The 52,996-nt window shown below is 63.9% G+C and carries 53 protein-coding genes; 37 read left to right on the top strand and 16 right to left on the bottom strand.

Annotation, left to right across the window (positions count from 1 at the left end):
• Nucleotides 1–327 precede the first annotated feature (327 nt).
• Nucleotides 328–1,701: an MFS transporter gene (locus P9272_RS31630; protein ID WP_278163971.1), complete on the top strand. Its 1,374-nt coding sequence runs from the start codon at nt 328–330 to the stop codon at nt 1,699–1,701.
• 146 nt (nt 1,702–1,847) lie between these two features.
• Here P9272_RS31630 and purH read toward each other — a convergent pair whose 3' ends face one another.
• The 4 genes from purH to htpX form a co-directional block, all read right to left on the bottom strand.
• Nucleotides 1,848–3,464: a bifunctional phosphoribosylaminoimidazolecarboxamide formyltransferase/IMP cyclohydrolase gene (purH, locus tag P9272_RS31625; protein WP_278163969.1), complete on the bottom strand. Its 1,617-nt coding sequence runs from the start codon at nt 3,462–3,464 to the stop codon at nt 1,848–1,850.
• A 112-nt stretch (nt 3,465–3,576) separates the two neighbouring features.
• On the bottom strand, nt 3,577–5,301 hold the full coding sequence (locus P9272_RS31620) for a heparinase II/III family protein (protein WP_278163967.1): 1,725 nt from the start codon (nt 5,299–5,301) through the stop codon (nt 3,577–3,579).
• A 147-nt stretch (nt 5,302–5,448) separates the two neighbouring features.
• Nucleotides 5,449–6,822, bottom strand: coding sequence for an RsmB/NOP family class I SAM-dependent RNA methyltransferase (locus P9272_RS31615; protein ID WP_278163984.1), 1,374 nt, complete (start codon nt 6,820–6,822; stop codon nt 5,449–5,451).
• On the bottom strand, nt 6,819–7,856 hold the full coding sequence (gene htpX, locus P9272_RS31610) for a zinc metalloprotease HtpX (protein ID WP_278163965.1): 1,038 nt from the start codon (nt 7,854–7,856) through the stop codon (nt 6,819–6,821). The genes P9272_RS31615 and htpX overlap by 4 nt, the downstream gene beginning before the upstream one ends.
• 105 nt (nt 7,857–7,961) lie before the next feature.
• Here htpX and P9272_RS31605 point away from each other — a divergent pair, with 105 nt between their 5' ends.
• Entirely contained in the window at nt 7,962–8,183 is a 222-nt protein-coding gene (locus tag P9272_RS31605; protein ID WP_278163963.1) for a DUF1674 domain-containing protein, read from the top strand.
• A 61-nt stretch (nt 8,184–8,244) separates the two neighbouring features.
• Here the strand turns inward: P9272_RS31605 and P9272_RS31600 are convergent, their stop codons facing one another.
• Complete coding sequence (locus P9272_RS31600; protein ID WP_278163961.1) at nt 8,245–8,910, bottom strand: HAD-IA family hydrolase; 666 nt, start codon at nt 8,908–8,910, stop codon at nt 8,245–8,247.
• Nucleotides 8,911–9,080: 170 nt separating this feature from the next.
• On the opposite strand from P9272_RS31600, the gene P9272_RS31595 reads away from it, so the two are divergent.
• The 3 genes from P9272_RS31595 (at nt 9,081) to P9272_RS31585 (ending at nt 13,354) form a co-directional block, all read left to right on the top strand.
• The gene (locus P9272_RS31595) at nt 9,081–9,950 is read left to right on the top strand and encodes a transglutaminase family protein (RefSeq protein ID WP_278163959.1); all 870 of its coding nucleotides are present in this window, start codon (nt 9,081–9,083) and stop codon (nt 9,948–9,950) included.
• A 355-nt stretch (nt 9,951–10,305) separates the two neighbouring features.
• The gene (locus P9272_RS31590; RefSeq protein ID WP_278163957.1) at nt 10,306–11,667 is read left to right on the top strand and encodes a pilus assembly protein; all 1,362 of its coding nucleotides are present in this window, start codon (nt 10,306–10,308) and stop codon (nt 11,665–11,667) included.
• Between the two features lie 418 nt (nt 11,668–12,085).
• Nucleotides 12,086–13,354, top strand: coding sequence for a cyclopropane-fatty-acyl-phospholipid synthase family protein (locus P9272_RS31585; protein WP_278163955.1), 1,269 nt, complete (start codon nt 12,086–12,088; stop codon nt 13,352–13,354).
• Between the two features lie 10 nt (nt 13,355–13,364).
• Here P9272_RS31585 and P9272_RS31580 read toward each other — a convergent pair whose 3' ends face one another.
• A complete protein-coding gene (locus tag P9272_RS31580; protein WP_278163954.1) occupies nt 13,365–14,132 on the bottom strand; it encodes an MOSC domain-containing protein in 768 nt (255 codons plus the stop codon).
• A complete protein-coding gene (gene acs, locus P9272_RS31575; protein WP_278163952.1) occupies nt 14,132–16,087 on the bottom strand; it encodes an acetate--CoA ligase in 1,956 nt (651 codons plus the stop codon). The genes P9272_RS31580 and acs overlap by 1 nt, the downstream gene beginning before the upstream one ends.
• A 303-nt stretch (nt 16,088–16,390) precedes the next feature.
• Here acs and P9272_RS31570 point away from each other — a divergent pair, with 303 nt between their 5' ends.
• Nucleotides 16,391–16,663: an usg protein gene (locus P9272_RS31570; RefSeq protein WP_128257920.1), complete on the top strand. Its 273-nt coding sequence runs from the start codon at nt 16,391–16,393 to the stop codon at nt 16,661–16,663.
• Between the two features lie 60 nt (nt 16,664–16,723).
• On the opposite strand, the gene P9272_RS31565 is transcribed toward P9272_RS31570, so the two are convergent.
• Both P9272_RS31565 and P9272_RS31560 read right to left on the bottom strand, forming a co-directional pair.
• The gene (locus P9272_RS31565) at nt 16,724–17,758 is read right to left on the bottom strand and encodes an aldo/keto reductase (protein WP_278163950.1); all 1,035 of its coding nucleotides are present in this window, start codon (nt 17,756–17,758) and stop codon (nt 16,724–16,726) included.
• 37 nt (nt 17,759–17,795) lie between these two features.
• Nucleotides 17,796–18,983, bottom strand: coding sequence for an MFS transporter (locus P9272_RS31560; protein ID WP_278163949.1), 1,188 nt, complete (start codon nt 18,981–18,983; stop codon nt 17,796–17,798).
• 180 nt (nt 18,984–19,163) lie between these two features.
• On the opposite strand from P9272_RS31560, the gene P9272_RS31555 reads away from it, so the two are divergent.
• Nucleotides 19,164–20,069, top strand: coding sequence for a LysR family transcriptional regulator (locus P9272_RS31555; RefSeq protein WP_278163948.1), 906 nt, complete (start codon nt 19,164–19,166; stop codon nt 20,067–20,069).
• Nucleotides 20,070–20,130: 61 nt separating this feature from the next.
• Here the strand turns inward: P9272_RS31555 and P9272_RS31550 are convergent, their stop codons facing one another.
• Together P9272_RS31550 and P9272_RS31545 are read right to left on the bottom strand one after the other, a co-directional pair.
• Nucleotides 20,131–21,180: an aldo/keto reductase gene (locus P9272_RS31550; protein ID WP_278163946.1), complete on the bottom strand. Its 1,050-nt coding sequence runs from the start codon at nt 21,178–21,180 to the stop codon at nt 20,131–20,133.
• Between the two features lie 133 nt (nt 21,181–21,313).
• Nucleotides 21,314–21,976, bottom strand: a complete 663-nt coding sequence (locus P9272_RS31545) for a YggS family pyridoxal phosphate-dependent enzyme (RefSeq protein WP_278163943.1) — start codon at nt 21,974–21,976, stop codon at nt 21,314–21,316.
• Between the two features lie 146 nt (nt 21,977–22,122).
• Here P9272_RS31545 and leuS point away from each other — a divergent pair, with 146 nt between their 5' ends.
• Both leuS and lptE read left to right on the top strand, forming a co-directional pair.
• Nucleotides 22,123–24,750: a leucine--tRNA ligase gene (gene leuS, locus P9272_RS31540; RefSeq protein ID WP_278163941.1), complete on the top strand. Its 2,628-nt coding sequence runs from the start codon at nt 22,123–22,125 to the stop codon at nt 24,748–24,750.
• Nucleotides 24,737–25,318, top strand: coding sequence for an LPS assembly lipoprotein LptE (lptE, locus tag P9272_RS31535; RefSeq protein ID WP_128259535.1), 582 nt, complete (start codon nt 24,737–24,739; stop codon nt 25,316–25,318). The genes leuS and lptE overlap by 14 nt, the downstream gene beginning before the upstream one ends.
• A gap of 186 nt (nt 25,319–25,504) precedes the next feature.
• Here lptE and fsa read toward each other — a convergent pair whose 3' ends face one another.
• Nucleotides 25,505–26,161 carry a fructose-6-phosphate aldolase gene (gene fsa, locus P9272_RS31530; RefSeq protein ID WP_128259534.1) on the bottom strand — a complete coding sequence of 219 codons (657 nt, stop codon included), beginning with the start codon at nt 26,159–26,161 and terminating at the stop codon, nt 25,505–25,507.
• A 90-nt stretch (nt 26,162–26,251) separates the two neighbouring features.
• Between fsa and P9272_RS31525 the strand changes: the two genes are divergently transcribed.
• The 8 genes from P9272_RS31525 to P9272_RS31490 all read left to right on the top strand — a co-directional run bounded on the left by P9272_RS31525 (nt 26,252) and on the right by P9272_RS31490 (nt 35,059).
• On the top strand, nt 26,252–28,435 hold the full coding sequence (locus tag P9272_RS31525) for a primosomal protein N' (protein WP_278163938.1): 2,184 nt from the start codon (nt 26,252–26,254) through the stop codon (nt 28,433–28,435).
• 32 nt (nt 28,436–28,467) lie between these two features.
• Nucleotides 28,468–29,163 (top strand): aspartate/glutamate racemase family protein, encoded by a 696-nt coding sequence (locus P9272_RS31520; protein WP_278163936.1) that lies wholly within the window; start codon nt 28,468–28,470, stop codon nt 29,161–29,163.
• 95 nt (nt 29,164–29,258) lie between these two features.
• The gene (locus P9272_RS31515) at nt 29,259–29,654 is read left to right on the top strand and encodes a DUF4345 family protein (RefSeq protein ID WP_278163934.1); all 396 of its coding nucleotides are present in this window, start codon (nt 29,259–29,261) and stop codon (nt 29,652–29,654) included.
• Nucleotides 29,655–29,889: 235 nt separating this feature from the next.
• Entirely contained in the window at nt 29,890–30,450 is a 561-nt protein-coding gene (locus P9272_RS31510) for a F0F1 ATP synthase subunit delta (protein ID WP_128259530.1), read from the top strand.
• Nucleotides 30,450–31,979 carry a F0F1 ATP synthase subunit alpha gene (atpA, locus tag P9272_RS31505; RefSeq protein WP_128259529.1) on the top strand — a complete coding sequence of 510 codons (1,530 nt, stop codon included), beginning with the start codon at nt 30,450–30,452 and terminating at the stop codon, nt 31,977–31,979. The genes P9272_RS31510 and atpA overlap by 1 nt, the downstream gene beginning before the upstream one ends.
• Nucleotides 31,980–32,012: 33 nt before the next feature.
• The gene (locus P9272_RS31500) at nt 32,013–32,897 is read left to right on the top strand and encodes a F0F1 ATP synthase subunit gamma (protein WP_278163930.1); all 885 of its coding nucleotides are present in this window, start codon (nt 32,013–32,015) and stop codon (nt 32,895–32,897) included.
• 68 nt (nt 32,898–32,965) lie between these two features.
• Nucleotides 32,966–34,543 (top strand): F0F1 ATP synthase subunit beta, encoded by a 1,578-nt coding sequence (gene atpD / locus P9272_RS31495; RefSeq protein WP_278163928.1) that lies wholly within the window; start codon nt 32,966–32,968, stop codon nt 34,541–34,543.
• Between the two features lie 108 nt (nt 34,544–34,651).
• The gene (locus tag P9272_RS31490) at nt 34,652–35,059 is read left to right on the top strand and encodes a F0F1 ATP synthase subunit epsilon (protein ID WP_127305378.1); all 408 of its coding nucleotides are present in this window, start codon (nt 34,652–34,654) and stop codon (nt 35,057–35,059) included.
• 116 nt (nt 35,060–35,175) lie between these two features.
• Here P9272_RS31490 and P9272_RS31485 read toward each other — a convergent pair whose 3' ends face one another.
• Nucleotides 35,176–36,669, bottom strand: a complete 1,494-nt coding sequence (locus tag P9272_RS31485; protein ID WP_278163924.1) for a mannitol dehydrogenase family protein — start codon at nt 36,667–36,669, stop codon at nt 35,176–35,178.
• Between the two features lie 310 nt (nt 36,670–36,979).
• Here P9272_RS31485 and uxaC point away from each other — a divergent pair, with 310 nt between their 5' ends.
• Nucleotides 36,980–38,389, top strand: coding sequence for a glucuronate isomerase (gene uxaC, locus P9272_RS31480; protein ID WP_278163922.1), 1,410 nt, complete (start codon nt 36,980–36,982; stop codon nt 38,387–38,389).
• Between the two features lie 190 nt (nt 38,390–38,579).
• Complete coding sequence (locus P9272_RS31475) at nt 38,580–38,912, top strand: cupin domain-containing protein (RefSeq protein ID WP_278163920.1); 333 nt, start codon at nt 38,580–38,582, stop codon at nt 38,910–38,912.
• A 165-nt stretch (nt 38,913–39,077) separates the two neighbouring features.
• On the opposite strand, the gene P9272_RS31470 is transcribed toward P9272_RS31475, so the two are convergent.
• The gene (locus tag P9272_RS31470; protein WP_278163918.1) at nt 39,078–39,704 is read right to left on the bottom strand and encodes a LysE family translocator; all 627 of its coding nucleotides are present in this window, start codon (nt 39,702–39,704) and stop codon (nt 39,078–39,080) included.
• 243 nt (nt 39,705–39,947) lie between these two features.
• Between P9272_RS31470 and recQ the strand changes: the two genes are divergently transcribed.
• Nucleotides 39,948–41,786 (top strand): DNA helicase RecQ, encoded by a 1,839-nt coding sequence (gene recQ, locus P9272_RS31465; protein ID WP_278163917.1) that lies wholly within the window; start codon nt 39,948–39,950, stop codon nt 41,784–41,786.
• Nucleotides 41,787–41,895: 109 nt separating this feature from the next.
• Here recQ and P9272_RS31460 read toward each other — a convergent pair whose 3' ends face one another.
• A complete protein-coding gene (locus P9272_RS31460; protein WP_278163915.1) occupies nt 41,896–42,849 on the bottom strand; it encodes a DUF1186 domain-containing protein in 954 nt (317 codons plus the stop codon).
• A 77-nt stretch (nt 42,850–42,926) separates the two neighbouring features.
• On the opposite strand from P9272_RS31460, the gene P9272_RS31455 reads away from it, so the two are divergent.
• A complete protein-coding gene (locus P9272_RS31455) occupies nt 42,927–43,550 on the top strand; it encodes a hypothetical protein (RefSeq protein WP_278163913.1) in 624 nt (207 codons plus the stop codon).
• A 31-nt stretch (nt 43,551–43,581) separates the two neighbouring features.
• Here the strand turns inward: P9272_RS31455 and P9272_RS31450 are convergent, their stop codons facing one another.
• Nucleotides 43,582–43,749, bottom strand: coding sequence for a hypothetical protein (locus P9272_RS31450; RefSeq protein WP_278163911.1), 168 nt, complete (start codon nt 43,747–43,749; stop codon nt 43,582–43,584).
• A 15-nt stretch (nt 43,750–43,764) separates the two neighbouring features.
• Between P9272_RS31450 and P9272_RS31445 the strand changes: the two genes are divergently transcribed.
• The 16 genes from P9272_RS31445 to P9272_RS31370 form a co-directional block, all read left to right on the top strand.
• Nucleotides 43,765–44,070 carry a hypothetical protein gene (locus P9272_RS31445; protein ID WP_278163909.1) on the top strand — a complete coding sequence of 102 codons (306 nt, stop codon included), beginning with the start codon at nt 43,765–43,767 and terminating at the stop codon, nt 44,068–44,070.
• Between the two features lie 379 nt (nt 44,071–44,449).
• On the top strand, nt 44,450–45,664 hold the full coding sequence (locus P9272_RS31440; RefSeq protein WP_278163907.1) for a site-specific integrase: 1,215 nt from the start codon (nt 44,450–44,452) through the stop codon (nt 45,662–45,664).
• Nucleotides 45,664–46,254 carry a hypothetical protein gene (locus P9272_RS31435; RefSeq protein WP_278163905.1) on the top strand — a complete coding sequence of 197 codons (591 nt, stop codon included), beginning with the start codon at nt 45,664–45,666 and terminating at the stop codon, nt 46,252–46,254. The genes P9272_RS31440 and P9272_RS31435 overlap by 1 nt, the downstream gene beginning before the upstream one ends.
• A 124-nt stretch (nt 46,255–46,378) precedes the next feature.
• On the top strand, nt 46,379–46,582 hold the full coding sequence (locus P9272_RS31430) for an AlpA family phage regulatory protein (protein ID WP_278163903.1): 204 nt from the start codon (nt 46,379–46,381) through the stop codon (nt 46,580–46,582).
• Nucleotides 46,579–46,773 (top strand): hypothetical protein, encoded by a 195-nt coding sequence (locus P9272_RS31425; protein ID WP_278163901.1) that lies wholly within the window; start codon nt 46,579–46,581, stop codon nt 46,771–46,773. The genes P9272_RS31430 and P9272_RS31425 overlap by 4 nt, the downstream gene beginning before the upstream one ends.
• Nucleotides 46,774–46,905: 132 nt before the next feature.
• A complete protein-coding gene (locus P9272_RS31420; protein ID WP_278163899.1) occupies nt 46,906–47,460 on the top strand; it encodes a helix-turn-helix domain-containing protein in 555 nt (184 codons plus the stop codon).
• A gap of 55 nt (nt 47,461–47,515) precedes the next feature.
• Nucleotides 47,516–47,788, top strand: a complete 273-nt coding sequence (locus P9272_RS31415) for a hypothetical protein (protein ID WP_278163897.1) — start codon at nt 47,516–47,518, stop codon at nt 47,786–47,788.
• 76 nt (nt 47,789–47,864) lie between these two features.
• Nucleotides 47,865–48,533 carry an ATP-dependent Clp protease proteolytic subunit gene (locus tag P9272_RS31410; RefSeq protein ID WP_278163896.1) on the top strand — a complete coding sequence of 223 codons (669 nt, stop codon included), beginning with the start codon at nt 47,865–47,867 and terminating at the stop codon, nt 48,531–48,533.
• Nucleotides 48,530–48,697, top strand: a complete 168-nt coding sequence (locus P9272_RS31405) for a hypothetical protein (RefSeq protein WP_176476896.1) — start codon at nt 48,530–48,532, stop codon at nt 48,695–48,697. Before P9272_RS31410 ends, P9272_RS31405 begins: the two co-directional genes overlap by 4 nt.
• A complete protein-coding gene (locus P9272_RS31400; RefSeq protein ID WP_278163895.1) occupies nt 48,694–49,473 on the top strand; it encodes a hypothetical protein in 780 nt (259 codons plus the stop codon). Before P9272_RS31405 ends, P9272_RS31400 begins: the two co-directional genes overlap by 4 nt.
• Nucleotides 49,470–49,793, top strand: coding sequence for a hypothetical protein (locus P9272_RS31395; RefSeq protein ID WP_278163893.1), 324 nt, complete (start codon nt 49,470–49,472; stop codon nt 49,791–49,793). The genes P9272_RS31400 and P9272_RS31395 overlap by 4 nt, the downstream gene beginning before the upstream one ends.
• Nucleotides 49,794–49,924: 131 nt before the next feature.
• Nucleotides 49,925–50,266: a hypothetical protein gene (locus tag P9272_RS31390; protein ID WP_278163890.1), complete on the top strand. Its 342-nt coding sequence runs from the start codon at nt 49,925–49,927 to the stop codon at nt 50,264–50,266.
• Between the two features lie 38 nt (nt 50,267–50,304).
• Nucleotides 50,305–50,607: a hypothetical protein gene (locus P9272_RS31385; protein WP_278163888.1), complete on the top strand. Its 303-nt coding sequence runs from the start codon at nt 50,305–50,307 to the stop codon at nt 50,605–50,607.
• Nucleotides 50,600–52,099, top strand: a complete 1,500-nt coding sequence (locus P9272_RS31380; RefSeq protein ID WP_278163886.1) for a phage tail length tape measure family protein — start codon at nt 50,600–50,602, stop codon at nt 52,097–52,099. The genes P9272_RS31385 and P9272_RS31380 overlap by 8 nt, the downstream gene beginning before the upstream one ends.
• Nucleotides 52,096–52,773 carry a hypothetical protein gene (locus P9272_RS31375; RefSeq protein ID WP_278163884.1) on the top strand — a complete coding sequence of 226 codons (678 nt, stop codon included), beginning with the start codon at nt 52,096–52,098 and terminating at the stop codon, nt 52,771–52,773. Before P9272_RS31380 ends, P9272_RS31375 begins: the two co-directional genes overlap by 4 nt.
• Nucleotides 52,773–52,996: hypothetical protein (locus P9272_RS31370; protein WP_278163882.1), on the top strand; the 224-nt coding region annotated here is incomplete at its 3' end. The genes P9272_RS31375 and P9272_RS31370, both read left to right, overlap by 1 nt.

Genomic DNA, 52,996 nt, shown 5'->3' with positions numbered 1-52,996 from the left:
TTACCCCGGGGGGGGGGGGGGGGGGGGCCCGGGGTTTTTTGGGGGGGGGTTTTTTTTTTGGGGGGGGGGGCCCCCCCCCCCCGCCGGGGGGGGGGGTGTGGGGCCCGCCCCGCGCCCGGAGAGGGGCTTCGTAGGGCGGAGACCTTTCTCCAACGATCGTCGCTGCTCCAGTCGCCGCACTCCCCTCTCCGTCTCGGCTTCGCCGAGCCACCTCTCCCCACTTCGTGGGGCGAGAAAAGCAATGGCAGCGCCAAGCTTGTTCATTTGCATCGCTGCCTGAAAACATGCAGACATGGCGCCCGACGCGGGCGATGCCAAGGAATCAGCATGGTGGCAGTAGATACAGTGCAGCGGGCATCGGGGCGCGGCATCTGGGGCTGGATGTTCTTCGACTGGGCGGCGCAGCCTTTCTTCACCGTCGTCACCACCTTCATCTTCGGCCCCTATTTCGTCTCGCGCATGGCGAGTGACCCGACCGCCGGGCAGGCCGCCTGGGGCTACGGCATCGCCGCGGCGGGCCTGGTCATCGCAGTGCTGTCGCCGGTGCTCGGCTCGATTGCCGACCAGACCGGGCCGCGCAAGCCATGGATCGCCTTCTTCGCAACGATCAAGATCGTCAGCCTCAGCCTGCTGTGGTTCGCCGCGCCCGGCTCGAACCTCTTCCTGGTCGTGCTGTTGTTCTCGCTGGCGTCGGTTGCGGCCGAATTCTCCACCGTGTTCAACGATTCCATGATGCCGCGGCTGGTGCCGAAGGAAGAGATCGGCCGCATTTCCAATGTCGCCTGGGGACTCGGCTATCTCGGCGGCATGGTGGCGCTGATCTTCGTGGTGCTGTTCCTGGCCGGCAATCTCGAAACCGGCAAGACGCTCATCGGCCTCGACCCACTGTTCGGGCTGGACCCGAAGCTGGGTGAGGATGCGCGCTTCACCGGGCCGATGTCGGCCGGCTGGTATTTCCTGTTCATCCTGCCGATGTTCTTCTTCACGCCCGACGCCATCAAGGGCATCCCGATCGGACCGGCGGTGCGCGAGGGCCTGTCGGAACTGAAGTCGACGCTCGCCGAAGTGCGCCGGCGCAGCGGCATCCTGCGCTTCCTTTTGGCGCGCATGATCTATCAGGACGGCGTCAACGCGCTGCTTGCGCTCGGCGGCACCTTCGCGGCCGGCATGTTCCACTGGTCGATCACCGAGATCGGTATGTTCGGCATCATCCTCAACATCGTCGCCATCTTCGGCTGCTGGATCGCGGCGCGGCTCGATACGGCGCTCGGCTCGAAGCATGTGGTGATGATCTCGTTGGTCATGCTGTCGGTCGCCACGATCGGTGTCGTCTCGACCGGCCCGGGCTTCACGCTGCTCGGCCTGATCCCGCTGCCGACAACCGATTCCGGCGGACTGTTCGGCACCGCGGCCGAAAAGGCTTATATCCTCTACGGGCTGCTGATCGGCCTCGCCTTCGGACCGGTTCAGGCCTCATCACGCTCCTACATGGCGCGTAGCGTGACTGCTGCCGAGTCAGGCCGCTATTTCGGCATCTATGCTCTGGCAGGGCGGGCGACCAGCTTCCTGGCGCCGTTCATGGTGGCGAGCATCACCACGATGAGTGATTCGCCGCGGCTCGGCATGGCGGCGATCATTCTGTTCCTCGGCCTCGGCATGGCGATCTTGGCGGGGACGCCATACCCGGCGGACAAGCGGTAGGAGACGCTTCGATAATTCTACTCCGCTGGCCGCTTGCCGCGGTTTTCTGCGCTTCCGGTGCTCACGGACCTTAGGTCCGCTCCGGTTCTCGAAAACCGCACCAATCGACTCAGCGGAGCGAATTCCTGACATCTCCGCGCCGAGCATCAATGCCTGAAATGCCTGACCCCGGTGAACACCATGGCGATGCCGTGCTCGTCGGCGGCGGCGATCACGTCCTCGTCGCGCATCGACCCGCCGGGCTGGATGACGGCGGTGGCGCCGGCTTCGATCGCCGACAATAGGCCATCGGCGAAGGGGAAGAAGGCGTCGGAGGCGACGACCGAACCCTTGGTCAGCGGCTCGGCGAGGCCTGCCGCTTCTGCCGCGTCGAGCGCCTTGCGGGCGGCGATGCGCGAGGAATCGACGCGGCTCATCTGGCCGGCACCGATGCCGACCGTCGCTCCGTTTTTCGCATAGACGATGGCGTTGGACTTCACGTGCTTGGCGACGCGGAAGGCGAATTTGAGGTCGGCCAGTTCGGCCGGCGTCGGCGCGCGCTTAGTCACCACTTTCAGGTCGAGGTCGTCCACGACGGCATTGTCGCGGCTCTGCACCAAAAGCCCGCCGGCGACCGACTTCACCGTCGTGCCGGCGGCGCGCGGGTCGGGCAGGCCGCCGGTGACCAGCAGGCGCAAATTCTTCTTGGCCGCCACGATGGCGGTGGCTTCGTCGGTGGCGTCCGGCGCGATGATCACCTCGGTGAAGGTTTTCACGATCTCCTGCGCCGCCTCAGCGTCGAGGATGCGGTTCATGGCGACGATGCCGCCGAAGGCCGAGACCGGATCACAGGCCAGCGCCTTGGCGTAGGCCGCCTTCAGCGTTTCACCCTCGGCAACGCCGCAGGGATTGGCGTGCTTGATGATGGCGATCGCCGCCGAGCGGGCCGGATCGAACTCGCCCACCAGCTCGAAGGCAGCGTCGGTGTCGTTGATGTTGTTGTAGGAGAGCTGCTTGCCCTGCAATTGCTTCGCCGTCGCTACGCCCGGCCGCTTGTCGCCCGACAGATAAAAGCCCGCATTCTGATGCGGATTCTCGCCATAACGCATCACCTGGTCGAGCCGGCCGCCGAAAGCGCGCCATGTCGGGTGCTCGATCTGGAGCTCCTCGGCGAACCAGCCGGAAATCGCCGCGTCATAAGTGGCGGTGCGGGCAAAGGCCTTGGCCGCCAGCTTCTTGCGGAAGTCGAGCGACAGCGAGCCGAGATTCATCTCCAATGCGTTGACCACTGAAGCATAGTCGGCCGGGTCGGTGACGATGGCGACATAGGCGTGGTTCTTGGCCGAAGCGCGGATCATCGCCGGGCCGCCGATATCGATGTTCTCGACGATCGAGGCATAGCCGGCGCCAGAGCCGCGGACCTCCTCGAACGGATAGAGGTTCGAGACGACCAGGTCGATCGGCTCGATGTGGTGGTCGCGCATGGCCTTGGCATGGTCGGCATCGTCGCGGATGCCGAGCAGCGCGCCGTGCACCGAAGGATGCAGGGTCTTCACCCGGCCGTCCATGATTTCGGGAAAGCCGGTGAGTTCGGAAACGTCGCGCACCGCAAGGCCCGCCTCGGCGATGGTCTTGGCCGTGCCGCCCGTCGAAACCAGTTCGACCCCGGAAGCGGCGAGCGCTTTGGCAAAGTCGACCAGCCCGGTCTTGTCGAAGACGGAAAGCAGGGCGCGGCGCACCGGAACGAGATCCGGCGCCGGAATGTTTTTTGTGGGCACGGCCATGGCGGGCGGCCTTTCGGAGCTGTTGGAAGGGACGTCGGCCGGCCCTAGCATATGAGCCCCGGAAATCAAGTGAATCCGGGGCTGGGCGCGCAGCCGCGTTTGCCGGGCAGGGTCAGTTGTTTTCGGGATAGCCGGCAATATCGGTGCGCGTCAGCTGCCAGTGGACTTCGGCAATCTCAGAGGCCTTGAAGGCGAGCACGATCTGCCGGCTGCGGCGCGGGCCGCTCAGGCCGGCGAAATAGATCGATTCCTCGACCTCCGGCACGACTTCGGCGCAGGTGAAGACCCAGCTGTCGCCCTGCGCGGCGGCAAGGGTCAGCCGGTCGTGACCGTCCTGCAGCAGGCTGATGTCGGGGTGGACATGGAAGCGCACCGTGACGAAGTCGCGGCCATTGTTGCGGATCGCGGCATTGCCCGGGCGCAGGAAACGGTCGCGGCCGGCAAGAACGTTGCCGTTCGTGCCGAGCTTCAGCTCGCGCTCATGCAGGAAGCCGAATTGCTGGACATAGCCATCATGGCGGGCAACGAAGCCTTGCATGCCCTTCTGGTCGAGGCGCTTGCAGGGCACATGCTGCGGGCCGCCGATCAGCGGCGAGCCCAAAAGGTCGCTGACCCGCAGCGAATGGCTGAAGCGCGCCGACGAGGTGTCGTTGATCGTCGCGGTCGAATGCGCGGCGGTGGCACGCGCCAGAGGCCGGAATTCCGGGGCGCCGTAAGTGTCGATGCCGGCATTGACGATGAAGTGCTGGCGCCCGGAGGAAAGCTCGAAGGCGAGACAGCCGGCATGCGCGGCGTTGGAGACGTCGATCGGCGGCGGCAGGCCGGTGTCGGCGATCACCGTCACGCCGCCCATCGAAAGGCGCTCATAGCCGGAATGCGGCGCGTGCAGCAGCGGCGCGCCCACCGTGTCGTCATGGCGCATGATGGTGGCGATGCGGTCATGGATGGTGGCGCCCATGCCGTTGAAGCGGGCCAGACTGCCGTCCTGGTGGCGGAAGAAGCGCAGCGCCGGCAACATGCGGTCGATGGCCCCGATCAAGGCCGCCGGCGGCGCCTCCGCCTGGTTGGCATAGGTCTGGCGCAGCGGCAGGAGATCGGCCAGCAATTCCAGCACGGCCATCGGCTTGCGCGAGATGTGGCCGCCATCGGGCAGGATCTGGTGCTCCAGCTCCTCAGCCAGGTTGCGCGTCGCGGAACGCAGCGCCGAGGCCGGCGCCGGCAGGGACAGCGCGGCGAAAGCGAGCGCGATGCGGGCGCGCAGCCTGGCCTCGCCATCCGGCATCTCACGCGACACCGAGCGCAGGTAGCGGATCTGCACGGCAAGCGATTTGAGGAAGGCGCGATAGAACGGGAATTCGGCGCCTTGCAGCACCACCGAGGAATGCTGCAGCCAGGCGATCACGCGCTTGGCCGTCGTTCCCGGCTCCCAGGCGACGCCGGAAATCTGATTGCCGTGCATGGCGATCCAGTCGGTCACCAGCGCCCTGGCGTTGGCGGCGGCGAGCTCGGTGCCGGCGGCGCGCATGTGGCGCAGCCAGCGGAAGCCATGCAGCGATTTCTGCCAGCCGCGATTGGGTACGTCGAGCTGAAAGGGTGAAGTGCCGCCGGTCTCGACCAGATGGCCGGACAGCGGATAGCGGCCGTAATAAATCTCGAGCGCGATTTGCGGATCGGCGAGCCGCAAATCCGGCGGGGCGATCAGGACGCGTTCAGGCGTGCGACCGGAATAGCGCCAGCGATAGACCGGACCGGCGCGCAAACGCCGGCGCGTCTTGCGCCAGAACTCCTTCGCGACGTGCGTCCATAGACGCGTCGTGCTGCCGGCAACAAATGCCAAAAGCCCTCCTGATGTCCCCATAACCCAAGCACAAGCTTATGCGATTCAAGAACTTATGCGAAGACGGATTTCGCCGAAGTGAACCGCTTCACGCCGCTTTGCCCGTGTCGTCCCTGAAAAGTCAGCGGGTTTAATACCGATAACGACTTATCCGGCCCGTCTCATCCGTGCGGCGAAGAAGCCGTCCAGGCCGGAAATTGCTGGCGATTCCAGCGCCAGGTCGGCCGGGGTGGTGCGCAGAGTCCCCTGCGGCGTCAGGAACGGATCGATGCCGGCAAATTCGCCGGGCTGGATCGGATCGGCGGTCACGCCGGGGTTCCCGACGAGGAAGTCGCGATAGAGCTCCTCGCCTTCGATCGGGTCGAGCGAGCAGTTGGAAAAGACGACGCGGCCGCCGGGCCTGACCAGCGTGAAGGCGTGGGCAAGCAGCTTGCGCTGGAGGGCGGCGAGCTTTTCGACATCGGCCATGGTCTTGGTCCATGGCACATCGGGGTGGCGGCGCACGGTGCCGGTCGAGGAGCAGGGCGCATCGAGCAGCACGGCGTCAAAGAGTTGCGAAGGCTTGTAGTCGAGCAGGTCGGTATGGACCAGATCGGCCGCAAGGCCGAGGCGGTCGAGATTCTGCTTCAGCCGCGCCAGCCGGTTCTTCGAGGTGTCGACTGCGGTGACGCTGGCGCCGGCCAGGATAAGCTGCGCGGTCTTGCCGCCGGGCGCGGCGCACAGGTCGGCGACGCGCTGGCCCCTGATGTCGCCGAACAGGCGCGCCGGCAGGCTTGCGGCTGCATCCTGCACCCACCAGTCGCCATCGGTGAAGCCGGGCAGGTCGATGACATTCGCCGAGAGCTTTTCGACGCGCACCGTGCCGGTGGGCAGCACGATGCCGCTTAGACGCTGGGCCCAAAGCGCAGGATCGGCCTTGACGGTGAAATCGACCGGCGCCTCGTGGCGATGCGCGGCAAGGATGGCGCGCGCCTTGTCGGCTCCGTAGGCGGCAGTCAGCCGCTCGGCAAACCATTGCGGCGCCTCGCTGGTGGCGGCAAGCGCCGGGCCAAGCTCGGCCTCCTTGGCGCGGGCCAGCGAACGCAGCACGCCGTTGACGAGGCCGGAAAAGCGCAGAGTGCGCGGATCGGACTTGGCGTGGGTGACGGCAAGGTCGACGGCGGCGCTGTCGGGAACATCGAGGAACAGGATCTGCGCGGCGGCGACATTGAGAATATGCGAGAGCGCCGTCGCATTGGCCGGCAGCGGCTTCTCCAGCCGCTTCGTCAGCAACCCGGCAATGGTCATGCGGTGGCGCAGCGCGGTCACCAGGATGGCGCGCACCAGCGAACGGTCGCGCCCGTCCAGCGCCTTGTATTGCGGGTGGCCGTGCTCGTTGTCGGTGAGCCCGTCCAATGGGGTGCGCGCGTCGATGACAGCGGCAAGCAGGCGCGCCGCCGCCTTGCGCGCGGCAAGGCCGGCTATCTCGTCATCAGCCTTGTGTTGCGGATTGCCTGGCTGTCCGCGCCTCGGCGGCGTCACGACCAAGGGCCTTTCGGCCGGATATTGCGCGGTCCGGTCGGGTTGCGGCCCCACGGATTGGGTCTCGGCTGCGGCGGTCCGGCAGGCGGGGCGGGTTCCGTCCGCTTGCCCCACGGGCCGGCCGACGTCTCCTCGGGCTGGATGGGCGGCGGCGCGGAAGCCTGGCGTCGATTGGCCGGCGGCGCGCGCCCCATCTCGCTTGCCATCTCCTGCAGCGCCGCGATGCGGTTCTCTGTGCTCGGATGGGTCGAGAACAGATTGTCCATGCGTTCGCCATGCAGAGGGTTGATGATGAAGAGATGCGCCATCGCCGGGTTGCGCTCGGCATCCTCATTGGGGATCTGCTCCGCGCCGTGTGCGATCTTGGCGAGCGCCGAAGCCAGCCACAGCGGATTGCCGCAGATCTCGGCGCCGCGACGGTCGGCCTCATATTCGCGGGTGCGACTTACGGCCATCTGCACGATCATGGCGGCGAAGGGCGCGACCAGCATGGCCACAAGCACGCCGACGAAGCCGAAAGAATTGTTGTTGTCCCGGTTGCCGCCGAGGAAGAAGGCGAAGTTGCCGAGCATCGAGATGGCGCCGGCGAGCGTCGCCACGATCGTCATGGTCAGCGTGTCGCGATGCTGCACATGGGCAAGCTCATGCGCCATCACTGCCGCGACCTCCTCGTGGGAGAGCCGCTGGAGCAGGCCGGTGGACGCGGCCACCGCGGCATTCTCGGGGTTGCGGCCGGTGGCGAAGGCGTTGGGCTGCGGGTTGTCGATCAGATAGGTCTTCGGCATCGGCAGGCCGGCCTGCCTGGCCAGCGCCTGAACGATCGCGTAATATTCCGGCGCGTTCTTCTCGTCGACCTCGACGGCGCGGTTCATCGACAGCACCATCTTGTCGGCGTTCCAGTAGCTGAACAGGTTGGTGCCGGCGGCGATCAGAAGCGCGATGACCATGCCGCTCGAGCCGCCGATCAGATAGCCGACGCCCATGAACAGCGCCGTCATCGCGGCAAGAAGCATGGCGGTGCGAAGCGTGTTCATCGTGTCATCCGTTCGGGGCGATGGAGAATTGGGGTCGATCCTTTTGTGGTCATGGCTATATGATGGGAAAGGCGGGGCCCCGTTTCAATCGGCAGGGAATATCGCATGACCGAACTGACCAACAAGACCGAAACCGCGGGCGAAGGCGACGGGCCGCGAAAGATGCGGACGCCGGCCGCGAGCCGCGCGCTGGCGGAGGCCGAGGCCAGGCGCAGGGAATATCGCGAGGCCGAGGCAAAATTGCCGAGGGAAATCGGCGGCCGCGGCGGCAAGGAACCGGGCCGCTATGGCGATTGGGAAGTGAAGGGCCTCACCAGCGACTTCTAACCGGATGTGCTGATATCCAGATGGGCCGGCCTGCAAGCGGCTCGGCCTGACCTTAACATCCTTAGGCCGCAGCCTGGGTTGGCGCCAACACGATGAAACCATTGTCGTCCGTCGCAATGCCGATTTCGTCATAGGAACGGATTGTTGGGTGCGGTGTGACGAGCGGGTGGACGTGCGTGGCGCCGATCACCATCACCGAGGCGCCGGACGCCTCGCCCGCCGCGATGCCTGCCGGCGCATCCTCAAAGACCAGGCAATCGCGCGCCTCGACGCCAAGACGCTTTGCCGCCAGGAGAAAACAATCCGGCGCAGGCTTGCCACGGGTCACGTCTTCCGCCGTCACCATCATGGCGGGAACCGGGATGCCGGCCGCCTCGATGCGCAGCAGCGCCAACTCGCGTGGGGCCGAGGTGACGATGGTCCAGCGCTCCGGCGGCAGCGATTCCAGGAACGCGACGGCGCCGGGGATCGGGATGATGCCTTCGAGGTCGTCCGCCTCGGCCTTGAGCAGCGCATCGGCTTCCGCAACCGCATCGACGCCGGGAAGCATCAATCCGCCGATCGTCTCGATCGCCCGCTTGCCATGGATGGTCGGCAGGAAGGTCGCGACATCCAGCCCGTGACGCCCCGCCCACTTCGTCCACACCCGTTCGGCCGCGGCTATGGAGTTGAGCACTGTGCCGTCCATGTCGAACAGGAAGGCGGCGAACTTTGAGCCTGAAAACATCAAATTTCCTGGAGAATCGTTTTCGGGGAGGGCGAAACGCAGGGCTCAGTCTAGACCGGCCGAGGCCGGCTGAGAAGGCGAGAAGCCCGCACTTCGACTCGGCACGGGAACAACCTTTGGTTCGCGGCGTTGATCAGGCGATCTTTCCGAAATCATAAAGGGGGCATGCGATGCTGATCCGGCTCGGCTATGAAATCGCCATTGAATGCGCGGCAGAGACGCCGATCATCTCGCTTCTCGATATCCATCCCGAGCGCCATGCCGACATCAAGCGACAGACACGGGTCCTGACATCGCCGTCGGTGCCGACCCGGACCTATCGCGACCGCCACGGCAATATCTGCCGTCGCTTCACCGCGCCCGCCGGAAATTTCCGCATCCTCTACGATGCGGAGGTTGAGGACAGCGGCGAGACGGACGAGGTCAACACGCTGGCGCGGGAAATGCCTGTAGCGGACCTGCCCGACGACGTGCTGGTCTATCTGCTCGGAAGCCGCTATTGCGAGACCGACCACCTCAGCAACACCGCCTGGCAGCTTTTCGGCCAGCTGCCGCCCGGCTGGGCGCGGGTCCAGGCAATCGTCGACTATGTCAACAGCCGGCTCTCCTTCGGCTACGGCTATGCGCGGGCCACCCGTACGGCGGCCCAGGCGCATGAGGAGCGTGTCGGCGTCTGCCGCGATTTCGCGCATCTGGCGATCACGCTTTGCCGGTGCATGAACATTCCGGCGCGCTACGTGAACGGCTATCTTGGCGATATCGGCGTGCCGGCCGATCCGGCCCCGATGGACTTCTCGGCCTGGATGGAAGTCTTCCTGGACGTAAAATGGTACACGTTCGATCCGCGCCACAACCGGCGGCGCATCGGCCGCGTCGTCATCGCGCGAGGCCGCGACGCCACCGACGTGCCGCTGCTGCACAGTTTCGGTCCGCATCGGCTCTCGCTTTTCAAGGTGTGGACCTATGAGCAGGAAGGCAACCGCTTCAATCCTCCGCACCACGGCGTCGACCGGACGGTCAACGCGCAGATGCTGGCCTAAAGTCGGTCTATATTCAGGTGAGGCCGGCCTCCTAGGCTGCGGCGCTCAAAGGCTGAGCGCCGTACTGTTTCATCACGGCTCATGGCTGCCGCTGACCCGCTTCGGCACAGCCCGATTGTGTCGAACAGGGACCGGGCGCGGCAGCCGGAACGATCATGGCAAGCACTTCATGAAGCTTACCTTGCCTGAGCATTTTCGTTTACTTCTCGTTCACCCACAAATCTGCTGAAAGCCAGTAAAAACAATACATTAACTGCTTGTTAAGCGTCTTTTGGGCGGTTGCCGGCAGGTCTGGCCGAAATCCTGCAACGCCTTTGCCGAGCGGCACGGTGCCGCGACAGTGGGGGTGGAAGGGATGCGGCGGTTCAGAGGTGTCGTTCGTGGGGTGGACGGCTTTACCCGGAATCGCGAAGGCAATTTCGCGGTTCTGTTCGGAGCTGCCGCATCCGTCCTCGCGCTGGGGGTGGGATTCGCAGTCAATATCTCGCAGCTCTACAATGCGAGGTCGAGCTTGCAGAGCGTCGTCGACGCCGCCGTCACCTCGACGGCCCGCGATCTCACCCTTGGCATCATCACGGAAGCTGACGCCAGCAAAACGGTGCAGGCCTTCCTCGACGCCAACAGCGCCGCCGGCATCCTGCAGGCCAACCAGATCGTGCTGGACAAGCTTACGATCAACAAGACGGCCAACACCGTACAGGCGGATGCGCATGCCGATGTCGGCCTCTTTTTTCCGCTATTCAGCACCGACAGCATGCGGCGCGTGACCGCTTCGACCACCGCGCTCTACTCGGACAAGACGGTGGAGGTGGCGATGATGCTCGATGTCACCGGTTCGATGGCGGGCCAGAAAATCAAGGACCTGAGGGCGGCGGCGAGCAACGCGGTCAATTCGTTCCTTGGCGGCCAGAGCGCCACCAATCCGCGCGTGCGCGTAGCGATCGTGCCCTATGCCAATTCGGTCAATGTCGGCTCGCTGGCAGCAAGCACGGTCTTTGTCGAGACCAAGCCCAGCGAGCGCAAGCAGGCGCCGGGCAATGACGATCCGAAATATGTCTCGGCGTCGACACGGCCGGACAATTGCGCGACCGAGCGCAAGGGCGCCTATCAATATTCGGATGCCGGCCCGGCAGTCAGCATGGTCAACCGTGACCTCTATTTGTCGGCCTTCGCCCAGCAGACCAACACCGCAGCCTGCCCCGTTGCCACGGTTCAGCCGTTGACCGCGAATGCGTCGAGCCTGAACAACGTCATCAAGGACCTTGTCGCTTCCGGCGGTACCGCCGGCCATATCGGCGTGCAATGGGCCTGGTACATGCTTTCGGAGAACTGGGGCGGCGTGATGGCTGCCTCGCAACGACCGGCCAAGATGGATCCGAAGAAGGTGGCGAAATATGTGATCCTGATGACGGACGGCGAATTCAACCTGTCCTATTTCGACGCCAACGGCCCAGACCAAGTCTATAACGACGCCGGCAAGGTGCAGACGCGAACCGCGGCGACGACGCTCTGCGCGGCTATGCGCGACCAAGGCATCGAGATATTCACCATCGGCTTTGCCCTCACCGAGAAGAACGCCAAATCGACACTGCAGTCCTGCGCGAGTCCCGACTCGGGCAACAGCAAGCATTTCTATCAGGCGGCCAACGGCACCGAGCTCGACCAGGCCTTCCAGGATATCGTGCGCAACATCGACAAGCTGACGGTGACCAGGTAGCGGCCCTCAAGCTGCATGGCACGCCCAAACGGAAAAGGCCGCCGCTTCTTCAAGAAGCCGGCGGCCTTCCGTGTTTCCGTCCATGACGCGGCTCCTGGCGGCAAACCCTTCGGGCTACCTGCCGCGCGTCTCGCGCCTTAACGGGAAGACTGCTTCCCGGAAGTGCAATCCGCAGAGCTCACGTTATGGAAAACGAAATCACTCGACATCGGATCACCTCCTTTCAGTTCGTTGAACACAATCAGATGATGGGGTGTGTCGCGACGGAAGACAAGATGACGCTGCGGAATGGCTGTGCTTCGGGCGGGAATCCCGCTGTTGCGGTGCTTTTGCGCAACAGATCGGATTGCGGTCCGCGGGCCAGTGGACGACAGTGCGGTTTGGGAACAGGGCGGATGCGACATAGCGGGAGGTGGGAATGGACGCCGCCGACAGAGCCGCGCGGATCGTACGCAAGGTCGTCGAAACGCTGAAGCCGGGGTTTGCGGTCAGGCTATGGACCGGCGAGCGGATCGGGCCCGCCAGCGGTCCGGTGCTCGCCATCAACGATCAGGACATCGTCTGGCAACTGGTTCGCCGGCCGACCTTCTCGACGCTGGTGGAAATGTGGATTTCCAAGACGGTCGATATCGAAGACGGCACGCTGTTCGATTTCTATGCCGTGCCGTCGCAAGGCAAGCTCAAGACGAGGCTCAAATCCCTGCCCAAGCTGGCAATCTTGCGCGACCTGCCGATAGTGTTGTTCTCGCGCAAGCAGATGACGGCGCGCGCCGACCTTTCCGGCCGCCGGCCTTTCGTCAGCGGATCGAACAAGGAGGCGATCCAGCACCATTACGACATTTCGAATGATTTCTATCGGCTCTTCCTCGATGAGCGCATGGTCTACAGCTGCGGCTATTTCCGGGATTTCACCAACGGCATCGACCGGGCGCAGGTCGACAAGCTCGATCATATCTGCCGCAAGCTCAGGCTGAAGCCTGGCGAAAGGCTGCTCGATATCGGCTGCGGCTGGGGCGCGATGCTCATCCATGCGGCGAAGAACTACGGCGTCGTCGGACACGGCGTCTCGCTGTCGCAAGCCCAGACGGAACTTGCCCGCGAGCGCATCCGGGCCGAAGGGCTGGAGGACCGCATCACCATCGAGATCAAATCCTATGCCGAGCTCTCCGGCACCTTCGACAAGATCTCGTCGATCGGCATGTTCGAGCATTTGGGTCTTGTCAACCACGCGGCCTACTTCTCGGCCGTCCATCGTTTGCTGAAGCCTGGCGGCATCTATCTGCACCACGCCATCACCAGGCGCAGCAAGGGCGACATCAGGAAGACGCTGCGCAAGGGGGCGGAATACAAGGCGCTGATCAAATACATCTTCCCCGGCGGCGAGCTCGACACCATCGGCATGACGCTCGGCAACCTCGAGGCGCACGGCTTCCTCGCCTATGACGTGGAGAACCTGCGCGAGCATTATGCGCGAACCTGCCGGCTGTGGGCGGAGCGCCTGCAGGCGCGCTTCGACGAGGCGATCGCCGAGGTGGGCGAGCCCAAGGCGCGGCTGTGGCTGCTCTATCTGACGGGTTGCTCGATCACCTTCGAGCGCGGCTCGGCGCAGATTTTCCAGACCGTCGTCACCAGGCGCGCCCGCGGCCCGAGCGGCCTGCCGCCGACCCGGGCGGACTTGTACCGGTAGACGGCCCGCTTCAGTCCATCAGACGCATCGGAGCGCCGATCCCGATCCGCGCCGGCCGGTCGACGATGCAGTAGACGCCGAGATTGTGGGCGTTGTGGCGCACCAGATTGCGCAGGATGCCGGGATCGGTGTCGAAGCCTTCCTGGGCGATGATGGTGAAGCCGCAGCGGCGGCAGGGTTCGGAGACGGTGAGCTCGAGGTCGCCGACGGCGAGCTTCCTGCCGATCCATTCCGTTTCCGGGAAAGTCCCTTCGACCGGCTCCATGTCGACGACGATGTTGGGCCGGAAGCGGCGCGGATCGGGCGTGCCCTCGGGATGCAGCGCCTTCAGTCGCGCCAGCGAGGCGGTCGTGAGCAGATGGATCGGCGCCTTGGCATAGCGGGCTTCGGTCGGCGGTCCGGCATAGCCGGGCGCCGCGTTCTCAGCACCGAACGGACGGATGGAGGCCTCGAAGCCGAGAAAGCCTGAAACCGCGCGGTCGCTTTCCGGGTCGGGCGCCGGCAGCCAGCCGCCGCCGGGCACGGCGATTTCGAGCCGCCATTCCTCGCTCATCGGGGCGTTGGTCAACCGGGTGCGGATCAGCGGCACCTTGTGCCACCTGGCCTCGCGATCAGGGCGGGCGATCTCGCCGTCGGAAGCATCGACCAGCCCGAACAGCCGGTCGCCATCGACAGTCGTCGTGCCGACGGAAATGGCATCAAGCCGCTCGCCGGCGAGCGAGCTCGCCGGATAGCGCCAGAGCTGGCTGACGGTGCCGAGGATCGTCTCGCCGGCCATCAGCCTTTCTTGTTCTGGCGGTTGACGACGAGGTCGTCGACCACGGCTGGATCGGCTAATGTCGAGGTGTCGCCCAGCGAACCGAAATCGTCCTCGGCGATCTTGCGCAGGATGCGGCGCATGATCTTGCCGGAACGGGTCTTGGGCAGGCCGGGCGCGAACTGGATCTTGTCCGGCGTGGCGATGGCGCCGATCTCCTTGCGGACATGGGCGACGAGTTCCTTGCGCAGGTCCTCGCTGCCCGTCTCGCCGGCCATCAGCGTGACGTAGCAGTAGATCCCCTGTCCCTTGATGTCGTGCGGATAGCCGACGACCGCTGCCTCGGAAACCTTGTCGTGGCTGACCAGCGCCGATTCGACTTCGGCCGTTCCCATGCGGTGGCCGGAGACGTTGATGACGTCGTCGACGCGGCCGGTGATCCAGTAATAGCCATCGGCGTCACGACGGCAGCCGTCGCCGGTGAAGTACTTGCCCTTGTAGGTCGAGAAATAGGTCTGCACGAACCGCTCGTGGTCGCCATAGACGGTGCGCATCTGGCCCGGCCAGGAATCGGTTATGCAGAGATTGCCGTCGGTGGCGCCTTCCAGCACCTTGCCTTCGCCGTCGACCAGCTGGGGCTGAACGCCGAAGAAGGGCCGCGTGGCGGAACCGGCCTTCAGGTCCGTGGCGCCGGGCAGCGGCGTGATGAGGATGCCGCCGGTCTCGGTCTGCCACCATGTGTCGACGATCGGCACCTTGCCGTTGCCGACGACGTTGAAATACCACTCCCAGGCTTCCGGGTTGATCGGTTCGCCGACCGACCCAAGAACGCGCAGCGATTTGCGCGAGGTCTTCTTCACATGGCTGTCGCCTGCGCCCATCAGGGCGCGTAGCGCCGTCGGCGCGGTGTAGAAGATGTTGACCTTGTGCTTGTCGATGACCTCCCAGAAGCGCGCCTGGGAGGGGTAGTTGGGCACGCCCTCGAACATCAGCGTGGTGGCGCCGTTGGCCAGAGGCCCGTAGACGATATAGCTGTGGCCGGTCACCCAGCCGACATCGGCCGTGCACCAGTAGACGTCGCCGTTATGGTAGTCGAAGACATATTGGTGCGTCATCGAGACGTAGACGAGATAGCCGGCGGTGGTGTGCAGAACGCCCTTCGGCTTGCCGGTCGAGCCGGAGGTGTAGAGGATGAAGAGTGGATCCTCGGCCTTCATCTTCTCCGGCTTGCACTCAGCCTTCACCGAAGCGATCTCGTCATGGTACCAGACGTCGCGACCGGGAGCCCAGCCGACCTTGCCGCCGGTGCGGCGCACGACCACGACCTTGTTGACCTTCACGGAGTTCCTGGCGGCGATGTCGATCGCCTTGTCGGCATTGTCCTTCAGCGGAATGGTCTTGCCGCCGCGCAGGCCCTCATCGGCGGTGATGAGGAAGGTCGATTCGCAGTCGACGATGCGACCGGCGAGCGCGTCCGGCGAGAAGCCGCCAAAGACGATCGAGTGGATGGCGCCGATGCGGGTGCAAGCAAGCATCGCATAGGCCGCCTCCGGGATCATCGGCATGTAGATGGTGACGCGATCGCCCTTCTTGACGCCGTGCTTCTTCATCACATTGGCGAGCCGGCACACATGTTCGTAAAGCTCGTTGTAGGTGATCTTCCTGTCGTCGTAGGGATTGTCGCCTTCCCAGATGATGGCGGTCTGGTTGCCGCGCTTCTTCAGATGCCGGTCGATGCAGTTGTAGGAGACGTTGGTCTGGCCGTCCTCGAACCACTTGATCGAGACTTTGCCGTCGAACGAGGTGTTCTTGACCTTGGTGAAAGGCTTGAACCAGTCGATGCGCTTGCCGTGCTTGCCCCAGAACTTGTCCGGGTTCTTCACGCTGTCGGCATACCATTTGAGGTAGGTATCGTTGTCGATCAACGCGTTCTTCTTCCACGCCGGCTGGACGCGGTGGATATGCACATCGGACATTTCTTGCTTTCCTCCCAAACCACTCCACCGGCTTGAGCCGCCAGCGGCATCGCGGCGAACCGGCCGCGAATTCGCGGGCATTATTAACAGTTCCGCCGTGACGGCAATATTAGACGTTGGATTCGCGCGGCGGGATGACGCAGGGTCATGCGCCCAGGGCTATTAGCACTCCCGCTTGGTGGCTGCTAACCGCCTGTTTTAATGAGGAAAATTTTTATGGACCTCGCAAAAAGCCATAGACAGTTAAGCAACCGTGCGCACAATTCGGCGTTGGGAGGAAGGAGAATCAACCAGGGAAACGCAATGCGCGACAATTCCGAAATGGACCTGATGCTCAGGGGATATGGGCTGACCACGGCCAAGATCCTTTACCACTACCCGGACCACCCGCACCTGCTGCAAAGCTTCGTCTGGCAGGATTACGATATAGCGCCGCAATTCCCGGTGCTGATCCGCTTCATCGAATTCTGGAAGACCAAGCTCGACGGACCGCTGCATTCGGTGACGTATACGCACCACAAGCTGATCGCGCCGAATGAGTGGCGGAAGGTGGATGGGGAGTTTCTGGTGCACTGAGCGGCGGTACAGCTGATCTCCCCCGCAAGGGGGGAAGATTGGCAGCTTCAACGCCGGCACTCACACCGCCGGTGGGTTCAGCCGGGCGAAGCCCTCCTGGCGGCGATAGGGAAAGTACGGGTAGGGCGCAGTCACCGCGCTCGCTTCGTCCAGCGCCTTGATCTGCTCCGGCGTCAATGTCCAGCCGACGGCGCCGAGGTTCTGGCGGAGCTGCTCTTCGTTGCGCGCGCCGATGATCACCGACGACACGGTCGGCCGCTGCAGGAGCCAGTTGATGGCGACCTGCGGCACGGTCTTGCCGGTCTCGGCCGCGACCGCTTCCAGCGCCTCGACCACCTTGAAGAGAAGCTCGCCCTCGACGGGGGGGCCGAAATCGGCGGTGCCGTGCAGCCGGCTCTTTTCCGGCAAGGGCTGGCCGCGGCGGATCTTGCCGGTCAGCCGGCCCCAGCCGAGCGGGCTCCACACCAGGGCGCCGACGCCCTGGTCTAGGCCGAGCGGCATCAGCTCCCACTCATAGTCGCGGCCGACCAGCGAGTAATAGACCTGATGCGCGACGTAACGCGGGTAGCCGTGTTTGTCGGCCAGGCCGAGCGACTTCATCACCTGCCAGCCGGAAAAGTTGGAGATGCCGACATAGCGCAGCCTGCCGGAGCGCACGAGGTCGTCCAGCGCCGACAGCACTTCCTCGATCGGTGTCGAGGCGTCGAAGGCATGGAGCTGCAAAAGGTCGATATAGTCGGTGCCGAGACGCTTCAGCGCCGCGTCGACGGAGCGGATCAAGCGCGAGCGCGACGAGCCCCAGTCGGCCGGACCGTCGCCCATCGGCAGCGAAGTCTTGGTCGAGATCAGCACAGCGTCGCGGCGGCCCTTGATCGCCTGGCCAAGCACCTCCTCCGAGGCGCCGTTCGAATAGACATCGGCCGTGTCGAACAGGTTGACGCCAGCCTCCAGGCAGATATCGACCAAGCGGCGCGCTTCCTGCGCGTCACTGTTGCCCCAATGGCCGAACAGCGGGCCGGAGCCGCCAAAAGTTCCGGCGCCGAAGGAAAGAGTCGGCACTTTCAGGCCGGAAGCGCCGAGAGGTCGATAATCCATTTTCTTTCTCCTGATTGGATGTCGAAGGGGTCAGCGCTCAACACTGCGCCGTGACCGGCTTGCCGATCGCGCTGCCATGTTCGAGGCGCATCGCGGCGAACACCGCGCCCAGCGCGGCGATCGGCACCAGGCCGGCGACGAGGGGGACGGCGCCGAGGCCGGGGCCGTGGTCGATGACGAAGCCGCCGAGCCAGGCGCCGATGGCGTTGCCTAGATTGAAGGCGGCGATGTTGAAGGAGGAGGCCAGGCCCTGGCCGGCGCCCTTGGCCTTCTCCAGCACCCACATCTGCAGCGGCGCGACAGTGGCGAAGGCGGCAGCACCCAGCAGGCCCACGGCAATGATCGCTGTGATCGGCTGATGGATCGCCGCGGTCATGACGAACAGCACCCCCGACAGCGCGACCAGCGTGCCGACGACGGTCGGCACCAGGTGGCGGTCGGCGAGGCGTCCGCCAAGCAGGTTGCCCGCTACCAGGCCGCCGCCGAAGACGAGTAGGATCGGCGAGACGGCTGCCTCGGAAAAGCCAGTGACGCGAGTGAGGATCGGCGCCAGATAGGTGAAGGCGGCGAAGACGCCGACCCAGCTCAGCACGGTGGTGAGAAGGCCGAGCAGCACCGGCCGGCGGCCGAGCACTGCGAGCGTGCCTTCGGAGCTTTCCTCTTCGTCCGCTGCTGCCGGTTCGTCGCGCGGCACCAGCAGTGCGATCACCGCAAAGGCAACGACGCCGACCAGCGTGACGGCGAGGAAGGTCGAACGCCAGCCATAGGCCTGGCCGAGCCAGGTGCCGAAGGGCACGCCGAGGATGTTGGCGACGGTGAGGCCGGTGAACATCAACGCGATGGCCGAGGCCTTCCGGTTGGGCGCGACCAAGCTGGTGGCGACGACGGAACCGACGCCGAAGAAGGAGGCGTGGGCGAAGGCGGTCAGCACACGCGCCGCCATAAGCGTCCAGTAGTCAGGCGCCAGCGCACAGGCGAGGTTGCCGACGGTGAAGACCACCATCAGCGCAAGCAGCAAGGTCTTGCGCGGCAGGCGGCCGGTCAAGGCTCCAAGCAGCGGCGCGCCGACGACGACACCCAGCGCGTAGCCGGAAATGAGCAGGCCGGCTGCCGAGATCGAGACGCCGAGATCGGCGCTGACATCGAGCAGCAGGCCCATGATGACGAATTCGGTGACACCGATGCCGAAGGCGCCGGCGGTGAGGGCATAGAGAGCAAGAGGCATGGCAGGATCCGTTCGGTGCTGAAGGACGCTCAAGTCCCGCGCCCCCTGTTTGTTGGAGCATGATCTTTTCCGAAAACCGGTTCCCACTTTTCGGGATCATGCATCGACCGGAAGATCGTGATGCCTCGAGCTGTGAACCAGCCTTGCACCAGGCATATTTTCTGTGAAATAGATTCACGAATGGCGAGGCCCGACATCAACCGCTCCGGCGAGATCGAAGTGTTCGTCCGCGTCGTCGAGGCAGGTAGCTTCTCGGCGGCAGCGCGGGCGTTGCGCATGACGCCCTCGGCCGTGAGCAAGCTGATCGCGCGGCTGGAGGCACGGCTCGGCGGGCGGCTGGTCAGCCGCTCGACACGCAAGCTGCAACTGACGCCCGAGGGAACCAGCTTTTACGATAGCAGCTTGCGTATCCTTGCCGATCTCGATGCGGCGGAACGCGAAGCGGCAGCGGGCGCCCAGCCGCGCGGCAGGCTCAGGGTCAACTCCTATGTGCCCTTCGGCCAGCACCGGCTGATGGAATTGCTGCCGCGTTTCCTGGAGCGATATCCCGAAATCTCGGTCGAAGCGGTGCTGACCGACAATGTCATCAACCTGTTGCAGGAGCGGGCCGATGTCGCCATACGCGCCGGACCGCTCAGCGAGTCACGCCTGGTGGCGCGCAAGCTCGGCCAGAGCCGGATGGTGGTGGTCGCGGCCCCCGCCTATCTCGAAGCGCGCGGCACGCCGCGGACGCCGGCCGAATTGGCCCGCCACAATCTGCTGGCGTTCGGCTTCGTGCGGCATATCGACGGCATGCCGTTCGTGGATGCCAAAGGCATGCCGGTCGTGGTTCCGATCGTCGGCAATTCGACGATGAGCGACGGTGAGGCGATGCGGCTGACGACATTGGCCGGAGCGGGCATCGCAAGACTGGCGCGCTGGCATGTCGAGCCCGACATCGCCGCCGGATTGTTGGTGCCGTTGCTGGAAGAGTTCAATCCGGGCGACGTGGAGCCCACGCACGCCGTCTATGTCGGCCAAGGCAAGCATCTGCCGGCCCGGGTGCGGGCATTTCTCGACTTTCTCGCGGAGACGGTGCGCCTCTGAGAAGGAAAAGCCGCATGTCCTTGGACCCGCGGCTCCTGAAGGTTAGCTTATCTCAAAGACGTCACGCCTTCGGCACGAAAGGCGCCGGACGCCGGCCGGCACTCTGCCGCTCAAGCATCCAGCCAGGATATTCCGGAGGCAGGGCGCTCACCTCGTCGAGCTTGGCGAGGTCGTCGGCATCGAGCTTCAAGCCGGTCGCGGCGAGGTTCTGCTCGAGCTGGTCCATGCGGCTGGCGCCAATGATGACGCTCATCACGAAAGGTTTTGCCAACACATAGCCCAGCGCCACGGTCGCGACACTGACGTCGTGCTTCTTCGCCACCTCCCGCATGACGGCGACCGCCGCCCAGGCGCGGTCCTCGTTGACCGGCGGGAAGTTGAAGGAGGCGCGGCGGCCCTCGCCATTGCCAGGAGCGCCGGGGCCGTATTTGCCGGAGAGCAGCCCGCCGGCCATCGGCGACCAGACCATCAGGCCGAGCTTCTCCTCGTTTGTCAAAGGCACGATCTCGCGCTCGAGATCGCGGCCGGCGATCGAGTAGTAGGACTGGATGGTCTCGAAGCGGGCAAAGCCCTTACGCTCGGCAATGCCCAGTGCCTTGGCGATGCGCCAGGCCTGCCAGTTCGAGACGCCGACATACCGCACCTTGCCGCTGGCGACGAGATCGTCGAAGGCCCGCAGCGTCTCGTCGATCGGTGTCACCGTGTCGGTGCCGTGCAACTGGTAGAGATCGATATGGTCGGTCTGCAACCGCTCCAGGCTGCCGTCGACCGAATCCATGATGTGGCCGCGCGAGGAGCCGCGCTCGTTCGGGCCGTTGCCCATGGCGCCGTGCACCTTGGTGGCGATGATGACGTCCGAACGCTTGATGCCGAGGTCCTTGAGCGCCTGTCCCAGCAACTGCTCGGACTGGCCGAAGGAATAGACATCCGCCGTGTCGAAGAAATTGACGCCGGCGCCGATCGAGCGGGCGACGATCTCGTTGACGCCCTTCTGGTCGAGGCTGGCGATCAGCCCCCATTGGGCATTCTCGCCGGCTGCGCCGAAGGTCATGGTGCCGAGGCAGAGTTCGGAAACGAAAAGGCCGGTATTGCCAAGCTGGTTATATCGCATGGTGGGATTCCCGAGAAAGGATTGAATGACAACAGGCAAATAGGAACGGGCCGTTTCGTTTCAAGCGCCTGTGCCAGGGGTATCGTTCGATTGGCCGGTCGGTAACGAGATCGTTACGAGCGTATCGGGCCGCTCACCGACTGCCGAAGATCGCTGAGCCCACCCTGACGCTGGTGGCGCCAAAAGCGATCGCGGTCTCGTAGTCGCCTGACATGCCCATCGACAGTTTTGCAACGCCGGCTTCGCGGGCAAGCTGTTCGAGGAGCGCGAAATGCGGTCCGGGGTTTTCATCCGCCGGCGGGATGCACATCAGCCCTTCGATGGCAAGGCCGTGCACCTCGCGACAGCGCTTGACGAAGGCGACCGCCTCGCGCGGCTCGATGCCGGCCTTTTGCGGCTCGGAACCGGTGTTGACCTGCACATAGAGTTTTGGCGCCCGGCCTTGCCTGGTCATTTCCTTCGAAAGCTCGGCGGCGATCTTCTCGCGGTCGACGGTCTCGATGACATCGAACAGAGCGACGGCTTCCTTCGCCTTGTTGGACTGCAGCGGACCGATCAGATGCAGCTCCAGATCGGCAAATGCCTCCCTCAGCGCCGGCCATTTGCCTTGGGCTTCCTGCACGCGGTTCTCGCCAAAGACGCGCTGGCCCGCTTCGATGACCGGGCGGATATGCTCTGCCGCGAAGGTCTTCGACACCGCCACCAGCGTTACGGCACCAGGGCCACGCCTTGCCTCGCGCTCGGCGCTTGCGATCTTCGCCTTGAGCGCGTGAAGCTGCTCTACGGCGTTCGTCATGCCACTATCCTGCCTATAGTTTTCGCGGCTACGCCGGCTCGCCACAGTTGACGGGTCCGGCAATCCATGGTGAACACCGCGACAACATTTCCCGGCCGCCGGCCATGTCCGGCGCCTTGCGCCTGCTTTTAAGTGAAAAACATCCGATGGCAACCGAACGTTACAATCCGCGCACGTCAGAGCCCAAATGGCAGAAGGCCTGGGCCGAAAAGAAGCTGTTCGAGGCTCGCAACGACGATCCGAAGCCGAAATACTACGTGCTCGAGATGTTCCCCTATCCGTCGGGCAAGATCCATATCGGCCACACCCGCAACTACACGATGGGTGACGTGGTGGCGCGCTACAAGCGCGCGAAGGGCTTCAACGTGCTGCATCCGATGGGCTGGGACGCATTCGGCATGCCGGCTGAGAACGCCGCCATGCAGAACAAGGTCCACCCCAAGGACTGGACCTACGAGAACATCGCGGTCATGCGCGAGCAGCTCAAGATGATGGGCCTGTCGCTCGACTGGGCGCGCGAGTTCGCGACCTGCGACGTCGACTATTACCACCGCCAGCAGATGCTGTTCCTCGACTTTGTCGAGAAAGGGCTGGTGACGCGCAAATCCTCCAAGGTCAACTGGGATCCGGAGGACATGACCGTGCTCGCCAACGAGCAGGTGATCGACGGCCGCGGCTGGCGTTCTGGCGCGCTCGTCGAGCAGCGCGAGCTGACGCAGTGGTTCTTCAAGATCACCGATTTCGCGCAGGACCTGCTCGACTCGCTCAACCTCCTCGAGGAATGGCCGGAGAAGGTCAAGCTGATGCAGCACAACTGGATCGGCCGCTCGGAAGGGCTGCTGATCCGCTGGCCGCTGGCGACACCGGTCGGCGAAATGCACGAACTGGAAGTCTACACGACCCGGCCCGACACCATCTTCGGCGCCTCGTTCATGGCGGTCGCCGCTGATCACCCGCTGGCCAGGAAGGCTGCGGAAAGCAATGTCGAGCTGGCGAAGTTCATCGAAGAAGTGCGCCACATGGGCACCTCGGTGGCGGCGCTGGAGACGGCTGAGAAGAAGGGCTTCGACACGGGCATCCGCGTTGTCCACTCGTTCGACGAGAATTGGACGCTGCCGGTCTATGTCGCCAATTTCGTGCTGATGGAATACGGCACCGGCGCCATCTTCGGCTGCCCGTCGGGCGATCAGCGCGACCTCGACTTCGCCAACAAATACGGCCTGCCGGTGATCCCGGTGGTGATGCCGGAAGACGGCGATGCCAAGACCTTCCAGGTCATCGAGGAGGCCTATGTCGACGACGGCGTGATGATCAACTCGCGCTTCCTCGACGGCATGAAGCCCGAAAAGGCCTTCAACGAAGTGGCGAAGCTGCTGGAAGCAAAGACGATCGGCGGCCGCCCGATGGCGGAGCGCAAGGTGAATTTCCGCCTGCGCGACTGGGGCATTTCGCGCCAGCGCTACTGGGGCTGCCCGATCCCGATGATCCATTGCGAAGCCTGCGGCGTGGTGCCGGTGCCGAAGGCCGACCTGCCGGTGAAGCTGCCCGACGACATCGAGTTCGATCGTCCCGGCAATCCGCTCGACCGTCATCCGACCTGGCGGCATGTGAAATGCCCGCAATGCGGCCGCGACGCGCGACGCGAGACCGACACGATGGACACCTTCGTCGATTCGTCCTGGTATTTCGCGCGCTTCACCGCGCCCTGGGCGAATGAGCCAACCGAGCCGAAAGCGGCCGACGAATGGCTCGCCGTCGACCAGTATATCGGCGGCATCGAGCACGCGATCCTGCATCTGCTCTATTCGCGCTTCTTCACCCGCGCCATGCGCGAGACCGGGCACCTGAACCTCGCCGAGCCGTTCAAGGGCCTGTTCACGCAAGGCATGGTGGTGCACGAGACCTATCGTGTCGGCGGCCCGTCCAACAACGGGCGCTGGCTGTCGCCGAGCGAGGTCAGGCTCGAGGATGTCGGCGGCAAGCGCCTCGCCTTCGAGATCGCCACCGGCGAGGAGGCGACGATCGGCGCGCTGGAGAAGATGTCGAAGTCGAAGAAGAACACGGTGAGCCCGGAAGAGATCACCGATGGTTATGGCGCCGATACGGGGCGCTGGTTCATGCTGTCGGATTCGCCCCCGGAGCGCGATGTCGAGTGGACCGACGATGGCGCCGCCGGCGCGCACCGCTTCGTGCAGCGCATCTGGCGTCTGGTGCAGATTGCCGCCGAATCTCTGCCAGGCGTGAAGCCTGCAGCGGCTAAGGATGGCGAGGCGGGCGCCGTATCCAAGGCCGCGCACAAGATTCTGAAGGCGGTCGGCGAGGATATCGAGAAGCTCGGCTTCAACCGCGCGATCGCCCGCATCTACGAGCTCGCCAACGCGCTGGCGACGCCGCTCAACGATGTTGCCGAGGGCAAGGCCGACGCGGCGCTGAAGGGTGCCTGCCGCGAAGCGGTGGAAATCCTGGTGCACATCATCGCCCCGGTCATGCCGCATCTGGCGGAGGAATGCTGGGAGGCGCTGGGCGGGATCGAAATGGTCGCCGAGCGGCCCTGGCCGGTCTACGATCCCGCGCTGGTCGTCGACAACGAGATCGTGCTGCCGGTGCAGGTCAACGGCAAGAAGCGCGGGGATTTGACAATTGCCCGCGACGCGGATCAAGGTGCCGTCGAAAAAGCGGTGCTGGCCCTCGACTTCGTGCAAAAAGCACTGGAAGGTAAGGCACCGCGCAAGGTGATCATCGTCCCGCAGAGGATCGTCAATGTCGTTGCCTGATCCGGTGAAGTCAGAAGCGCCCCGCCTGCGCGGACGCTTGGCGATTTGCGGCCTGGTCGCCGTCGTGGCGCTGGTCTCGGCCTGCACGGTGCGGCCGCTCTATTCCAGCCAGCCGCTTTCGCCCGGATCGCAGCTCAGCGCATCTGCCGAGCTTGCCTCGATCTCGATCAAGCCCGTCAACACCCGCTACGCGCAGCAGGTGCGCAACAATCTGATCTTCGCTTTCGGGCAGGGCTCGGGCGAGCCGGCCTCGCCGGCCTACACGCTCGATCTCGGCGTCACCGAGCTGGTCGAATCGGCGGCTATCGTGCAGGTGCAGACCCAGGAAGACGAGCCGACAGCGGGTACGGTTACGCTGACCGCCAACTATGTGCTGAGAGACACCGCGACCAACACGGTGATCGCGGTCGGCAAGCGCTCGATCCCGTCGTCCTTCGACCGGCCGCGCCAGGAATTCGCGGCCTATCGGGCGCAGATCGACGCCGAGAACCGCGCTGCGCGCGAGTTGGCCGATCTGCTGCGGCTTTCCATTGCCCAGGATCTGGCCAAGCACGGTAGGAAGGCCTAGTTCCTCGCCGGGCATTGGCTGAAACCTTCCGAACCTGGTCATCCTCGGGTTTGCGCCGCGTCGCTTCGCTCCCTTGCTCCGCCCGTGGATGACGATCGCGTTTCGGCCAATCGCCAAGGCATAGACACTCTGCTACGAAAAAAGGCCGGTCACCCGGCCTTTTTCTACTCGGACAAGATGCCGGCTTCAGCCGATCTTCTGGCCGGTCTTGGCCCAGTCGGCGAGGAAGGCGGCGAGGCCCTTGTCGGTCAGCGGGTGGTTGACCAGCGCCTTCAGGGTCGCCGGTGGCGCGGTGACAATATCGGCGCCGATCAGCGCTGCCTGCTTGACGTGATTCACCGTGCGCACCGAAGCGGTCAGGATCTCGGTCTTGAAATCGTAATTGTCGTAGATGGTGCGGATTTCCGAGATCAGCTCCATGCCGTCCGAGCCTGTGTCGTCGATGCGGCCGACGAAGGGCGAGATGAAGGATGCGCCGGCCTTGGCGGCGAGCAGCGCCTGGTTGGCCGAGAAACAGAGCGTCACATTGACCATGCGGTTCATCTCGGTGCGGATCGTCTTGCAGGCTTTCAGGCCGTCCAGCGTCAGCGGCACCTTGATGGCGACGTTAGGCGCGATCTTGGCCAGGATCTTCGCTTCGGCCATCATGTCCTTGTATTCGGTCGCCACGACTTCGGCCGAGACCGGACCCTCGACGATGTCGCAAATCTGCTTGGTGACCTCGGCAATCTTGCCGCCCGATTTCAGGATCAGCGAAGGGTTGGTGGTGACGCCATCGAGAAGCCCCAGATCGTGCAGCTCCTTAATTTCCTTGATGTCAGCGGTGTCGACGAAAAACTTCATGGCTGTCTCCTTGGGGATCGCCCGGCTGGCGCCAGGTGGATGAGAGGGTCCTCTTTGATCTAGACCAAAGTCAGGGCAAGGTCACGCCTGATGATCGAAGATTCGCCCTTTGTCGCGGCCGCGCCGGTGCTGGTGCCGATGCCGGCCGAACGCCCCTACACCTATGCCGTGCCGCCGGGCATGCGTGTGGTGCCGGGCGCGATCGTGCGCGTGCCGCTCGGGCCGCGCCAAGTGGCCGGCATCGTCTGGGATGGCGCGGTCGAGGCTGTCGATGCCAAGAAGTTGCGGCCGATCGAGGAGGTGTTCGACTGCCCGCCGATCGACCGAGAGATGCGCCGCTTCGTCGACTGGATTGCGCAATACACGCTCTCTGCCCCGGGCATGGTCGCGCGGATGCTACTCCGAGCTCCCGAAGCATTCGACCCGGAACCTTGGATCGAAGGATTGCAGCGCACGCTTGCCGAACCCGACCGGCTGACCGATGCGCGGCGGCGGGTGCTAGAAACCGCAGAGGGCGGGCTTGCCTGGACGCGCTCGGGCCTGGCGCATGCGGCGGGCGTGTCGTCGACCGTGATCGACGGCCTGAGGGCGCAGGGCGTTTTCGAGACGGTGATGATCCCACCGCGGCCGGTGGTGGCCGCGCCGGATCCCGGCCATGCCGCGCCGGATTTGATGCCGGATCAGAATGTCGCGGCGGACAAGCTGCGCGCGGCAATCGCTGCCGATGCCTTCAACGTCACCCTGCTCGACGGCGTCACCGGGTCAGGCAAGACGGAGGTCTATTTCGAAGCTGTGGCGGCTGCCCTCGACAAGGGCAAGCAGGTGCTGATCCTGTTGCCGGAGATCGCGCTGACGCATGCCTTCCTCGAACGTTTCCAGGACCGGTTCGGCGCCAAGCCGGCGGAGTGGCATTCGGACCTGCCGCCGCGGATGCGCGAACGCGTCTGGCGGCAGGTGACCGAGGGCGGCGTGCGCGTCGTCGCGGGCGCACGCTCGGCGCTGTTCCTGCCGTTCAAGGAACTCGGCCTGATCGTCGTCGACGAGGAGCACGACCCGGCCTATAAGCAGGAGGACCGCGTCTTCTATAATGCGCGCGACATGGCCGTCGTGCGCGGCCATATCGGCGGCTTTCCCGTCGTTCTTGCCTCGGCTACGCCCTCTGTGGAAAGCCGGGTCAACGCCATGCAGGGCCGCTACGACCGGGCCGTGCTGTCGTCGCGTTTCGCCGAGGCAGCCCTGCCCGACTTGAGGTCGATCGACATGCGGCGTTCGCCGCCCGCGCGCGGCGGTTTCGTGTCGCCGGTGCTCTTGGAGCAGATGCAGCGCACGCTGGAAAGACGAGAGCAGTCGCTGCTCTTCCTCAACCGGCGCGGCTATGCGCCGCTGACGCTCTGCCGCGTTTGCGGTCACCGCTTCGGCTGCCCGGTCTGCTCGGCCTGGCTGGTCGAGCATCGCTTTCGCGGCCAGCTCGTCTGCCACCATTGCGGCCACAACGAGCGGCGGCCGGAAGCCTGTCCGGAATGCGGGACGCTCGACCATCTGGTGGCTTGCGGACCAGGCGTCGAGCGCATCGCCGAGGAGGTGGTGGCGCATTTTCCACAGGCTCGCACCATCGTGCTGTCGTCAGATATTCTAGGCGGGGTGCGCCGGCTGCGGCTGGAGCTGGAGGCCGTCGCCAATGGCGAGGCCGATATCGTCATCGGGACGCAGCTCGTAGCAAAGGGACATAACTTCCCGGGCATGACGCTGGTCGGCGTGGTCGATGCCGATCTCGGGCTTGCCAATGGCGATCCGCGCGCCGCCGAGCGCACTTTCCAGTTGCTCAGCCAGGTGACGGGACGCGCCGGCCGCACGGGCAAGAAGAGCCTTGGCCTGTTGCAGACCTACCAGCCGGACCATCCAGTGATGCGGGCGATCGTCTCGGGCGATTCGGAAGCCTTTTACGAGCGCGAGATCGCCGAGCGCGAGCGGGCAGGGTTGCCGCCGTTCGGCCGGCTCGCCGGCATCATCGTGAGCGCCGCGACACGGGGCGAGGCCGAAAGCCATGCGCGGGGATTGAGGCGCGCGGCACCGACGGCCTCCGACCTGTTCGTGCTCGGCCCAGCCGAGGCGCCGCTGTCGCTGATCGGCGGACGGCACCGCTTCCGCCTGCTGATCCAGGGCGAGCGGCGCGCCGATATGCAAGGCTTCATCCGCGCCATGCTGGCGGAGGGCCCGAAGCTGCGGGGCTCGGTGCGCGTGCAGGTCGACATCGACCCGCAGAGCTTCCTATAAGCCAGAGAGACAGTCCCAACGGAGGGCCGCTAATGAAAACCCTTGGCCTCATCGGCGGCATGAGCTGGGAATCGACGGCGATCTATTATCGCCTGCTCAACGAGATCGTGCGCGAGCGGCTCGGCGGGCTGCATTCGGCAAAGCTGTTGTTGTGGTCGTTCGATTTCGCCGAGATCGCCGAACGGCAGCATGCGGGCGACTGGGACGGCGCCGGCTCGCTTCTCGTGGACGCCGCGCGCAGGCTGGAGGCGGGAGGCGCCGAGGGTCTGGTGATCTGCACCAACACCATGCACAAGCTAGCCGATGCGGTGCAGGCCGCCGTCTCGATCCCGCTCATCCATATTGCCGACGCGACGGGGCGTGCCGTGGTCAAGGCAGGCGTGAAACGGCCGGCGTTGCTCGCGACGCGTTTCACCATGGAGCAGGATTTCTACAGGGGCCGTCTCGTGGACAAACACGGCCTTGAGCCGGTGGTGCCGAATCAGGCCGGCCGCGAGATGGTGCACAAGGTGATCTATGACGAGCTCTGCCAGGGCATCGTCAGGCCCGAATCGAAATCCGCCTATCTCGATGAGGTCGGCCGGATGCGGCGCGCCGACCGCGTCGATAGCGTCATCATGGGCTGCACCGAGATCACCATGCTGATCGGCCAGGGCGATTTCGACATTCCGGTCTTCGACACGACGCGCATCCATGCCGAGGCCGCAGTCGAGTTCGCGCTCTCGTGATGCGCGATACCTAATGTGCCGGCCATGCTCTGGCGCGCTGCCATTCCCTGGCTAGAATGCTTGTGTTTCAGAACAAGAAATATGAGGGGGAATTTATGGACTTCGCGCTTCCGTGGCCCGCAAGCCAGGGCGAATGGCTGGCTTGGTCGAGCGCCGTCGTGACCCTGGCTCTCGGCCTCTTCCTGTTCCTGGCGCCCGGACTTGGCTTCCGCGTGCTGCGCCTGCAGCCCAGGCCGGAGAAAGCGGCGGCGATCGCGGAGGGGCGCGGGCGCATGTCGGGCTTCTATCTCGGCGTCAGCCTGTGCTGCATCCTGCTGGCGCAGCCGCTGCTTTACATGGCGCTGGGTTTCTCCTGGCTCTTCACCGCCTTCGGCCGGCTCCTGTCGATGATGTCCGACGGGGCCAACACCCCTTTCAACTGGGTTTCGATCGTGGTTGAATTGGCGTTGGCGGCGCTGCCGCTGGCCTTCGCCTTCGGCTTCGTGCCGTGAATTCAGCGCCTGAGCTTGGCCTTCGCAGCCTGATGCGACAAAAGTGCCTGAAAACCATGCCGGACGATGCATTGCGGTCTTAAAAAGCCTGTGCTAGACGGCAATCGACTTTCGGCCGGGGATAGCGGAAGCCGCGCCTTCGTGCTTGGAAATTTGTAATAAGGTCAAAGATTTAGCCAGAGTTTTCGCTCGCGCCAATAATCTGCGGCCTGTCAGACAAGAGAAAAGACGGTCCGTGGCCCAATCGTCATCGCCAATCTCAGCTGTCGCAGAACGCTACGCAGGCTCCTTGTTCGAGCTTGCTCTGCAGGACAATTCAGTCGCCAAGGTCGAAGCCGACCTCGCCAGCTTTGAGGCAATGCTCAACGGCAGCGACGATCTTAAGCGGTTGATCAACAGCCCGGTTTTCTCCGGCGAGGACCAGGCCAAGGCCATCGCAGCCATCGCCGACAAGGCCCAGATTACCGGCCTGGTCGGCAATTTCCTGCGCGTCGTCGCCAGGAACCGCCGCCTGTTCGCGGTGCCGGGCATGATCAAGGCATTCCGCCAGATCGCCGCCGACCATCGCGGCGAGGCTTCCGCCGAGGTCACCTCGGCGCATGCGCTGACGGCCTCGCAGCAGACTGAACTCAAGGCGACGCTGAAGAGCATCGCCGGCAAGGATGTGGCCATCGCCATGACCGTCGATCCGTCGCTGCTCGGCGGCCTGATCGTCAAAATGGGCTCGCGCCAGATCGATACGTCGCTCAAAACCAAACTCAATTCGCTCAAGCTTGCACTGAAAGAGGTCGGCTGATGGACATCCGCGCCGCGGAAATTTCCGCAATTCTGAAAGACCAGATCAAGAATTTCGGCAAGGAGGCCGAGGTCTCCGAAGTCGGTCAGGTTCTGTCCGTCGGTGACGGCATCGCCCGCGTCTACGGCCTCGACAATGTCCAGGCCGGCGAGATGGTCGAGTTCCCGGGCGGCATCCGCGGCATGGCGCTGAACCTCGAAGCCGACAATGTCGGCGTGGTCATCTTCGGCAACGACCGCGACATCAAGGAGGGCGACACCGTCAAGCGCACGGGCGCCATCGTCGACGTCCCGGTCGGGCCGGGCCTGCTCGGCCGCGTGGTGGACGCGCTCGGCAATCCGATCGACGGCAAGGGCCCGATCAAGGCCGCCGAACGCAAGCGCGTCGACGTCAAGGCGCCCGGCATCATCCCGCGCAAGTCGGTGCATGAACCGATGTCGACCGGCCTCAAGGCCATCGACGCGCTGATCCCGGTCGGCCGCGGCCAGCGCGAACTGGTCATCGGCGACCGCCAGACCGGCAAGACCGCCATCATCCTCGACACGATGCTGAACCAGAAGTCGGTGCACGACAACGGCCCGGAGAAGGAAAAGCTCTACTGCGTCTACGTCGCCGTCGGCCAGAAGCGTTCGACCGTCGCGCAGTTCGTCAAGGTGCTTGAGGAGCGCGGCGCGCTCGACTACTCCATCATCATCGCCGCCACCGCGTCCGATCCGGCGCCGATGCAGTTCCTGGCGCCGTTCGCCGGCTGCACCATGGGCGAGTATTTCCGCGACAACGGCATGCATGCCCTCATCAGCTACGACGATTTGTCGAAGCAGGCCGTCGCCTACCGCCAGATGTCGCTGCTGCTGCGCCGCCCGCCGGGCCGCGAAGCCTATCCGGGCGACGTCTTCTATCTGCATTCGCGCCTGCTCGAGCGCGCCGCCAAGCTCAACGACGACAACGGCAACGGTTCGCTGACCGCGCTGCCGATCATCGAGACGCAGGCCAACGACGTGTCCGCCTACATCCCGACCAACGTGATCTCGATCACCGACGGCCAGATCTTCCTCGAGACCAACCTGTTCTTCCAGGGCATCCGCCCGGCGGTGAATGTCGGCCTGTCGGTGTCGCGCGTCGGCTCGTCGGCGCAGGTCAAGGCGATGAAGCAGGTCGCCGGCTCCATCAAGGGCGAGCTCGCGCAGTACCGCGAAATGGCGGCCTTCGCGCAGTTCGGCTCGGATCTCGACGCCGCCACGCAGCGTCTGTTGAACCGCGGTTCGCGCCTGACGGAGCTGCTCAAGCAGCCGCAGTTCTCGCCGCTCAAGACCGAAGAGCAGGTCGCGGTGATCTTCGCCGGCGTCAACGGCTATCTCGACAAGCTGCCGCTCAACCAGGTCGGCAAGTTCGAGCATGGCCTGCTCAGCCACATGCGCTCGGCCGGCAAGGACGTGCTCGACGGCATCCGCAAGGAGAAGGCGCTGTCGGACGACCTGCGCGCCAAGCTCAAGTCGGAAATCGATGCCTTCGCCAAGACCTTCGCTTGAACGAAGCCGAACGCACGGGATCAGGTTTGAAGCATGGCTTCGTTAAAAGACCTTCGTAACCGCATCGCCTCGGTCAAGGCGACGCAGAAGATCACCAAGGCGATGCAGATGGTCGCCGCGGCGAAGCTGCGTCGCGCGCAGGAGGCGGCGGAAGCAGCTAGACCCTATTCCGAGCGCATGGGCGCGGTTCTGGCCAACATCACCCAGGCGATCGGCGGCGGCGGCGATGCCCCGGCGCTGATGACGGGCACCGGCCGGGATGACGTGCATCTGCTCATCGTCTGCACCGCAGAGCGCGGCCTGTGCGGCGGCTTCAACTCGCAGATCGCCCGCCTCGCCCGAGACCATATCCGCAGGCTTCTGGCCGACGGCAAGCAGGTCAAGATCATCTGCGTCGGCAAGAAGGGTTTTGACATCCTGCGCCGCGACTACGCCTCGCTGATCCTAGAACGCATCGACCTGCGCGAGGTCAAGACGCTCGGCTTCGTCAACGCCGACGCGATCGCGCGCAAGGTCATCCACCTCTTCAACGAGGGCGGTTTCGACATCTGCACGCTGTTCTACTCGCAATTCAAGTCGGTGATCAGCCAGATCCCGACGGCGCAGCAGATCATCCCGGCGGCGCAGGCTTCGGCCGCAGCCGCGACGGGCAACGGCGCAACCGCGGTCTACGAATACGAGCCGGAGCCGGGCGAGATCCTCTCCGACCTCATCCCGCGCAACATCGCGGTGCAGATCTTCCGGGCGCTTTTGGAAAACGCGGCAGGCGAGATGGGCGCCAAGATGAGCGCGATGGACAACGCGACGCGCAATGCCGGCGACATGATCAACAGACTGTCGATCACCTACAACCGCCAGCGGCAGGCGCAGATCACCAAGGAACTGATCGAAATCATTTCGGGCGCCGAGGCGCTCTAGGCGCGCGCGGGCGGGGTCCGAGACCTCGCAGCGGCGTGAACAACGGATAGACGAAAAGGGCAAAGACGATGGCGAAAGCAGCTACCCCGAAGACCGCGGCCAAGGAGGCATCGGCCCCAAAGGCGGCGAAGGCCCCGGCAGCAGCCGCGAAGGCCGCCGCTCCGGCGAAGAAGGCGGCCGCTCCCGCCAAGACCGCGGCTTCCGCCGCCAGCGTCGCAGCCAAGCGCGTCGGCGCCGCCGGCAAGGTCCGCCAGGTGATCGGCGCCGTCGTCGACGTGCAGTTCGAGGATCACCTGCCGGCCATTCTGAACGCGCTGGAAACCGACAACGTCGGCAACCGCCTGGTGCTCGAGGTTGCCCAGCATCTCGGCGAGAACACCGTGCGCTGCATCGCCATGGACTCGACCGAAGGCCTGGTCCGCGGTCAGGACGTCTTTGACACCGGCGCCCCGATCTCGGTTCCGGTCGGCCCGGGCATGCTCGGCCGCATCATCAACGTCATCGGCGAGCCGGTTGACGAGGCTGGTCCCGTCGACGCCGTCGAAATGCGCGCCATCCACCAGCCTGCTCCCGCCTATGTCGACCAGTCGACGGAAGCGCAGATCCTGGTCACGGGCATCAAGGTTCTGGACCTGCTCGCGCCCTACGCCCGCGGCGGCAAGATCGGCCTGTTCGGCGGCGCCGGCGTCGGCAAGACCGTGCTGATCCAGGAATTGATCAACAACGTCGCCAAGGCCCACGGCGGCTTCTCGGTGTTCGCCGGCGTCGGCGAGCGCACCCGCGAAGGCAACGACCTCTATCACGAGTTCATCGAATCGGGCGTCAACAAGAAGGGCGGCGGTCAGGGTTCGAAGGCAGCACTTGTGTACGGCCAGATGAACGAGCCGCCGGGCGCACGCGCCCGCGTCGGCCTGACCGGCCTCACCGTCGCCGAATATTTCCGCGACCAGGGCCAGGACGTGCTGTTCTTCGTCGACAACATCTTCCGCTTCACGCAGGCGGGCTCGGAAGTGTCGGCGCTGCTCGGCCGCATTCCTTCCGCCGTGGGTTACCAGCCGACGTTGGCCACCGACATGGGCGCGCTGCAGGAGCGCATCACGACGACGACCAAGGGCTCGATAACCTCGGTGCAGGCCATCTACGTTCCGGCCGACGACTTGACCGACCCGGCGCCGGCGACCTCCTTCGCCCACCTCGACGCCACGACCGTGCTCAACCGCGCTATCTCGGAAAAGGGCATCTACCCGGCCGTCGATCCGCTGGACTCGACCTCGCGCATGCTCGACCCGATGGTCGTCGGCGAAGAGCACTACCAGGTCGCCCGCCAGGTGCAGTCGATCCTGCAGCGCTACAAGTCGCTGCAGGACATCATCGCCATCCTGGGCATGGACGAGCTGTCGGAAGAGGACAAGCAGACGGTGGCCCGCGCCCGCAAGATCGAGCGCTTCCTGTCGCAGCCGTTCTTCGTCGCCGAAGTGTTCACCGGCTCGCCGGGCAAGCTGGTGGACCTCGCCGATACCATCAAGGGCTTCAAGGGCCTTTGCGCCGGCGACTACGACCACCTGCCGGAAGCCGCCTTCTACATGGTCGGCGGCATCGACGAAGCGGTCGAGAAGGCCCAGCGCCTCGCGGCTGAAGCGGCATAATTCAAGCGAAGGGAGTAGGGAGTAGTGAGTAGGGAATAGCAGGTGTGACGCGGACCGTTTGGGTCCTTCACTACCGACTACTCACTATTCCCTACTCGCTAGACAGGCATGGCTGAAGCTTTCAAGTTCGAACTGGTCTCGCCGGAGCGGCTGCTCGTTTCCGAGCAGGTCGAGTCCGTCGTCATTCCGGGCGCCGAAGGCGAGATGACGGTGATGGCGCAGCATGCGCCGGTGATGACCACCATCAAGCCCGGTGTGGTCACGGTGAAGGCCGCGGGCGGCAAGGAAGACCGCTATGTCGTGTTCGGCGGTTTCGCCGACATCCTGCCGTCGGGCTGCACGCTGCTTGCCGAATCGGCCGTGCATGTGAACGACATCGACCGCGCGGACCTGGCGCGTCGTATCCAGGACGCCAGGGAAGACGCCGCCGACGCCAAGGACGACGTGGCGCGCAGCCGCGCCGAGCAGTTCCTCGCCCAACTCACCACGCTGGAAGGCGCGCTGCTGCCGGCCTGATCGTTGTTGAAAATGCGAGATTGAAAAAACGGGCTTGCCCCGCTTTCTTGTTTGTTGTTGCAAGACAGTTTCGCGCTGCTTGGGGCGCAATCCCCGGCGGGTCGGCGGGCGAGCAGCTACTCAGCCCGCCTGGGCGGCTCGCTGCCAATGCCGAGCGCGGCAAAGGCCAGTTTCGGGCCGCCCTGCTTGAAATGGACCAGATGCGTGGCGACAAACTCGATCAACCGATGGCGCTCCGGGTGACCATTGGCAAAGCCGACAAGGTCGAACACGGCTGCCGTCGTTTCCGCCATCGGCAGATTGCGGCCGAACAGGTCATCCAGGGCGGCATCGAGCGGATCGGTGAAATGGCCTTGCGGCAAGCTGCCGCCGCGGGCGGCGCAGGCTGCGATCCAGGCGGCGACAACCAGCGACAGATGTTCCGGCAGCAGGCCCGCCTCCAGCCGCGCAAGCGCTGAAGCGACGATGCGTTGCGGCAGCTTCTGGCTGCCGTCATTGGCGATCTGCGCGGTGCGGTGGGCAAGCGCGGTGTTGGAAAAGCGATCGGCGAGTTCGGCGGTATAGGGGATGGGGTCGAGCCCGGCATCCTGCGGCAGCGTCGGAACGGCCTCGGCCCAAAGCCGATCCACGAACTGCCGGATCAACGGATCGGCGAAGGCGCGGTCGACGGTGGCATGGTCGGTGAGCAGACCGAGATAGGCTATGCCTGAATGCGCGCCGTTGAGCAGCCTCAGCTTCATATCTTCAAAGGGGCCGACATCCTCGACCATGGTGACGCCGAATCTCTCCCAGGCCGGCCGGCCGGCCGGGAAACGGTCCTCGATCACCCATTGCCGGAAGGGCTCGGTCATCACCGGCCAGGCGTCCTGGACGCCGAGCTCGTCGGCGATGCGCGCCCGGTCGGCATCGGTGGTCGCCGGCACGATGCGGTCGACCATGGAAGACGGGAAGGGGACATCGTCGGCGACATGGCGCGCCAAATCGGCATCGCGCAGCTTCGCGAATTCGATCAGCAGCCGGTGCAGCGTGGCGCCGTTGGCCGGGAGGTTGTCGCAGCAGAGCACCGTGAAAGGCGGCGTACCATTGGCTCGGCGGCGCACCAAAGCCTCGGCGAGAAACCCATGCGCCGTCCTCGGCGATCCGGGGTTGGCGAGGTCGTGGACAATATCGGGATGCGCGCCGTCGAGCGTGCCGTCGGCTGCCCTGAGATAGGCTTTTTCGGTGATGGTCAGCGTCACGATGCGGATGCGCGGATCGATCAGCGCGGCGAGCACCGCGCTCGGATCTTCCGGGGCGACGAGCAAGGACTGGATCGAGCCGATCACCTGCAGCTGTTCGCCGGCACTGTCCCTGATCGCCAGCGTGTAGAGCCCATCCTGCGGTTCAAGGGCATCGCGCGTGTCGGGGCTGCGCAGCGAGACGCCGACGATGCCCCAATTGCTCTCGCCATCCGCCAGGCAGGCGTCGACATAGGCCGCCTGATGGGCGCGGTGAAAGGCGCCGACGCCAAGATGTACGATGCCCGGCGTAACAGAATTGCGGTCGTAGCTAGGCACCCGTACTTCGGCCGGCAGCTTCGCGATGGTGGCGTTTGACAGGCGGCCGTTCATGGGAAGCGATGTCTCCGATCGGAAGCGTGCCCGATGCCGGGCGAGAAACGACGGCAGCGAACTAACACTCGCTGTCGCCGCACACAATGGCCGCGTTGCTTTCGAGAGCTGCCATGCAACCGACCGTTTTGTATGTTGACATTGCCTCCGACAGATCCATCGTTAGATCAGGATGACGTTTCGTTGAATCGCCATTGCGATCTAACTCTTTGTGGGAGCATGTTCTTTTCCGAAAGCCGGCTCCCGCCCTTCGCGTTCGCCTACCCTTTCGGTTCGAGATCATGCACCAGCGCAATCCGGGAGGAGCCAAGTGGCCGTATTGACCGATCCCGATCTGCTGTTTGCGCCCGAGGCGAATTCGCGGGCACTGGCCCGCGCTCTTTATGCCGGCGTGAAGGACCTCTCCATCGTCAGCCCGCATGGTCATACCGACCCGCGCTGGTATGCGCTCAACGAGCCGTTTCCGGACCCGGCGCAATTGCTCATCGTGCCGGATCATTACATTTTCCGCATGCTGTTCAGCCAGGGCGTGCGGCTGGAGGAGCTCGGCGTGCCGGCGCTGGATGACGCGCCGGTCGAGACCGACGGCCGGACGATCTGGCGGCGCTTCGCCGAGCATTATTATCTCTTCCGTGGCACGCCGACCCGGCTCTGGCTCGACCATGTGTTCGCGCATCTGTTCGGCATCGAGGAACCGCTCACCGCGGCTTCCGCCGATCGCACCTACGATACGATCGCCACGCTGCTGCAGCGCGACGACTATCGCCCGCGCGCGCTGTTCGAGCGCTTCAACATCGAGGTGATCGCCACGACCGAGGGCGCGCTCGACGATCTCAAATGGCACAGGATGATCCGCGACAGCGGCTGGAGCGGCCGCGTCGTCACGGCCTACCGGCCGGACGCGGTGATCGATCCCGATTTCGAAGGATTCCTGGGCAATCTCGATCGCCTCGGCGACATCACGGCATGCGATACCGGCACATGGACAGGCTATCTCGATGCGCATCGGCAGCGACGCGCCTATTTCAAGCAATTCGGCGCCACCTCGTCCGATCATGGCCATCCGACCGCCGAGACCGCCAATCTCTCCGACGCGGCGGCCGAGGAGCTGTTCAACCGTATCCGCCGCGGCTCCGACGACGAGCGCGAGCGGCGGCTGTTCAGGGCGCAGATGCTGACCGAAATGGCCAAGATGAGCCGCGACGACGGCCTGGTGATGCAGATCCATCCCGGATCATGGCGCAATCATTCGCCTGCCGTTTTCCAGAAATTCGGCCGCGACAAGGGCTTCGATATCCCGACGCGCGCCGACTATGTGACGGCGCTGAAGCCGCTGCTCGACTGCGTCGGGCTGGAGCGCGACCTCACGATCATCCTGTTCACGCTCGACGAGTCGAGCTATGCGCGCGAGCTGGCGCCGCTCGCCGGTGTCTATCCGGCGCTGAAGCTGGGGCCGGCCTGGTGGTTCCACGACAGCCCGGAAGGCATGCGCCGCTTCCGCGAGATGACTACCGAGACGGCAGGCTTCTACAACACGGTCGGCTTCAACGACGACACGCGCGCCTTTCCGTCGATTCCGGCGCGCCACGATGTCGCGCGCCGCGTCGACAGCGCCTTCCTGGCGCGGCTGGTCGCCGAGCATCGGCTGCGCGAGGACGAGGCGCATGAGCTGGCGCGCGATCTTGCCTATGCGCTTGCCAAGAGGGCCTACCGGCTCTGAGCCGGGCACCGATCGTTTGGAAAGGAGAAATCATGGCGCGCAATCCGAATTGCCGGCGGCGACGTTTGCCCAGGGAGTGCAAATTGGCTGATAGCGCCACGGAGCTTGGGGCCGAGCCGAACCGGCCGGAGACGGTGGTCGCGCCGATCCGCAGCGGTTTTCCCTGCCAACTTCGAATGGAAATTGGACGATGACCGATATCTTTGCCCACGCATGCACAAAAGCCTGGGAGCCCACGCCGGATGGCAACAGACGGCGCGTGCTGGTGCACACCGACGAACTGATGATGGTCGAATTTGCCTTCGAAAAGGGCGGCGTGGGCCTCCTGCATTCGCATCCGCATGTCCAGGCAAGCTATGTCGCCGAGGGCCGCTTCGAGGTCACCATCGACGGCCGTTCGGAGATTCTCGAGACTGGAAGCAGCTTCATCGTGCCTTCCAATCTCGTGCATGGCGTCAAGGCGCTGGAGGCCGGGCGCCTGGTCGACAGCTTTGCGCCCTGCAGGGCCGATTTCCTCGGCTGAGCATCCGCCCCTCCAAGGAAAAGCCCGCGCCGTGGGCGCGGGCCTGTTGCCTGGGCGCTGATTGCGCCGCCGCGGTACTCAAACATCGCCGCAGGACAGCAACTGTGCCGCAGCATGGTGAAGATAGGTTTAACGGCGACTGACTGGCGGCAGGTTGGAAAAAACTCAGCGCTGCTGCAGCGCGAGCCGTATGCCGAGCGCGCAATAGATGCCGCCGACCACCTTGCCCTGCCATCTCAGCACCGCCGGATTGCGGCGCAGGAAGGAACCCAAGCCGCCTGCGCTGACGGCGAAGACGACGGTGCTGAAGAGACCCAGCAAGACAAAGATGATGCCGAGCAGCATCAGCTGCAGCACCACGAAACCGCTTTGCGGGTGGATGAATTGCGGCAGGAAGGCGAGGAAGAACAGAGCGGTCTTCGGGTTGAGCACTTCGGTCAAGATCGCCTGCCGGAAGGCTTTTCCCGCCGAGATCGGTAGCGTCCTGCCCGCGAGGTCGGCCGGCGCCTTTTCGAGAATGGCGCGGATGCCGAGATAAACCAGATAGGCCGCGCCAATATATTTGATGATGCTGAACAGCATCGCCGAGGCGGCGATGATGGCCGAGATGCCGACGATGGCCATGATGGTGTGGATGACATCGCCCGCCGCGACACCGGCGCCGGTGGCGATGCCTACCTTCGTGCCCGAGCTCGTCGCGCGCGCCACGGTGAGCAGCGTCGCCGGTCCCGGAATGAAGACGAAGCCGAAGACGACCGCGATGTAGGTGATGAGCGTGGCGGGGTCGATCATGCGAAGGCTCCTGTCGCGGGCGCTGCCGGTGATGGATGCATCGAACCATAGCAGCCGGGGCTCTCCAGCCAGTGTGCCAGTGATGGCTTTTCGATGCCCGCATTTGGCACGAGATCACAGGGTGACCTGCAAAGCGCGGTTGTGACCGGATGAGGGCTGCGCTACTCCAAGGCATCACGTGGTGAATCACTTGTCTGCTCTTCGCACCTTCCCCCAAACGACCTGCTGTCCGGTGTCAGCCTGATGCCGGCACAGGCCGCGAGCATCCGGGCCGAGGATCCCAAGCGTCGCGTCCTGAAGGACGTGTTCGGCTATGACGATTTCCGTCCCGGCCAGGCGGCCGTGATCGAGGCGCTGCTGGCGGGGCGCCATGTGCTGGCGGTCATGCCCACCGGCGCAGGCAAGTCGCTCTGCTATCAGGTTCCGGCGCTGGTCAAGGGCGGGCTCACTATCGTGGTATCGCCGCTGGTGGCGCTGATGCAGGATCAGGTCGCCGCCTTGCGCCTTGCCGGTGTCGCCGCCGACACGATCAATTCCTCGCTCGACCGCGAGGCCAATGTGGCGGCCTGGCGCCGCGTGGCGTCGGGGCAGACACGGCTGCTCTATCTGGCGCCGGAGCGGCTGATGACGGAGCGGATGCTGGATGCGCTGTCACGGCTCGATGTCAGCCTGATCGCCATCGACGAGGCGCATTGCATCTCGCAATGGGGCCCGACCTTCCGCCGCGAATATGAGGACCTGTCGCAACTGCGTGGCGTGTTTCCGCAGGTGCCGATCATCGCGCTGACGGCGACCGCCGACGAGGCCACGCGCGGTGATATCGAGGCGCGGCTGTTTGCGGGGCGCGCCGAAACCCTGGTGCTGGGTTTCGACCGGCCCAACATCAAGCTGGCCATCGAGACCAAGCAAGACAGCAAGCGGCAGCTGCTGCGCTTCGTCGAGCGGCACCAGGGCAAGAGCGGCATCATCTACTGCCTGTCGCGGCGCAAGACCGAGGAAATGGCGGCCTTCCTGGAGAAGAACGGCGTGCGCGCGCTCGCCTACCATGCCGGCATGAGCAAGGAGGCGCGGGAAGCGAACCAGAACGCCTTCATGAGCCTGTCGGGCGTCGTCATGGTGGCGACAATCGCTTTCGGCATGGGCATCGACAAGCCCGACGTCGCCTATGTCTTCCACACCGATCTGCCGGGTAGCCTGGAGGCCTATTACCAGGAGATCGGCCGCGCCGGGCGCGACGGCCGGCCGGCGGAAGCGCACATGCTCTACGGCGCCGGCGATATCCGGACACGCCGCATGTTCATCGACGAAGAGGATACCTCTCCCGAACACAAGAGACGGGCGCATCGCCGGCTCGACACGCTGATCGGCTATTGCGAGACGGCGCAATGCCGGCGCCGGGTGCTGCTCGGCTATTTCGGCGAGGAGGCGCCCGCCTGCGGCAATTGCGACAACTGCCTCGACCAGGCGCCTCGCGCCGATGGCTCAGCGGAAGCGCGCATCATCCTTGCGGCGGTGGCGCAGAGCGGCGAGCGCTTCGGCGCCGCCCATGTCATCGACATCCTGCTCGGCCACGAGACCGAGAAGGTGCTGGCGAGAGGCCATCAGAAGCTCGCCAGCTTCAGGACCGGCATCATGCACAGAAAGACGGTCTGGTTGTCGCTGATCCGGCAGCTGGTCGCCGGCGGCTTCCTGGCGCCGGATCCCGACGGCCATGGTGGTCTCGTCATCCCGGAAAGCGGCCGCGCGCTCGGGCGTGGCGAGATCGCCTTCGAGTATCGTGTCGAGGGCAGGGATCGTCTCGCGCGCGGCAGGAAGCGCGCCGCGCAAGGCGCCGCCACGGATGGCGAGGGCGTCGATGCGTCGCTTCTGGGGACGCTCAAGACGCTGCGGCTGCGGCTCGCCAAGGAACGGCAAGTGCCGGCCTACGTGGTTTTCTCCGACCGCACGCTGATCGACATGGCCGAGCGCCGCCCGCGCGACCTCGACGATTTCGCCGAGGTGAACGGCGTGGGCGCCGCCAAACTCAAGGAGTTCGGGGAGGTTTTCCTGGATGCGATCGCGGCGCATCAATCGGGGGTCTGAAAAGGCTGGCCGTTAAAGCATGTCTCCCGAAGTGGGAACCGGTTTCGGGATAAAGACATGCGTAAAATCAAAACCCTAAAGCGCATGGAGCGAAACCGAAAAGAAACCTTTAGGCCTCAAGGCAGCATTTCTTGAATTTCTTGCCGCTCCCGCAGGGGCACGGATCATTGCGTCCAACATTGCGGAAAGGGTTGGTCGCTGGCTCGATAGGTGCCCAGCCTCGATCTGGCCAGCGCGACTGCCAATCGTCGTCATCGAGGTCGTCCTCCGGTTCAAGGCCACGGGTCCAGTCCAGCGCTACGAGCACATCCTCAATATAGCCGAGATTGGCACGCTCGAACCGTTCGGCATCCTGTGGCGCCTGCTCCGCAGCGCGAAGATCCTCCTCGAAATCACGACGTTCCATCACGCCCCATGGGATGCGGCCTTCGTCCCATGCGCTGTAGACGAGCGGCGCCAGATCGCGCCAGCCCAAATACGCGATCGACTCGAGCCAACCTATCCAGACCTGGTTCTCGTCGTCGGCCATTTTGTCGACATGGAACCGCTCGATGAAGAGCCGCATCCGACCGTGCTCGATGCGGCCGTCCCAAGTGAGGAATGTCGCTGCTCCGAACAGCGCTTCGCGGGCAAATTCATCGACACCCGGGTCGCCGATCGCGTTGAACAAAGCATCGGCATCCCCGTCGAAGACACCGGCGACAATGCGCGACAGGCCTTCCGTGACGGCGTCGCCGAGAAAGTGGTCTACCTCGGCGGCCGGGCGGCGCAGCAGATGCAACAGGGGTCGATAAGCCGCGCTTTCCCGTGCGCCGCCCAAGATATAGAGGCCCCTGAAGAGAAGCATATCTTCGTTGTCAGAAAGAGCGTTTCCCTCGGCTGCTTTTTCAAGGACCGACAGCAATGCCGGCGCGGACTCTTCTATCCGGATGGTGCAGACCGCGATTGCGAGATCCGGCACCTGCCGTTCGGTGGCCACGGCATGGAGATAGCGGTCTATCGGATACAGCTCGAAGTCGCCGCTATCGTTGGAGAGCAGCTTTTCCAAATCTTCTTTTTTCATCACTCCCCTCGATGGAGCGCCTTTCCGGCGGCGTGCTATCAGTCGCTTAGCCGTGCCTTGTGTCAATCCTGAGAGCGATGCCGGGAATCGGGCCGCTGACCGAGGCCCTTGAAGCCTTTGCCGAATTCTTCGGCATCGATCATGATCTCGTCCAGGCGGCGGCCGAGCGAAGCGCGGCAACGACGCCCGCAGGCCCGGCGCCGGAAACGGCCCGGCGGGTCGTCGCGGCGATGAATGATGCGGAGAAGACCGGTCTGCTCATGCGTGTCTTCAATGGCGACCCCAACCTACCCGCCGAGTTGCGAGCCACGATACGGGCGCGTCTGGAACCCGAAACGACAATCTCGCCTGGCGCTTTGCGCACGGCTGCGGATCTGCAGGCACGGGCCGAAGAAATTCGCCTTGCCCGCAAGCGCGCCGAGGCCGAGGCGGCGGAAGCGCAGCAGCGATTGGTGGCGGAAGCAGCTGAGAAGGCCCGCGACGTCCGGCTCGAGGCCCTTCGTCAGCGGGGCGAAAACGTCTGGGGAGAGGTCGAGACCGAGATCGTGCGATGCAATCCAGCCGGCTATGACAAGGCGGCGGCGCTGCTTTCCGATCTGTCGGTGCTTGCCGAAAGAGAGGGCAGCAGCGAGGAATTTAGCCACCGGCTTCAAGCGATTCGGGAACATCACGCCGGCAAGGGCGCTTCATCGAACGTGTGACGTTGCTGGGTTAGGCTTGCCCGGGGGCTGGCTAACGCCAAAGGCAGACCTTGACGTCCTTCCCGACATAGCAGGCGCCTTCACGGCGAAGCTCTCCCCAATCGCCTGCCTCGCCATGCGTGTCGCGAATATTCCCGTTGGCATAGCCTGCCCAGGAATCTCCGTCCTTGTAAACGACGGCCCAGTAATCCTTCGACATCTCACCAGCGCCGCTATGCGTGTCAGGATAGTCGATACCGGCGAAAACCTGGTTGGGGCCCTGGATGTTGAAATCGCCGCCCTGCTCGATCTGGTAGGAGCATTTTCCGGAGATGCGGGTCTCGCCGTGAACGACAAGCAGGCAGCGGCCCCATTTGTAACCGCTCGGCAGACGATGCTGTGCTGCGTGCGACGGTTAGACGGAAAACGCAATTCCCAGAGCAGCCGCGATGGTTCGCGCGGTCAGCAGCCGATCCGAAAAGCGACCGGACATCATTGGATTCCGCCCAGCGCCCATGTCGAACGACCCTCCGCAGGATGATCTCCTGAGATCGTACCATTATCAACGATGGCCAGATTTCTGTCACGCGTATGTGTGCTGCTTCACGACCGCGCTATGGACCGATTGAAACGCGTTGGTTCCGACCAACAAAGCATTAAGTCGGGCGATCTTGGCCCTATTGGCTCAAGCTTCGGAGGCATCCTGCTTCGCGTTGAGAAGAATTCGCCGGACTTGTCCTGCGAAGCGCGCAAGCGCGAGGCAGGATGGCGGAGAGGGAGACCGCCAGAGCGTTGAAATTGCTGACTTTACTGTCAGGCGAGAGCTTGCTTTTCCTAATTTCCAAGCGTATTCCCATGACCATATTGCCCGCTATTAACTTTGTTGGCAAGGGCTTCGGTTAGGAAAGCCATTAGGAAAAATGGCCCGGCATAAACTGCGCGATACCCAGATAAAGGGGCTGCCCGCTGGCCGACATGGCGATGGCGATGGCCTGTGGCTCTATGTCAACAAGACCGGCACGCGCAGCTGGGTCTTCATCTTCATTCGGCAAGGCATCCGGCGCGAGGTTGGGCTCGGGTCCTACGGCAATGTCTCTGGCAAGATCAGCTTGGCCGATGCTCGGCGCCGCGCGGACGAGGCGCGGGAGATCGTCAAGAACGGCGGCGACCCTCGGAAGGACATGGCGCACCGGCGGCGCATGGTGAAGCTGCGGACCTTCGGAGAGTGCGCGGACGAGCTGCTGATCTCGAAAGAGAACACCTTTCGCAATGAGAAGCACGCAGCGCAGTGGAAGATGACCCTCACCGAATATGCGCAGCCATTGCGCAAGATCCCGGTCGGCGATGTCACCACCGACGACGTCGTTCGCGTGCTTCGCCCTCTTTGGACAGAGAAGCAGGAAACCGCCTCGAGGCTGAGAGGCCGCATTGAGAAGGTGCTCGACTACGCCAAGGCCGTAGGGCTGCGATCGGGCGAGAATCCGGCCCGGTGGAAAGGTCACCTCGATCATATCCTCCCGGCTCGCCAGAAGCTCGCCAAGGGCCATCACGCGGCAATGCCCTACGCCGACGTCCCCGCCTTCATGGTTGAGCTTGTTGGCGTCGATGGATTTGGCGCCCGAGCGCTCGAACTTTGCATCCTGACGGCCACCCGATCGGGCGAGGTGCTGAACGCGGAATGGTCCGAATTCGACTTAGACAAAGCCCTGTGGACGATCCCGGCCGAGCGAATGAAGATGGCTCGCGAACATATCGTCCCGCTTTCGGACCGCGCCCTCGGTGTCCTGCAGGGCCTCCAGGCCAAGCGGCTATCGAATTACGTCTTCCCGGGCGTCGCCCCAAAGCGGCCGCTCTCCAACATGGCGATGACCGCCGTCATGCGCCGGATGAAGAAAGGCGACCTCACAGTTCACGGCTTTCGGTCGAGCTTCCGCGATTGGGCCGGCGACGCGACCAACTTCCCGCGTGACGTCGCCGAGATGGCGCTGGCGCATAAGGTCGGCGACGAGACAGAACAGGCCTATCGCCGCGGTTCAGCACTGGCGAAGCGCCGGAAGCTCATGGACGCCTGGTCGGCCTACGTGTCGACCGTAAAGGGTGGTGAGAACGTCCTCGCCCTAGCGGGAAAACGTTGATGGCCAGGCAGTTTCTCGTCGAGCCGGCAGCCGGCTTCGTGGCGTCGTTACCAGATAGTGTCAGGCATCAGATAGAGCGCCGATGGCCGGCTTTGCCGCTCGATCGGATCGAAAGCGAATTCATAACGTATCAGCTTTGGCGACCGGCATTTGACGCTCAGCCGGAAGCAGCGAAGATCGAGAAACGCTATACCCAGCTACAGCAGATGGTAAAAAAGCTCGCCGATGAAATAAATTGGCTGGACAGAACCAACCTGGGCCGAATGGTCGAGCAGTCGGACCCGACTGGAACGCATATCGATATCCTGCGAGACACCTACTATCGGCTTATCGCTCTGAATGCTCTGTTGCCGTTGGCGCGCAAACACCTTCCGGAAGGTCACCAGAAAAACCCGCGGCATCGTCTCGCATTTAACATAGGCAGCATGATCGCCGACGCGGGCCTTGCGATAGATAAGCGACCGAATGGTGCGCTCTGCCAGGTTTTGGGGATCGTTCTGCAAGCGGCAGGTGAAAACTCCAGCAACGTCGTCGAGATAGTGAAGCCGGTTCTTCCACTCTTGAAAAAGACCGCTCAGAACGGCCCGTAGTTTTTCAGAATGACTTGATGCGCCGCCTCGTCGCGTGTGCAAATTAGACAGCCATCAACGTCAACAGCGACGACGGTGGCGACCATAAAGCCCACCTCGCCGCATAAGCGAAAGGTGGTCTAGAATGGACGGCGAAGCTGCTCTTATTTCTATCAAGGAAGCCGCTAGGCTTACCTCTCTTTCCCGCACCAGCATCAACGAAAAACGGGCCGCCGGTAAGTTTCCGCAGCCGGTCCCGCTCGGCGACAAGCGCATAGCCTTCGTCAAGTCCGAGGTCGACGCATGGATCCGCGAACGCATCGCCGCGCGCCGGTCGGAGGCCGCATGATGGCCGCCCGCCCCGAAACCGAAGATCATCTCGAAAGCGATGCCGTCGAGCGCGGTCTTCGCTATCTGGCAGAGGTGCCGCGCTCCCAGCGCGGGCCGGCCGTTCCGGCGCTTAAGGCGATCGGCCTGTCAGCCAAGGACGCCTGTGAGGTGCTTCGCATCCACAATCTCAGAATGTCGAGGGCACACTGATGGGCGGACCTGAGAAGCGAAAACCCGACCGTGTTGCGGACGGCCGGGTCTCCGGTGCTATCAGAGTGCGGGGCGTGCTCTCGATCCTGGTAGATTATTCCGCATGCGAAACGAACGCAAGCGGTGGCGCCGGTGGCCAAGCCTGACGGTTCGAACCGCACATTTGCCAGTCAGAAGTTCGAGCTGCTCGACGCGATCAGCATGGACCCGCGCGTCACCGCGAGCGAGTTCCGTGTCGCCTTTCGCCTGATGCAACACGCGAACGCTGAAACCGGTGCGATCTTCCCATCGCAAGATCGCCTGGCAAGTCAGATCGGCATGAAGGAGCGGACCGTCCGATTCTGCATCAAGGAGTTGGTCGGAAAAGGATGGCTCAAGAGCAGTCGCCCCAACCGCCGGATAGCGAATTTCTACCAGTTCGAGACCAAGCACATGAATGCGATTCTCGATCGCCAGATCATGCTCAATGAGGCGCGGAAAGAAGAGCGGGTCACCCGTTCGAAACCTCGCCGTGAGCGGCAACTACATGCCGGTCAAACTGCTGTGAGCGGCAATAGGATGCCGGTCGTGAGCGGCAACTACATGCCGGTAAACACCTTAAGTAAACACCTGAAGAATCTAGGCTCTGAAGAGAGAGACCAACAACCTACAGCCAGCTCCTACCTATCAGCGACGAGGGGCACATGATCCCGCACATCGCCATGCTCGCCGTCATCGTCATCGCCATCGCTGGATGGTTGCCATGCTGACGGCACGAACATGCCAGCGCTGTGGCAACAGCCTCGGCAGCAAGCGATCGGATGCGCGTTTCTGCTCGGCTGGCTGCAGGGTGAACTCGCATCGACAGGAAGTCGGCCGGCTCGAGGCCATCCGCGCCAATGTCGTCATCGATCGACAAATGCGCGACGCGCTCATCGAGATTGGCGAGCTCGACATGCGGGACGAGCATGACCCGGCAAAGGTCCGCGAGGCCTTCGCCCGCATGTGCCAGGAGCTCGCCCGCAAATATGCGTAACGCCACCGGCGGTTACGGCTAGCCGCCATGAGTTAGAGTCGGGCGCACTAGGAAATTTCATCTCGCCGGAGTGTCGATGAACCCCGAAATCCTCGATCGTCTCGCCGCACTTGAGCAGCAGGTCAGGGAATTTCTCCCGGCAGCGCTTGAGCGCCGTAGCAACCCGTTCGAGCCGAGCTACTGGATAATGGCTAAGGTCAAAGCCAAGGCCGAAATTGATCGCGACCGAGCAAACATGTCCGTCATCGAGATGGCCGAGATCCGCATAATCGGGGAAGTCGACGACGCTATGGCCTTGAACGTCCATGACCAACTCGATGCGGCTCGCCTATCCCCCGCAATCAACGTGCTGATCGACACTCAGGGTGGAGACTTCGCTGCCGCGATGCGGATTTACCGCGCAATAAGGTGGCACCCAGGCTTGAGACGCGCCACTCTCGGCAAGCGGTGCATGAGCGCTGGCGTATTGATCTCGATGGCTTGCGACCATCGCGTGGCGTCCGGCGATACCGAATATTTGATGCATCTCACTGCCGACAATCCCGACCCTAAAGACCGCTGGACGCTGCTCCGTCACCTCGAGGCAATGCGCGTCCTGCGCAAGCGTGACAGCGAATACCTGAACACGATCGCGGATAGGTCCTGCGCCGATTTGGCTGACTTGGCAATCGAGGCAACCAAGGACGAATGCCAGTCGCTCGAATGGTGCCTGGCTCACGGTCTCATCCACGAGGTGGCGAAATGACCAAGCATCGACAAGTGGCACTGAAAGGCTCGCTGCCGCCGAAAAAAATCCACAAGGTCAATCTCGACGAGACCGAAGCTGAACGTCGTGCCCGCTGGAAGCGCGAAGCCGAGCAGCATCGCTACAGCTATTCCGTGTGGAAAAGCTGGAAGGGTGCGCGATGACCAAGAGCGTCGTCAAACCGGTCAAGGCTACCGTCGTCGACCAGCGTGCCGCTGATCTCGCAAAGATCGATGCCGAGATCGCGGGGCTCGGCCAGCAGGTCGCTGAGAAGAAGGCAGCCCTCGATGCCGACACGCGTCTTCATGCGCTCGACCAGGACGTCGATATGCAGAACCGTCTGGGCAGCGAGATAAGCACGCTTGCCGGCCTGATCGATCAGCTTCGCGACAAGAGGTTCAAGATCGAGATTGGCGAGGCGGAGACCATCGTTGCTCCCAAGTCAGCGGCGCCAATCGAACATCGAGCGTGGGATATCGACGAGAAGATCCTTCTCGGTGGCGAACCAGCTTATCCCAGTGTCGAAAGGGGGAATTCAGCCAACAAAGACGCTTTCTCGCGCGCCTACCTGGCTATCAAGGCCTACTGGGAAGCGCTGATAAAGGATCTTTTCCGTAAGGACGGCTACCATCCCGACGACCGTGTCACGTTTGACTTCGTGACGTCTATGCAGGGCGAGGTCATGGCAAACTTTCGCTGGTACTCGGCTCGCTGCAAGGCGCTCGAAGATCGCGTGAAGCAATTGGAAGAACGGCCATCAGTCGAATACCGCGGCTCGTGGAAGGCCGACGAGAAGTATAGGCGCGGCGATCTCATCTCTCATGCAGGCAGTGTCTGGCATTGCGAACTGGCAGGCTCCGGCATCGTGCCCGGCGAAGGCGCGATTGGATGGCGATTGGCAGTGAAGCGGGGCCGAGACGGAAAGGACGCGACGCGATGACCGACCACCAGACCATCGAGCAGATCGCAGCAGAGGCAGGCGTCCCGGCAAGCTCGCTTCGCCGGAAGGTGGTCGAAGCCATCGATGCGGCTGAGAGTGACATGTCGAAAGGCATGCCGTTGCTGATGGACGAGGACGAATTCAGCCGACTTCACGGCATCGCACACGCCGCGGCGCTTCAGGCAATCGGCGGCGCCAAAGAGCACCAAGTCGACGAGCTCGCATCCAAGGTGTTCAGGTTGCTCGCCGCCTCCGTCGGCCGCAGCAACGCGAGCCATGCCGACCGGCGCGACGCACTGCGCGTTGTTGGTAAAGGATGACCGACATGGGGGGGCGGTCTAGACCGAAAACCCGAAATGGGGGCGGAACCACTCCGGGTCTCATCCAGCCGTTTTTTTTGCTGGCGCAGCGAATTTCCGACCTTGCAGGGGCGAAGGTGTGAGGCGGTCTGATGGCTGACAAACCGCAGAATCCCGCCGTTTTGCCTGTGCCGAGATGGCTTTCTCGCGCCGAAAAAGCAGCCTTCAGGCGCATCTGCGAGCAAATATCTGCCGCCGGCAGGCCACTTTCGGCCGCGGATGTCGATCCGATCAGCGATCTGGTGAGCCTTCGCTCGAGGATCGCCGATACCAGGCGGATATACCGATACGCGGTCGACTCGCTGAAGCGAAATCCGGCTTGGCGAAGCGACCAGGCGCTAGCGCTCGCCACCTCCCGGCAACTCGACGCGCAGACCCTGAAGGCGCACAAAATGGCCGCCGCAATCGGGCTGGCAAGGGAGGAAATGCCATGACGAACGCTAGAGAATTGCTTGCTGCATCACACGCGAACATGACGCCCGGCGAGATCGCGGCCAACGCGCTCAAGCTGGCTGATTTTGTTGAGAGGATGGCCGAAGCGCTCGTGAAGAGCGACGCGCTGATCACCATCCTCGATAACAATCTTGGTCAGTTGATGGCGCAGATCCGCCATGCCCAAAATCTCAACGTGACAAGCAAGAAGTCGCAGTCGCGCGATCTCGTCGCCGAATTGGCGGCGCTGCCCTATGAGCGCCAGGCCAGCCGCGACGCTTTGATCGCCGAAATGTCCTCGGAACTCCAGTCGCTGATTAATCCACAGGTGGACAATGGCTGATTTAGAAATTCGCTCCCTCCGCGTTTCGGCGCAGATGGACGCCAGCCAGTACACGGCCGGCGCCGCGCAAAAGTCAGCCGCTGACAAGTCAATGGTTGCATCGGGCCAACAGGCTGCGCAGGCAATTGGGCAGGTGGGAACGGCTGCCACCGAGACGGTCACTAAAATAAGCCAGGCCGGCGATGTGATGTCCCGGCTTTCCCGGCAATTTGTCGACGGCTATGCGGCCGCACAGCGCGCCACGTCGGCGCAACTACAACTCGCCAATGGCATCGAGCGCGGCAAAATCTCAATGGAGCAGGCGCTGCCTATCCTTGAGGGTATCACCCGGAAATACGGTGTGATGGGCGATGCCGCCATCTTCATGGCTCGCGGGCAGACGGAAGCCGCGGCTGCCGTAACGAGATTGAACGCCAAGCTCGCCGAGCAGCGGAACCTCAATCCGAGCAATCAGAACCAGAACCAGGGCGGCCTTGCCCGCTTTGGTGCGCTGAACGCTGCATCCCAGTTCCAGGATATCGCCGTCACTGCGGCGATGGGCCAGAGCCCGTTCACGATCGCCTTGCAGCAGGGCACGCAGCTCGGCCAGGCGCTGCAGATGGAAATGGGCGATCAGGGAGCTAAGGGGCTGGTGAAGGGCTTGGCCGCCGCCTTCCAGAGCCTTTTGTCGCCGGTCAATCTTCTCGCGATCGGCCTTACCGGAATTGCCGCCGTCGCGATCGAGTTCGGCTCAAAACTCCTTCCGCAGATCAAGTCGCTTAAAGATGCGACTGACGACCAGCGCAAGGCCGTCAATGATCTGGCTGAGGCTTATGGCAATGCCGACCTGAAGGCCAATGATTTCTACCACAAGTCGATTATCGCTTCAGAGTCGGGCGCGCGGCGCAGCACAGCCGACCTCCAGAAATCAGCTACTGCTGAAGACCTTTCCGTTCAGCAGCAACTTGGGTCGCCGTTCACTGTCGGCCGCGGCCGCGAGACATTGTTCGGCGTGAAGCCGGAATTCAGCCAGTTCGGGGAAGCCATTAGCGTTCTCAACGGGCAGATCCGCGCTGGCCGTCCAGACTTCGATGCCTTCGAAAAATCTATCTCCGACGTGGTGGCGAACAACCCAGGCCTGCAGACCACGGCCGACAAAATTCTCGGCATTGTCGCCGCTGCAACCGCTGCTGCGGCCCAACTCCACAACACCAGCGGGGCAATCGACGATATTAACCGTCGAGCATTCCGCAATTTTGATCGCGAGCAGCAAGCCGGCCGCGACCAATCGGTGATGAGCCAGCGTTTCGGCGACGATCCCTTCGCGCAACAGCGCGAGCAGCAGCGGCAGAAGATCATCGCGCTCAAGGAAGCGCAGGACGAGCGTAACCGCTCGCTCGATCGCACGGTCGCTTTGGCGCAACTCGACGCGTCCCTGACCGGCAAGGCCACTCCGGAGGCGGCCGGCTTCGTCGAGCGATACGCCAACAAAATCAGAAAGCACCGCACATGAGCGCCTTTATCGCAGTGAAGCATCCGCACCGCGTCCAGTTGCTGACTGACGGCGCCCGCTATGACCGTGACCATGTGCTGACCGGCATCGTCAGCAAGGTATGGTCCTCGAGCATCTTGCCGATCGCGGTCACCGGTCGCGGCAATCTGAAGATTGTCGAGCACATCGCGCGAGAGATCATCGCCGAGGCCGAGGCGGATTCGGTCGACCATGCCATTGAGACCCACCTTCCCGAATACGTCGAGGACATCAAGGCTGCCGGCGTCAAAGACTGCGACCTGGCGATCGCCGTCTACTCCGAAACGGCAGGACCAAGCCTGTATTTCTTCGACACTGGCGGTGAGTTCGGAACCTTCAAGTTTCAGAGCCAAGACATCGTTTGGTGTGCAGCCGAGCTCACCGGAAAAGAGCTATATGACCTCGCCGGCGCGCGCTTCCTCGACGAGACTTACCTCGACGACAAGGGCGCGGATCTCATGGAGCTCATCCGCTCCAAGCCGACCCAGGGTCATTTCTCAGTCGGCGGTCATTGCCAGCTGACGACAGTGACGGCCGAAGGCGTCGAGACTGTCACGCTTCGCCGGTGGCCCCACGATAGGGTCGGAAGCCGCATCGATCCGACTGGCAAGCCGATGAATAGGCGTGAGCGCCGAGCAGCCCGGAGGGCCGCCTGATGGCCTTCATAGCCCCACTCGCCGGTGCCGCCGTCGGCGGCGGCCTTCTCGGCTCTATTGTCACGACTGCCGTCGGCGTCGGCATCAATCTCGCCATCGCCTATTTCTTCCCGCAGAAGATCAAGGGACCGCGCGCCGAAAGCCTCAAGGCGCAGACCTCGCAGTATGGCGATCAGCTCGCGCGCTGGCATGGTGCCATCCGCACCGCCGGCGCCGTGATCTG

The organism is Mesorhizobium sp. WSM4976 (assembly GCF_029625685.1).
GTDB lineage: Bacteria > Pseudomonadota > Alphaproteobacteria > Rhizobiales > Rhizobiaceae > Mesorhizobium.
The sequence above is the reverse complement of the archived record's forward strand: the minus strand, read 5'-3'. Positions and strand labels throughout refer to the sequence as shown.

What these genes read in the sequence shown, in the direction of transcription:
- P9272_RS31430 (WP_278163903.1), top strand. Translation starts at nt 46,379, where the DNA reads ATGGACGGCGAAGCTGCTCTTATTTCTATCAAGGAAGCCGCTAGGCTT.
- P9272_RS31375 (WP_278163884.1), top strand. Translation starts at nt 52,096, where the DNA reads ATGAGCGCCTTTATCGCAGTGAAGCATCCGCACCGCGTCCAGTTGCTG.
- leuS (WP_278163941.1), top strand. Translation starts at nt 22,123, where the DNA reads ATGGCAACCGAACGTTACAATCCGCGCACGTCAGAGCCCAAATGGCAG.
- P9272_RS31570 (WP_128257920.1), top strand. Translation starts at nt 16,391, where the DNA reads ATGCGCGACAATTCCGAAATGGACCTGATGCTCAGGGGATATGGGCTG.
- P9272_RS31485 (WP_278163924.1), bottom strand. Translation starts at nt 36,669, where the DNA reads ATGAACGGCCGCCTGTCAAACGCCACCATCGCGAAGCTGCCGGCCGAA.
- P9272_RS31565 (WP_278163950.1), bottom strand. Translation starts at nt 17,758, where the DNA reads ATGGATTATCGACCTCTCGGCGCTTCCGGCCTGAAAGTGCCGACTCTT.
- P9272_RS31590 (WP_278163957.1), top strand. Translation starts at nt 10,306, where the DNA reads ATGCGGCGGTTCAGAGGTGTCGTTCGTGGGGTGGACGGCTTTACCCGG.
- P9272_RS31515 (WP_278163934.1), top strand. Translation starts at nt 29,259, where the DNA reads ATGGACTTCGCGCTTCCGTGGCCCGCAAGCCAGGGCGAATGGCTGGCT.
- P9272_RS31545 (WP_278163943.1), bottom strand. Translation starts at nt 21,976, where the DNA reads ATGACGAACGCCGTAGAGCAGCTTCACGCGCTCAAGGCGAAGATCGCA.
- P9272_RS31380 (WP_278163886.1), top strand. Translation starts at nt 50,600, where the DNA reads ATGGCTGATTTAGAAATTCGCTCCCTCCGCGTTTCGGCGCAGATGGAC.
- P9272_RS31580 (WP_278163954.1), bottom strand. Translation starts at nt 14,132, where the DNA reads ATGGCCGGCGAGACGATCCTCGGCACCGTCAGCCAGCTCTGGCGCTAT.
- P9272_RS31445 (WP_278163909.1), top strand. Translation starts at nt 43,765, where the DNA reads ATGCGTGTCAGGATAGTCGATACCGGCGAAAACCTGGTTGGGGCCCTG.
- P9272_RS31455 (WP_278163913.1), top strand. Translation starts at nt 42,927, where the DNA reads ATGCCGGGAATCGGGCCGCTGACCGAGGCCCTTGAAGCCTTTGCCGAA.
- P9272_RS31605 (WP_278163963.1), top strand. Translation starts at nt 7,962, where the DNA reads ATGACCGAACTGACCAACAAGACCGAAACCGCGGGCGAAGGCGACGGG.
- P9272_RS31435 (WP_278163905.1), top strand. Translation starts at nt 45,664, where the DNA reads ATGGCCAGGCAGTTTCTCGTCGAGCCGGCAGCCGGCTTCGTGGCGTCG.
- P9272_RS31470 (WP_278163918.1), bottom strand. Translation starts at nt 39,704, where the DNA reads ATGATCGACCCCGCCACGCTCATCACCTACATCGCGGTCGTCTTCGGC.
- P9272_RS31390 (WP_278163890.1), top strand. Translation starts at nt 49,925, where the DNA reads ATGGCTGACAAACCGCAGAATCCCGCCGTTTTGCCTGTGCCGAGATGG.
- P9272_RS31450 (WP_278163911.1), bottom strand. Translation starts at nt 43,749, where the DNA reads ATGTCGAAGGATTACTGGGCCGTCGTTTACAAGGACGGAGATTCCTGG.
- P9272_RS31385 (WP_278163888.1), top strand. Translation starts at nt 50,305, where the DNA reads ATGACGCCCGGCGAGATCGCGGCCAACGCGCTCAAGCTGGCTGATTTT.
- purH (WP_278163969.1), bottom strand. Translation starts at nt 3,464, where the DNA reads ATGGCCGTGCCCACAAAAAACATTCCGGCGCCGGATCTCGTTCCGGTG.
- acs (WP_278163952.1), bottom strand. Translation starts at nt 16,087, where the DNA reads ATGTCCGATGTGCATATCCACCGCGTCCAGCCGGCGTGGAAGAAGAAC.
- P9272_RS31400 (WP_278163895.1), top strand. Translation starts at nt 48,694, where the DNA reads ATGACCAAGAGCGTCGTCAAACCGGTCAAGGCTACCGTCGTCGACCAG.
- P9272_RS31490 (WP_127305378.1), top strand. Translation starts at nt 34,652, where the DNA reads ATGGCTGAAGCTTTCAAGTTCGAACTGGTCTCGCCGGAGCGGCTGCTC.
- P9272_RS31525 (WP_278163938.1), top strand. Translation starts at nt 26,252, where the DNA reads ATGATCGAAGATTCGCCCTTTGTCGCGGCCGCGCCGGTGCTGGTGCCG.
- P9272_RS31585 (WP_278163955.1), top strand. Translation starts at nt 12,086, where the DNA reads ATGGACGCCGCCGACAGAGCCGCGCGGATCGTACGCAAGGTCGTCGAA.
- atpD (WP_278163928.1), top strand. Translation starts at nt 32,966, where the DNA reads ATGGCGAAAGCAGCTACCCCGAAGACCGCGGCCAAGGAGGCATCGGCC.
- P9272_RS31425 (WP_278163901.1), top strand. Translation starts at nt 46,579, where the DNA reads ATGATGGCCGCCCGCCCCGAAACCGAAGATCATCTCGAAAGCGATGCC.
- lptE (WP_128259535.1), top strand. Translation starts at nt 24,737, where the DNA reads ATGTCGTTGCCTGATCCGGTGAAGTCAGAAGCGCCCCGCCTGCGCGGA.
- P9272_RS31440 (WP_278163907.1), top strand. Translation starts at nt 44,450, where the DNA reads ATGGCCCGGCATAAACTGCGCGATACCCAGATAAAGGGGCTGCCCGCT.
- P9272_RS31405 (WP_176476896.1), top strand. Translation starts at nt 48,530, where the DNA reads ATGACCAAGCATCGACAAGTGGCACTGAAAGGCTCGCTGCCGCCGAAA.
- P9272_RS31460 (WP_278163915.1), bottom strand. Translation starts at nt 42,849, where the DNA reads ATGAAAAAAGAAGATTTGGAAAAGCTGCTCTCCAACGATAGCGGCGAC.
- P9272_RS31475 (WP_278163920.1), top strand. Translation starts at nt 38,580, where the DNA reads ATGACCGATATCTTTGCCCACGCATGCACAAAAGCCTGGGAGCCCACG.
- P9272_RS31520 (WP_278163936.1), top strand. Translation starts at nt 28,468, where the DNA reads ATGAAAACCCTTGGCCTCATCGGCGGCATGAGCTGGGAATCGACGGCG.
- recQ (WP_278163917.1), top strand. Translation starts at nt 39,948, where the DNA reads ATGCCGGCACAGGCCGCGAGCATCCGGGCCGAGGATCCCAAGCGTCGC.
- P9272_RS31600 (WP_278163961.1), bottom strand. Translation starts at nt 8,910, where the DNA reads ATGTTTTCAGGCTCAAAGTTCGCCGCCTTCCTGTTCGACATGGACGGC.
- P9272_RS31410 (WP_278163896.1), top strand. Translation starts at nt 47,865, where the DNA reads ATGAACCCCGAAATCCTCGATCGTCTCGCCGCACTTGAGCAGCAGGTC.
- P9272_RS31630 (WP_278163971.1), top strand. Translation starts at nt 328, where the DNA reads ATGGTGGCAGTAGATACAGTGCAGCGGGCATCGGGGCGCGGCATCTGG.
- P9272_RS31555 (WP_278163948.1), top strand. Translation starts at nt 19,164, where the DNA reads ATGGCGAGGCCCGACATCAACCGCTCCGGCGAGATCGAAGTGTTCGTC.
- fsa (WP_128259534.1), bottom strand. Translation starts at nt 26,161, where the DNA reads ATGAAGTTTTTCGTCGACACCGCTGACATCAAGGAAATTAAGGAGCTG.
- htpX (WP_278163965.1), bottom strand. Translation starts at nt 7,856, where the DNA reads ATGAACACGCTTCGCACCGCCATGCTTCTTGCCGCGATGACGGCGCTG.
- P9272_RS31550 (WP_278163946.1), bottom strand. Translation starts at nt 21,180, where the DNA reads ATGCGATATAACCAGCTTGGCAATACCGGCCTTTTCGTTTCCGAACTC.
- P9272_RS31560 (WP_278163949.1), bottom strand. Translation starts at nt 18,983, where the DNA reads ATGCCTCTTGCTCTCTATGCCCTCACCGCCGGCGCCTTCGGCATCGGT.
- atpA (WP_128259529.1), top strand. Translation starts at nt 30,450, where the DNA reads ATGGACATCCGCGCCGCGGAAATTTCCGCAATTCTGAAAGACCAGATC.
- P9272_RS31395 (WP_278163893.1), top strand. Translation starts at nt 49,470, where the DNA reads ATGACCGACCACCAGACCATCGAGCAGATCGCAGCAGAGGCAGGCGTC.
- P9272_RS31500 (WP_278163930.1), top strand. Translation starts at nt 32,013, where the DNA reads ATGGCTTCGTTAAAAGACCTTCGTAACCGCATCGCCTCGGTCAAGGCG.
- P9272_RS31415 (WP_278163897.1), top strand. Translation starts at nt 47,516, where the DNA reads ATGCTGACGGCACGAACATGCCAGCGCTGTGGCAACAGCCTCGGCAGC.
- P9272_RS31595 (WP_278163959.1), top strand. Translation starts at nt 9,081, where the DNA reads ATGCTGATCCGGCTCGGCTATGAAATCGCCATTGAATGCGCGGCAGAG.